Genomic DNA, 57,671 nt, shown 5'->3' with positions numbered 1-57,671 from the left:
CGCGCCTGGCTCGGGGCCCTCCCGCTGCTCGTCTTCGCCGGACTCTGCTTCGGACTGCCCGCCGGCGCCCTGCTGTACGGGGCCATCACCCGTACCGACCCGGTCGCCGGCACCACCGAGATCACCGGCGAGCACCTCCAGCGCTCGCTCCAAGGGCCCTACCTCGCCTCGCTCACCGGCAGTGTCCAGCTGTCCGCGCTGACCGCCGCCATCGCCACCGTCTTCGGTGTGCTGATCGCCCAGGCCGTCGTCACCTCCCGGCGCGGCGCGCTGCGCGGGGCCGTGCTCACCGCCTCCGGGGTGCTCGCCAACTTCGGCGGCATCCCGCTGGCCTTCGCCTTCGTCGCCACCCTCGGCATCTCCGGTGTGGTCACGCAGCTCGGGCACCTGGACGCGCTCGGCTGGAACCTCTACTCCTTCACCGGGCTCACCGTCATCTACCTCTACTTCCTCATCCCGCTCATGGTGATCGTCGTCGTCCCGGCGCTGGACGGACTGCGCCCCCAGTGGCGCGAGGCCGCCCGCAACACCGGCGCCACCACCTGGCAGTTCTGGCGGTACGTCGGGCTGCCGGTGCTCGCGCCCTCGCTGCTCGGCGGGTTCGTCCTCCTCTTCGGCAGCGCCTTCGCCGCGCACGCCACGGCCGCCGCCCTCGTCGGCGGCTCCGTACCGCTGGTCACCCTGAAGATCGCCGACGCGCTCTCCGGGAACGTCCTGGTCGGCCAGGAGAACGTGGCGCTGGCCCTGAGCCTCGACATGATCGTGATCGCCGGACTGGTGATGGCGGTCTATCTGCCCCTCCAGCGACGGAGCTCCCGATGGCTGCACTGACCACCGCCGCCCCCGCGACCGAGGCCCCGGTGCCGGTGCCGGTGAAGGCCGGCCGCTCCCACCCGCGCTACTGGCGCGGTGCCGTACTGGCGATGGCCGGGCTCTACTTCGTCACCCCGCTGCTCTCCTCGTTCGTCTTCACCGTCCATGTGCCGAACCAGGGCCTCACCTTCGAGGCCTACAGCGGCATCCTGTCGGCCGACGGCTTCACCGAAAGCCTGTTCCTCTCGCTCTCCCTCGCCGCCGCCACGATCGCGCTGGCCCTGCTGCTCGTCGTCCCCGCGCTCGTCGCGGTGCGGCTCGGACCGCCCCGGCTGCGGGCCGTCGTCGAGATCGTCTGCATGCTGCCGCTGGTGGTGCCGCCGATCGCCCTGGTCACCGGGATCGCCACCGTGCTGCGCTGGGGGCCCGACCACTTCTCGCGCACCCCGCTCTACCAGACCTTCCTCGCCGTGCAGAACGAGTCGTTCCCGGTGGTGCTGGTCCTCGCCTACACCGTGCTGGCGCTGCCGTTCGTGCACCGCTCGCTGGACGCGGGGCTGCGCGCCGTCGACGTACCCACGCTGGTGGAGGCGGCCCGCAACTGCGGGGCCGGCCGGTTGCAGGTGATCGTGAGCGTCATCCTGCCCAACCTGCGCTCCTCGCTCGCCGGGGCCTCCTTCCTCACCCTGGCGCTGGTGCTCGGTGAGTACACCGTCGCCTCGCTGCTGGGGTTCCGGCCCTTCGCGGTGTGGATCGTCACCGTCTCCGGCGCCGAGGCCCGGATGTCGGTGGCCGTCTCCCTGCTCTCCCTGCTCATCACCTGGGCCCTGCTGCTCGTCCTCTCGCGCGCCGGAACCGGGTCCTCCGCCTCGGCCACCGCGGTCCCGGCCGGTCCGGCCACGGTGACCCCGGCCGTCGGCGCCGCCGCATCCGCACCGGCTGACGCCACGGCCCCGGCCGCCGCCCCCACCTCCGTACCCGGCAAGGAGTAGCCACCCATGTCAGCCTTGCCCACCGCCGCCCCCCGTCCCGAGCCGGCCGAAGCCGCCGCGCGGGAAGGACGGGACGTCACCGGAGCCCGGGTGGAGTTCCGCTCCCTGCGCCGGGCGTTCGGCCCCACCGTGGCCCTCGACGGACTCGACCTCACCGCCGAACCGGGCGAGCTCCTCGCCCTCCTCGGCCCCTCCGGCTGCGGCAAGACCACCGCGCTGCGGGTCATCGCCGGGTTCGAGCAGCCCGACTCCGGTGAGGTCCTCGTCGACGGCGAGGACATCACCCCGGTCCCCGCCAACCGGCGTGACGCCGGGATGGTCTTCCAGTCCTACAGCCTCTTCCCGCACCTCAACGCCCGCGACAACGTGGCCTTCGGCCCCCGCATGCGGGGCGTCGCCACTGCCGAACGGCACGCCACCGCGAACGAGCTCCTCGAACTCGTCGGGCTCCCCGCCCACAGCGACCGCTTCCCGCACCAGATGTCCGGCGGCCAGCAGCAGCGCGTCGCCCTGGCCCGCGCGCTCGCCCTGCGCCCCCGGGTCCTGCTCCTGGACGAGCCGCTCTCGGCACTCGATGCCAAGGTCCGGCTCACCCTGCGCGAGGAGATCCGCCGCCTCCAGCTGGCGCTCGGGATCACCACCGTCTTCGTCACCCACGACCAGGAGGAGGCCCTCTCCATGGCCGACCGGGTCGCCGTCCTCAACGCGGGCCGCCTGGAGCAGTGCGCGCCCCCGGCCGAGCTGTACGAGCGCCCCGCCACGCCGTTCGTCGCCGAGTTCGTCGGCACCATGAACCGGGTGCCGGGGCAGTTGACCGGCGACGGTTCCGTGGTCGTCGCGGGCGCCCCGCTCCCGGTCGACGGTGACGTTCCGGCGGGCCGGGGCCCGGTCGACGTCCTCATCCGGCCCGAGAACATCGGCGTCAGCGCCGACGCGGACGGTACGGCCACGGTCGTCTCCGCCGCCTTCCTCGGCTCGGTCACCCGGGTCCTCCTCGACCTGCCGGACGGCGTCGCGGTCAAGGCCGACCTCGCGTCGCGGGACGCCGCGGAGCTCGCTCCCGGGGTACGGGCCCGGGTCGTCCCGGTCAGGCGCCCGGTGCTGGTCGTGCCCGTACGGGGGACGGCGGCACCCGATGCCGTGAACGCCGACGCCCCCCGGGTGGACGCGTGAAGACGACAGCCCCCGCCGCCCTCCCCGTCGCCGTCCTCTTCGACATGGACGGCACCCTCGTCGACACCGAGGTGCTCTGGTGGGAGACGGCCCGCGAGGTCGCGGCCGGGCTCGGCCACCGGCTGAGCGACGCGGACGCCCCGGAGGTCGTCGGCCGGGCCGTCGCCGACACCGCCGCTCATCTGATCGAGGTGACGGGCGGTGACTCCTCAGCCCTCCCCGACACCGCCGCCGAACTGACCGACTCCTTCTTCCGGAAGGTCGACGCGGGCGCCCCGCTGCGCCCCGGGGCCGCCACGCTGTTGGCCTCGCTCGAAGGCGCCGGGGTGCCGTTCGCCCTGGTCAGCGCCTCGCCCAGGAGCGTGGTGGACGCGGTGGTGGCCGGGGCGCTGGCCGGGGTGGACTTCGCCTTCACGCTGTCGGCCGACGACACCGTACGGACGAAGCCACACCCGGATCCGTACCGGGCGGCGGCCGAGCGGTTCGCCGCCGACCCCGCCGCCTGTGTGGCGGTCGAGGACTCCCCGGACGGCACCGCCTCCGCCGACGCCGCCGGGTGCGCGGTGCTGGTGGTTCCGTCGCTGCTCCCGGTCGCCCCAGGGCGGGGTCGGACATTCGCCCGTAGCCTGGAAGAGGTGGACCTCGGGGTGCTGAGCGACTGCCTGCGGCGTCCCTGAGGCGTCCGAATCCTGAAATCCAGGGTCCGAAACCAGCGTGATTCGCGCCACCCTTGATCGGGGTTGCGCTCAGATGAGCGTTCTGGCGGTGGCTGCACTTCTGGAAGGCCTGGCACTCAGTGCCACGTAGCAACCTTCGAGAAGTGTACTCAGGTGCGAGATGGTTCGCTCAGATGAGAGTCAAGGGTCAAGAAATGGCCATGCTGCCTTCAGGAGCTGAACGGAGGGCCGCGGCCCGCCCGTCGGAGAGCTTCTTTAGATCTGCTGGCGGACGGGTGGTTGCGGCCGCATGACGACCAAGTGGACGTACCCATACACCTTCGATCTGGGTATGTTCCTGGCCGTCAGGGCAGCCACCGCGTCCTCGAGGAGTCGAGACCCGTGTCGGAAAACAAAGATCCCCAGAAGTTCGTCTACGACTTCACCGAGGGCAACAAGGATCTGAAGGACCTTCTGGGTGGCAAGGGTGCCAACCTCGCCGAGATGACCAACCTCGGGTTGCCCGTCCCTCCGGGCTTCACCATCAGCACCGAGGCCTGCAAGGTCTACCTGGAGAGCGGGCAGGCGCCGAAGGCGCTGCGCGACGAGGTGAGTGCGCACCTCACCGCGCTGGAAGAGCGGATGGCCAAGAAGCTCGGCCAGGCCGACGACCCGCTGCTGGTCTCGGTCCGCTCGGGCGCCAAGTTCTCCATGCCCGGCATGATGGACACGGTCCTCAACATCGGCCTCTCCGACGCCTCGGTGGCCGGCCTCGCCACCCAGTCCGGTGACGAGCGCTTCGCCTGGGACTCCTACCGGCGCCTCATCCAGATGTTCGGCAAGACCGTGCTCGGTGTCGACGGCGACCTCTTCGAGGAGGCCCTGGAGGACGCCAAGGCGGCGAAGAAGGTCACGGTCGACACGGACCTGGCCGCGGCCGACCTGAAGAAGCTCGTCAAGCAGTTCAAGAAGATCGTCCAGGACCAGGCCGGACGCGAGTTCCCGCAGGACGCGCGGGAGCAGATGGACCTGGCCATAAACGCGGTCTTCGACTCGTGGAACACCGACCGCGCCAAGCTCTACCGTCGTCAGGAGCGCATCCCCGGCGACCTGGGCACAGCGGTCAACGTCTGCTCGATGGTCTTCGGCAACCTCGGCCCCGACTCCGGTACGGGCGTCGCCTTCACCCGCGACCCGGCCAGCGGACACCAGGGCGTCTACGGCGACTACCTCCAGAACGCGCAGGGCGAGGACGTCGTCGCCGGCATCCGCAACACGGTGCCGCTCGCCGATCTGGAGTCGATCGACAAGAAGTCGTACGACCAGCTCATGCAGATCATGGAGACGCTGGAGAACCACTACAAGGATCTCTGCGACATCGAGTTCACCATCGAGCGCGGCCAGCTCTGGATGCTCCAGACCCGGGTCGGCAAGCGCACCGCCGGTGCCGCCTTCCGGATCGCCACCCAGCTCGTCGACCAGGGCCTGATCGACGAGGCCGAGGCCCTCCAGCGCGTCAACGGCGCCCAGCTCGCCCAGCTGATGTTCCCGCGCTTCGACGACGAGGCGAAGACCGAGCTGCTCGGCCGGGGCATCGCCGCCTCGCCGGGCGCCGCCGTCGGCAAGGCCGTCTTCGACTCGTACACCGCGATCAAGTGGTCCCGCTCCGGCGAGAAGGTCATCCTGATCCGCCGCGAGACCAACCCCGACGACCTCGAAGGCATGATCGCCGCCGAGGGCATCCTCACCTCGCGCGGCGGCAAGACCTCGCACGCGGCGGTCGTGGCACGCGGCATGGGCAAGACCTGTGTCTGCGGCGCCGAGGACCTGGAGGTCGACACCAAGCGCCGCCGGATGACGGTGGGCGGCAAGGTGATCGAGGAGGGCGACCTCGTCTCGATCGACGGCTCCACCGGCAAGGTCTACCTGGGCGAGGTGCCCGTCGTACCCTCGCCGGTCGTCGAGTACTTCGAGGGCCGGATGCACGCGGGCGCCGACGACGCCGACGAGCTGGTCGCCGCCGTGCACCGGATCATGGCGTACGCGGACCGGGTCCGGCGGCTGCGGGTGCGGGCCAACGCGGACAACGCCGAGGACGCCCTGCGGGCCCGCCGCTTCGGCGCCCAGGGCATCGGCCTGTGCCGCACCGAGCACATGTTCCTCGGTGAGCGCCGTGAGATGGTCGAGAAGCTGATCCTGGCGGACACCGACGACGAGCGCGAGAGCGCGCTCGCCGCCCTCCTCCCGCTCCAGAAGGCCGACTTCATCGAGCTGTTCGAATCGATGGACGGGCTGCCCGTCACCGTACGGCTGCTCGACCCGCCGCTGCACGAGTTCCTCCCCGACATCACCGAGCTCTCCGTCCGCGTCGCGCTCGCGGAGTCCCGCAAGGACGCCAACGAGAACGACCTGCGCCTCCTCCAGGCGGTCCACAAGCTGCACGAGCAGAACCCGATGCTGGGTCTGCGCGGGGTGCGCCTCGGGCTCGTCATCCCCGGCCTGTTCGCCATGCAGGTACGGGCCATCGCCGAGGCGGCGGCCCAGCGCAAGAACGCCAAGGGCGACCCGCGCCCCGAGATCATGATCCCGCTCGTCGGCACGGTCCAGGAGCTGGAGATCGTCCGCGAGGAGGCCGACCGGGTCATCGCCGAGGTCCAGGCGGCCACCGGCACCGACCTGAAGCTGACCATCGGCACGATGATCGAACTGCCGCGTGCCGCGCTGACGGCGGGCCAGATCGCCGAGGCCGCCCAGTTCTTCTCGTTCGGTACCAACGACCTGACCCAGACGGTGTGGGGCTTCTCCCGCGACGACGTGGAGGCCTCGTTCTTCACCGCGTACCTGGAGAAGGGCATCTTCGGGGTCTCCCCGTTCGAGACCATCGACAAGGACGGCGTCGGCGCGCTGGTGCGCAGCGCGGTGGAGGCCGGCCGGGCCACCCGCCCGGACCTCAAGCTCGGCGTCTGCGGCGAGCACGGTGGTGACCCGGAGTCGGTGCACTTCTTCCATGAGGTGGGCCTGGACTACGTCTCCTGCTCGCCGTTCCGCATCCCGGTGGCCCGCCTGGAGGCGGGCCGGGCGGCTGCGCAGTCGCGCGGGAGTGACAGCCGCTGATGCGGTACCAGTGACCAACTCCGGTTATTTCCAAGGGAATTGGACCGAGCCCCTCACCGGCCCGCCACCCTGACGAGATCTCCGGAACACCGAGAAGCGGCGGCACCCTGTGCGGGGGTGCCGCCGCTTCGTCCTGCCTGCGGAATATGTGGTGGCCATCGCCCCGAGCGGCCGCGGAGCGGAATGCGCGCTACCGATGTGTCCTGGCACACATTGCTTCGTTTAATGCGCAAAGAAATTGGGGGGCGGCCGTCCGGTGGACCGGGGTGCGGTCCATGGATCCCCACCCATGGACCGCACCCGGCTTACCCCCGTCGGGTACGGAGCCGCACCGTCGCCCGCCGCCGCCGAACACATAAAGCCCCCCACGGCCTTCACGTGCTCATCCGGCGGGCACCGGATGCGTACCCGACGTCGTACAGCTTTTCGGGTGAAGCGGAACGGGGCGAGACGTTTCACTTCTGGCCGAAACCCTGTGGTGACCTCCTGTGACGGTCCGCATACCCTTCGGTGGGGGCAATTGCGGATGCAACAGGTGGGGGAGTAGTGCTGCGTATCCATGTGTCCAGGCTGGACCTTTCGCGGGTGCGGATGGCCACGAGGCCGGACGCGATGTGGGAAACGATTCTCAGTTTTCACCGGCTGAGGGACCGGCGGGCTTCGACGGTGTTCGGGAAATGGCGGACCGAAACGCGAGCTCGGTTGAATGGTGAAGCACAGCTGCTGTCGGCGGTCGTCCCGCCCCGCGGTTATTTCCCCGATTTCCTGACGCCCTCGCAGGAAGGCGCCGAGCCTTTCGGGCTCGACGTGGGAATGGAGGCCCTGCGGGACACCCCCGCCGACCGCATCCGCCGCGAGCTGGACCTCATGGTGGCCGGACGGCGGCGGCAGCGGGGCGGACGGGGGCCCGGCTGCCCGGACGCCGGTGCGGGGCGGGTCACGGCCGCGCTGCCCGCCGCGCTCTCCGAGGGCCGCGCCGAACCCCTGGCCCGGCTCATCGGGGCGCTGCGCAGCTACCACGACGCCGCCGTCGAGCCGTACTGGCCGCACATCCGGGCCAGCATCGAGGCCGACCGGGCCGTGCGGGGCCGCGCGCTCCTGAACGGCGGAGCCGACGGGCTGCTGGGCGCCCTGCCGCCGATGATCCGGTGGCGGGCGCCCGTGCTGGAGGCGGACTACCCCGTCGACCGCGACCTCCACCTCGACGGGCGCGGGCTGCTGCTCCAGCCCTCGTTCTTCTGCCGGGGCACCCCCGTCGTCTACCGCGACCCGTCGCTCCCGCCCGTGCTCGTCTACCCGGTCACCCACCCCGGCGCCCCGGAGTTCGCCGAGCCCGGACCCTGGCTCGGCAGGCTCGTGGGCCACACCCGCTCCGCCATCCTGCAGTCCATAGGCAACGGCTGCACGACGAGTGAACTGGCCCGCCGGGCCGGGGTGTCACTCGCCTCGGCGAGCCAGCATGCCTCCGTCCTGCGCGAGGCGGGCCTGGTCCTGACCCTGCGCCACGGCAGCTCGGTGCTCCACACCCTGACCCCGCTGGGCGGCTCCCTGCTCCGGGGCGGCGCCCCGCTCGCCCTGTCCTGAGGGGACGCCCGCCGCCGGGAGCCCCGGGGGAAATCCGTCGCGCGTACGGCGATGAGTTCCGGGCGGCCCCGCCGTCTACCCCTTCGAGAGCGCCGGACGAACCACCGCGGCGCGACGGAACCCAGGAAGAGGCAACGACCATGGCTCAGATGATCTTCGTGAACCTGCCGGTGAAGGACCTGGAGACCACGAAGGGCTTCTTCGGGAAGCTCGGCTACGGCATCAACCCGCAGTTCAGCGACGACAAGACCGCGTGTGTGGTCATCAGCGACACGATCTTCGTCATGCTGCTGACGGAGCCGCGCTTCAAGGAGTTCACCAAGAAGGACATCGCGGACGCCTCGACGACGACCGAGGCCATCTTCGCCCTGAGCGCCGACAGCCGCGAGAAGGTCGACGAGCTGGCCGACGCGGCGCTGGCGGCCGGCGGTTCCCCGGCGGGCGAGACGCAGGACCTGGGCTTCATGTACGGCCGCTCCTTCCAGGACCCCGACCACCACATCTGGGAGGTCATCTGGATGGACCCCTCCGCCGTCGAAGGTCAGGGCTGAGCCGGAGGGCGTGCGCCGGGGCCGGCGGGGGAGCCCCGGCGCACACCGGGCGTCAGCTGCGGAACGGCCCCGTCACCTCGTACGTGATGCCACCGGACGAGCTGCCGCTGGTGCCGCGCTGCGAGGAGAAGTAGAGCCGCTTGCCGTTCGGGGAGAACGCCGGGCCCGTGATCTCCGAGCCGGACTGGCCGGTGATCCGCAGGAACGGCGCCACCGTGTCATTCGGCGTGATCAGGCAGATCTCCATGTTTCCGCCGTCCTCCGCCACGTACAGATCGCCGGAGCCGGCCCGGGTGACGTTGTCGACACCGGTGAGCGGGGCCGCGCCGCCCGTCACCAGCGAGTCGTCGTACGTCAGCGAGATCGACGAGGTGTTCGCGTCGTACGCCCACACCCGGTTGTCGCCCTTGGTGGTGAACCAGCAGGTGCCCGCCGCGTAGAAGCAGCCCTCGCCGCCGTTGAAGACCTTGGCGCCGGAGACCTGGTGGCGGGTCTGGGTCGAGGAGGCCGCCGGGTCCGGAACGTTCGCCCAGGTCACAGCCCCGGAGGTGCCCGTGCCCGCCACCAGCACCTGGAGCGTGCCGCTGGACAGGTTGCCCCAGGTGGTGGGCCGGAAGCGGTAGAAGCGGCCGTCGCTCTCGTCCTCGGTGAGGTAGATGTAGCCGTGGTCGGGGTCCGCCGCGGCCGCCTCGTGCTTGAACCGGCCGAGCGCGGGCCGCCGCACGGCAGCGTTCACGCCCCACGGGTCGGTCTCGTAGACGTACCCCCGGGTGACCTCCTCGCAGGAGAGCCAGGTGTTCCACGGGGTGGAGCCGCCCGCGCAGTTGATGTTCGTCCCCGACAGGATCCGGTACGCGGACGTCACCGTCCCCGAGGAGTCGAACCGCACGGCGCTCGCGCCGCCGCCGCTGCCGGCGGAGACCTCGGCGTTGGAGACGTAGATCCACCCCGAGCCGTCGGCGTAGGTCGCCCCGCCGTCGGGGGCGCTGTGCCAGCGGTAGGAGGTGCCCGCCACGGTCTGCCCCGACCGGGCGATGATGCGGCTGGTGAAGCCGCTCGGCAGCTGGATGCCGTTGCCGTTGGCCGCCTGCAGCGCGCCGTAGGGCCCGGGGGCCGGCTGGGCGGGTGCGGCGGAGGCGGCGCCGCGCCACAGGGTGCCGCCGAAGGCCGCCGCCGAGGTGCCGACCACCGCCGTGCGCAAGAAGGTCCGACGTTCCACGATCACTCCACGGATGAGTGAGGGCCCGCCGCTCCGGACGGATCGGCGGGTCGCGCGTCAGGACTGTAGGAGTGCGCAGTTGACGGGGCGTCAACGCCCGGTGAATGCCAGAGGGCCGGGGCAGGGCCGGGGACTGCGCCACCCGCGCCGGGCCGGGCCGGAGGTCACTCCACCCGCACCGCGTACACCGGCACCGACACCTCCTCGTCGTCCAGGCACACCCCCGTGGCCAGGTCGAAGCGCTGTTTCAGCAACGGCGAGGCCACGAACGGCCGCCCGCCCGCCGAGCCGAGCAGCCCGCGGGAGAGGACGTACGCCCCGGTGAACGGGTCCCGGTTGCCGATCGCGTGCACCGCACCCGAGCGGTCCTTGAACAGGGCCGCCTGCCCGCCGTCCGGCAGCAGCACCGCGGCGCCGCGCCCGGGGCTCAGCCGGTCAAGGTCGCAGACGGTGAGCCAGCCGTCGGCGTGGGCGACCCGGACGACGGCCGGAGCGGTGATCGGAGGGGTGGTGGTCATCAGGACGGGGTCCCTTCGAGGGTGCGGACGGCGAGCACGGGGCCCGCGAGCAGTTCCAGGTCGGGCTTGATCTGGTCCCGCTCCGGGACGAACCTCACCGAGGGGTCCGGGGCGTCGGGGGCGTTGACGAAGGTCACGAACCGCCGCAGCCGTTCCGGGTCGTTGATGGTCTCGGCCCACTCGTCGCGGTAGCCGGCCACATGGTCGGCCATCAGCCTCTCCAGCTCGTCGCAGAGCCCCAGCGAGTCATGGACGACGACATCCCGTACGTGTTCCAGGCCGCCGTCGATCCGCTCCAGCCAGGCCGAGGTGCGCTCCAGGCGGTCCGCCGTGCGGATGTAGAACATCAGGAACCGGTCGATGAGCCGCACCAGCCCGGCATCCGAGAGGTCCTGCGCCAGCAGGTCGGCGTGGCGCGGGGTGGCCCCGCCGTTGCCGCCGACGTAGAGGTTCCAGCCGCCGGCCGTGGCGATGATCCCGAAGTCCTTGCCCCGGGCCTCCGCGCACTCGCGGGCGCAGCCGGAGACGGCCGACTTGAGCTTGTGCGGGGAGCGCAGACCCCGGTAGCGCAGCTCCAGGTCGATGGCCATCCGTACGGAGTCCTGCACGCCGTATCGGCACCAGGTCTGCCCCACACAGGACTTGACCGTACGCAGCGACTTCCCGTACGCGTGCCCGGACTCGAAGCCGGCGTCCACCAGCCGGGCCCAGATGGCCGGTAGTTGGTCGACCCGGGCGCCGAAGAGGTCGATGCGCTGGCCGCCGGTGATCTTCGTGTAGAGGCCGAAGTCGCGGGCGACCTCGCCGATCACGATGAGCTTCTCCGGGGTGATCTCGCCGCCCGGGATGCGCGGGACGACCGAATAGGAGCCGTTGCGCTGGAGGTTGGCGAGGAAGTGGTCGTTGGTGTCCTGGAGGGCCGCCTGCTCCCCGTCCAGGACGTAACCGCTGGCGCCGACGGTCGGGGCGAGCGAGGCGATGACCGAGCCGACCGTCGGCTTGCAGACCTCGCAGCCCTCCCCGCCGCGCGCCTCCTCGCGGCCGTGCGAGTCGAGCAGGGCGGTGAAGGAGGTGACGCCCAGCGTGCGGACGATCTCGTACAACTCGCTGCGGCCGTAGGCGAAGCAGCCGCACAGCCCGGTGTCCTGGTTCTGCGGCAGCAGCTGCCCGATCACCTTGACGCAACTTCCGCAGCCCGTCCCGGCCCTGGTGCACTTCTTCACCTCGGGCAGCGTGGTGTGCTCGCAGATCGCGCCCTTGGTCACGTTGTGGCAGGAGCAGATGACGGCGTCGTCAGGCAGCGCGGAGGGCCCCAGCGTCACCGGCCCGCCCGCCCCGGCGGGCAGTACCAGCTGCTCGGGGGAGACCGGCAGGACGCTCCCCGTCATCGGCCGCAGGGTGCCGTAGTCATCGGCGTCCCCGACCAGCACCCCGCCCAGCAGGGTGCCGTCCGCCCCGATGACCAGCTTCTTGTAGACGCCGGAGCGGGAGTCGGCGTACACCACGTCCAGCGCGCCCTCCGCGCTCCCGTGCGCGTCGCCGAACGAGGCCACGTCCACGCCGAGCAGCTTCAGCTTTGTCGACATGTCTGCTCCGGTGAACCCGGCCCGCCCGCCGCCGAGCACCTCGGCCACGGTCTCCGCCATCTCGTAGCCCGGCGCCACCAGACCGTAGACCCGCCCGTCGGAGGCGAGCGCGCACTCACCGATCGCGAACACGGCGGGGTCGGATGTCCGGCACGCGTCATCGACCACGATCCCGCCGCGATCCCCGACCGCGAGCCCGCACTCCCGGGCAAGCTGGTCGCGCGGCCGCACACCCGCCGAGAAGACGACGAGATCGGTGGCGAGCGAGGACCCGTCGGAGAGCGCCATCCCGTTGACCGCCCCGTCCTCGCCCGCGGTGACCTCCTGCGTACCGACCCCGGTGTGGACGGTCAGCCCCATCCCCTCGATCGTCCGCAGGAGGGCCGCACCCCCGCCCTCGTCCACCTGGACCGGCATCAGCCGGGGCGCGAACTCCACCACGTGGGTGCGCAGCCCGAGCCCCTTGAGCGCCCCCGCCGCTTCCAGGCCGAGCAGCCCGCCCCCGACCACTGCGCCGGTCTCCGCCCCCTTCGCGTACTCCTCGATCGCGAGCAGGTCCTCGATCGTCCGGTACACGAAACAGCCCCGGGCGTCCTTCCCCGGCACCGGCGGCACGAACGGGTACGAGCCCGTCGCCAGCACCAGCGTGTCGTACGGAAACACCGCCCCGGACCGCGCGGTCACCGTGCGACCGGCCCGGTCGATGCGCTCGGCCGGGTCGCCGACGTACAGCTCGATGCCGTGCTTCTCCATGAACTCCGGCTCCACCAGCGAGAGTTGCTCGGGGGTCCGCCCGGCGAAGTACGAGGTGAGCTGCACCCGGTCGTAGGCGGGCCGGGGTTCCTCGCAGAGCACGACGACCCGGGCCCGCCCGGCGGCCGGGGTCAGCCCGCGCGCGGCCAGGGACTCCAGGAACCGCTGGCCGACCATGCCGTGCCCGACGAGGACGAAGGTGGGGGTGTTCGGGATGGTGGTTTCCGGCATCTCAGTGGCCTCCGTCGTCGGTGAGCAGGTGGAGCAGGGACATGGCGGGGGGCAGCGGTTCGTCGTCCTGCCAGGTGCGGGCGAGGCTGGAGACCGCGCCGAGGTCGCCCAGGAGCACCCCGCCGGCCAGTCGGCCCTCGCGTACGACGACCGTGCGGTACGCGCCCCGGGTGGCGTCGGCCAGCCGGATCACGTCGTCGCCCGGCAGCGGACGGGCCTCGCCGAAGGCGGCCAGGTCGAGAGCTTCCGGGGGCCCCGGTGAGTCGAAGGATCCGGCCGACGGGGAGCGCAGGGTCAGCCGGGTCAGCGCCCGGGTGCCCTCGTAGCGGGCGGGCCGCCCGGCCAGCACCTCGGCCAGCACGTCGGCCTGTTCCAGCGCGGGGCCGGCCAGTCCGTAGAGCGTGGAGCGGTGCTCGGCGCAGTCGCCGAGGGCGTGGATGTACGGGTCCGAGGTGCGCAGCTCGTCGTCGACCACGATCCCCTTGCGGACGTCGAGTCCGGCGGCCTGGGCGAGCCCGGTCCTGGGCCGCACGCCGCAGGCCAGCACGGTGAGGTCGGCGGCGAGCTCGTAACCGTCGGCGAGCTGGACGGCCCGTACGGACTCCGTGGTGGTCGTGGTCGTGGTCGTGCAGCGCAGCCCCCGCACCCGGCACTCGGTGTGCACCTCCACCCCGAGCGCTTCCAGGTGGACGCGCAGCAGGGCGGCCGCCTCCGGGTCGAGCTGGCGCTCCATGAGGTGCTCGCCCTGCTGGACCAGCACCACCTGTGCACCGCACTCCGCGAGCGCCCGGGCCGCCGAGACCCCGAGGAGCCCGCCGCCGATGACGACCGCCCGCACTCCGGGGCGTACGGCGGCGCGCAGGGCCAGGGCGTCGTCGAGCGTGCGGAAGGGGTGGACCCCGTCCGGCAGGGTGGCGCCGAGCCCGCGCAGTGGCGGCAGCACCGGGTTGGAGCCGGTGGCCAGAACCAGACGGCCGTAACGCAGCACGCTGCCGTCGTCGCAATGGACCAGCCGGTCGGCCCGGTCGATGCGGACCGCCCGCACCCCGCGCCGTACCTCGGTGGCCGGCAGGGCGATGACGTCCGGGGTGTACCGCCCGGCCAGCACTTCGGCCAGCAGCACCCGGTTGTAGGGGGCGTGCCGTTCCTCACCGACGACGGTGACCCCGGGGACCCGCGCGGCGAGCCGGGCACCGGCCATACCGGCGCCGATCACCACGACGGGCAAGGCGCTCTCCGTCTTCTTCCTCATGGGGAAGACAGTGGGCGACGGGTGTTACCCGGCCGCATCCCGCCGGTTTCCCGGGCGGAACCGTGCGCTCAGCGCCGTCCGGGGGCCCCTGTGAGGACCGCGGCCCAGGCGGAACGACCGGCCCCTGTGCGGACTGCGGCCCGGGCGGATCGGCCCCTGTGAGAACCGCCGACAGGCCGCCCCTTAGTGTCAAGGACATGCCCGACATCACCCTCACCACCCTGATCCTCCTCTGCCTGGCCGCGGCCGCCGCGGGCTGGATCGACGCGGTGGTGGGCGGCGGCGGGCTGCTGCTCCTGCCCGCCCTGCTGCTCGGCCTGCCGAACGTACCGGCCGCCCACATCCTCGGCACCAACAAGGCCGTCGCGATCGTCGGGACCTCGGGCGCCGCGATCACCTATGTGCGCAGGGCCCCGGTCCGTGTGGGGCTGGCGGTGCGGGTGGGGCTGATGGCGCTCGCCGGGTCGATGGCCGGGGCGTTCTTCGCCGCCGGGATCAGCAGCGAGGTGCTGCGCCCGGTGATCATGGTGGCGCTGCTCGGGGTAGCGGCCTTCGTCCTGCTGCGCCCCGCCTTCGGCACGGCGGCGGCGGGCGACACCGACGCCCGCCCGGTCACCCGGGCCCGGATCGTCACCGCGGTCGTGCTGGTCGGCGGCGGGATCGGCTTCTACGACGGCCTGTTCGGCCCGGGCACCGGCACCTTCCTGGTGCTGGCCCTCACCGCCGTGCTCCACCTGGACCTGGTGACCGCGTCGGCCACCGCCAAGATCGTCAACGTGTGCACGAACGCGGGGGCGCTGGCGATGTTCGCGTACCAGGGCACGGTCCTGTGGCAGCTGGCCGCCGTGATGGCCCTCTTCAACCTGGCGGGCGGGATGGCCGGGGCCCGCATGGCGCTGAGCCGGGGGAGCGGGTTCGTCCGGGCGGTGCTGCTGACGGTGGTGTTCTCGCTGGTGGCGAAGCTGGGCTACGACCAGTGGACCGCGTAGCAACGTGTCTCGGATTCACCGCACATCGGTGAGATGGGCGTAGGCCACCACGTTGCCCTGGTAGCCGGTCTCCTTGGAGAATCCGCCGCCGCAGGTGATCAGCCGCAGCGAGGCGTGCGGGGAGTCGCCGTAGACGCGCTGGTCGGGGAAGTCCTTGTTGTCGTACACCTCGACGGCGTCGATCGAGAAGACCGCGGTGCGTCCGTCCTCGCGGACGACCTCGACGCGGGTGCCCTTGGTGAGGGCGCCGAGGGCGTAGAAGACGGAGGGCCCCTCGGCGTTGTCGACATGCCCGGCGACGATGGCGGTGCCCTTGGCGCCGGGCGGGACCCCGTCGGCGTACCAGCCCGCGAGGTTGCGGTCCTTGTCCGGCGGGACGTCCAAGCTGCCGTCGGCGCCGAGGCCGAGCCGCATCATCGGCGCGTCCACCTCGATGCTCGGGATCCGGATGCGGACCGGGTCGGACGGGCGCAGCGGTTCGGCGACCGGGGAGCCGGGCTGGAGCTGGGGCCCGGCGGCGAAGGCCTGGGCGCCGGAGGGCTGCGGCGGGATCAGCTGGTCGCCGGAGCCGTTCTGGACGAGCCAGATACCGCACAGCACGGCGATGCCCACCAGCCAGCCCCTGGCTTTCTGCGCGCTCTGGGACACGTCGTCGTCCTCGTAAGCCTGGTGAGTCTCGGATCGAAGGCGGGCCGGGCGCGCTCGGGGACGCGCCCGGCCCGGTCGGTGCGAGGGAACGGCGGGCTCCCTCGGGCCCCTGGGCCGGTGGGCTCAGCTGCCCTCGGTGGACTCGGTCCGCCGGCGCAGCAGCCACAGGCCACCCACGGCCGCCATGCCGATCACGCCGACGCCGAGGGCCACCTCCGTGGAGTTCGGCTCGACGCTGCCGCCGACCCCGGTCCTCACATGGCCGGACGGGCGCTGGTGGTCGGGCTTGTCATGCTTGCCGCCGCCGATCACCTTCAGGTCCCCGACGGCGTCCTTGCCGTTGTCGCAGGAGACGACGATCTCGTAGACGCCGGCCCGGGTGTCGTGCGGCACGGTGAACTGGCCGACGAGCACTTCCTTGTGCGTTCCGCGGCGCACTTCGAAGTCCCCGGCGTCCAGGGAGTTCGCGTCACCGATGCCCGAGCCCTTGGGGCCGCAGGCGGTGGTGTTCACGGTGACCGTGGAGCCGGGGGGCGCGGTCGCGGGGGTGATCTCCAGCCGGCCGAAGTCGTCGTCCGCGTACGCGGACGGGGCGGCGGTGAGACCGAGCGCTATGACGGTGGCCGCGGCAGTGGCGGTACCGGTCATGAGGCGGGCGGGACTGCGCATGGGGATCCTCCGGGCAGACGGCGCGAGCGGTTGTGTCCTGTTCCCGACCTAAAGGGTGGCCGCCGCCGCACGCCTTCTGACGCCAGGTCAGTTTTCCCCCGTACGGACCGGCGCGGCACCCTTGCGGCCGGAGAATGCCGCAGGTCGCGGCGGTGCGACTGGGCCGTTCGGTTCGTGCCGCCGGGTCGTGTGCCGATCGGGTGAGACTCGCCAGAGTATGTGACCCACATCACACGCATGAGCCTGCCGGGCGCGGGCACACGCAAGGCACCCCCCCCACGGGACGGATCTCCGCCCCCCATGGCACCCGCCCCCACCGGCCTACCCCCCCCTCGGCCGGTGGGGGCGGTGTCGGATCCGCCGGGAGTGGCATCAATCGGTGCGCGCCTCACCCGCACCCGCATTCCAGGAGACCGCCGGCGGCCGCACCCGCGCGCACAACGGCTGTCCTTTCGCATCGGTCAACCCCAGCCGCCCGGTGAGCTGCCCGGAACGCGCGGCGGCTTCGAGGACCTCGGGCCCGATGTCGCTGAACATCAGCTTGGCGCGCCGGAACATGCTGAAGAGCCCGGCCCCGTCCACCGTCCCCCACGACAGATAGATGAACCGCCCGCCCAGCCGGTTCTGGATGTACGGCCCCGATACCTCGACCCCGTCCGCCGTGGCTTTCGCCGTGCACTCCAGGGTCCAGGAGGCGGTCGGCGCGTCCCCGGGATGCGGGCCGAGCAGCTCGTCGGGCCGGTCCTTGCGCTGGATGCCGACGTGGATGTTCTCGAACCCGGGGAAATCGGAGTCCGGCCCGCACCTGCGACCGGGGAGCGCTGAGGCCTCGATATGGATCTGCATGCTCCCCATGGTCCGTCACTGCGGTGGAGCGGCGGCGCCACGGTCGGTTTTCGGCCAAGGTCGACGGCCGGGCAGGGGCTGGAGTCGACGGCCGGGCAAGGCCTGGAGCCGACCGCCGGGCAAGGGCTGGAGCCGACGGCCGGGCAAGGGCTGGAGCCGGCCGCCGGGCGAGGTCAGAGAAGGTCGGCCGGCGCACTCTCGTGCGCAGCCTCCAGCCGCCCCATCACCCCCTCCATCTCCTTCGCCACCGCCTCATCACCGCTCGCGAACTCCACGGCGTCGATCCTCCGCACCGGCGCGATCCCCTGCGAGTTGCACATGAAGGCGCCCCGGTACGCGTTCAGCCCGTCCAGCGTCACCGCCCGCCGGACCGGCGGCTCCCCGGCCGCCGCGAGGCCGCGCTCCAGCAGCGTCATGGTGGTGCCGATGAGTGCGGGGGCGTCCGGCCACACCACCGAACTCCCGTCCCAGAAACCGACGTTGGTGGCGGCGCCCTCGGTCACCACCCCGCCCGGCGCGGTCAGCAGGGCCTCGTCGAATCCGGCCCGTGCGGCGAGCATCCCGTAGTACGTCTGCCCGAACTCGCCCGGCCGCTTGATGTGCGGCACGGCCCTGGAGTACGGCACCGACATCAGGCTCCGGCCCCCGGGCGCCATCGAGGCGGGCTCGCGGACGGCGACCATCACCCGCGTGCGGCTCTCCCCGGGCGGCAGGAACCCGTGCACCCGTACGGAGGCGTCCCGCAGCCCGGCACGGTCCAGGGCGCACCGGATCAGCTCCCGCACCTGACCGCCGTCCAGAGGCAGTTGGAACAGCTCCCGGTTCGCGGCGCCCAGCCGTTCGAGGTGCAGCCCGAGCCCCCGCACCCTCCGGTCCCGGACCTGCAGGGCGGTGAAGTGGCCGAACCCGAAGAGGGCGGGGACGCGGAGGTCGGTCTCGGTGGCGGGGTGGCCGTCCATCTCGACGTAGGGGCGGGGCGGGGACGGTGCGCTCGTCATGGGGCCACCGTAGATCGCGACTCCCTCTGACGGCGACTTGACCTCAACCAAGCTTGAGGGTCAAAGCTCAACGCCATGGACACCACACTCGCACCCACGACCTCCTCCGCCCCCCTCAAGGTCGCCGTCATCCTCGGCAGCAACCGGGAAGGCCGCTTCGGGCCGGTCATCGCCGACTGGTTCCTCGGCCGGGCCGCCCGGTACGACGGCATCGAGACCGAGCTCATCGATGTCGTCACCGCCCGGCTCCCCACCGCGCTCTCCTTCACCCCCACCCCCGACGAGGCCGCCCGTGTCGCGGCGGTCTCGTCGCGGCTGGCGGCGGCCGACGCGTTCGTCGTGCTCACCCCGGAGTACAACCACTCCTTCCCCGCCCCACTGAAGAACCTCATCGACTGGCACCGCGCCGAATGGCAGGCCAAACCCGTCGCCTTCGTCTCGTACGGCGGCAGGTCCGGCGGGCTGCGGGCCGTCGAGCAGCTCCGCCAGGTCTTCGCCGAGACGCACACGGTCTCCGTCCGCGACACCGTCTCCTTCCACAACGCGGGCGCCCTCTTCGACGACGAGGGGAACCACCGGGACCCGGCGGACGTCGACGCGGCGGCCAAGGCGCTCCTGGACCAGCTGGTCTGGTGGGGCAACGCCCTGCGCGACGCGCGAAACCGGCATCCGTACAGCGCCTGACCCCCGCCGGGCCGACAATCGGTGCACTGGCGGGAGCAGCCCGCCGTCCGGGCAGGAGCCCGCCGTACTCCGAGGAGACCGACGATGACAGCGCCGCCGGCATGGCTGACCGTACTGACCACGACCGACAGCGAGGAGAAGGCCCATGAGCTGGCGCAGGGGGCGGTGGAGGCCCGGCTGGCGGCCTGCGCGCAGATCTCCGCGCCCGTCACCTCCGTCTACCGGTGGCAGAACGCCATCGAGTCCTCCCAGGAGTGGCAGGTGCTCTTCAAGACGGCGGCCGAGCGCTACGAGGAGCTGGAGGCATACCTCCAGGAGGCGCACGACTACGACACCCCCGAGATCATCGCGATCCCGGTGATCCGGGGCAGCGCCCGATACCTCGGCTGGATCACGGCGGAGACGGCCCCCGCAGCCGCCCTGTGACGGCGGCCATGAGCACCCTGGACCCCAGCTCCCCGCCCACCGGCGAGCTGCCGTTCTTCGTGTACGGGACGCTGCTCCCGGGCGAACCCAACCACGACCTGTTCCTCCGCGGCCGTACGTCGGGGGAGCGGGCGGCCGTCCTGCCCCGGGCCCTGCTGTACGAGGGGCCCGGCTACCCGTACGCCATCGACGGCCACGGCCGCGTCCACGGCACCCTGCTGACCGCCGCGCCCGGGATGTACGGGGAACTGCTCGGGCTCCTGGACCATCTGGAGGAGTACCTCGGGCCCGGACACCCGCGCAATCTCTACGAGCGGGTCGTCCGCGAGGTCGAGCTGCCGGGGGAGGGGGAGGAGGAAGGCAAGGAGGGGGCCCGGGAAACCCGCGCCTGGGTCTACCTCGCCGCGGCCGCCGTCACCCGGTCCCTGCGGACGGGCGGCAGTGTCATCGCCGAAGGGCGGTGGGTCACCGGGCGGCCTCCAGGCGGACCGCGCACACCTTGAACTCCGGCATCCGCGACACCGGGTCGAGCGCCGGGTTGGTCAGCGTGTTGGCCCGGCCCTCACCCGGCCAGTGAAACGGCATGAACACCGTGTCCGCCCGGATCGCCCCGGTGATCCGGGCGGGTGCAACGGCCCGCCCGCGCCGGGACGTCACCACGACGGGCTCACCCTCGGCCACCCCGATCCGCTCAGCCAGGCGCGGGTGCAACTCCACGAAGGGGCCGGGCGCCGCCGCGTTCAGCTCGTCCACCCGGCGGGTCTGGGCCCCCGACTGGTACTGCGCCACCACCCGTCCCGTCGTCAGCACCACCGGATACTCCCGGTCCGTCTCCTCGGCCGCCGCGCGGTGCACCACCGGGACGAAGGAGGCCCGCCCGTCCTCCGTCGCGAACCGGTCCAGGAAGAGCCGGGGGGTCCCCGGGTGGTCCGCGTCGGGGCAGGGCCAGAAGACGCCGTCCTCGGCCGCGATCCGCTCGTAGGTGATGCCCGCGTAGTCCGCCGCACCGCCCGCCGAGGCCCGCCGCAGCTCCTCGAAGACCTCGGCCGGGTCGGCCGGGAACCCCTTGCCGTGGCCCAGCAGTCCGGCCAGGGCGTGCAGCACCTCCAGGTCGCTGCGCACCCCCTCCGGCGGGTCGAGCGCCCGCTGCCGCAGCAGCACCCGGCCCTCCAGGTTGGTGGTGGTCCCGCTCTCCTCCGCCCACTGCGTCACCGGCAGCACCACGTCCGCCAGCGCCGCCGTCTCGGAGAGGACGACGTCCGCCACCGCCAGGAAGTCCAGGGAGGCCAGGCGCCGTTCCACATGCGAGGCGTGCGGGGCGGAGACCACCGGGTTGGAGCCCATCACCAGCAGCGCCCGCACGTCCTGGCCCAGCGCGTCCAGCAGCTCGTACGCGCTCCGGCCCGGCCCCGGCAGGCTGTCCGGATCCACCCCCCACACCCCCGCGACATGGCGGCGGGCGGCAGGGTCGGTCAGCTTGCGGTAGCCGGGCAGCTGGTCGGCCTTCTGGCCGTGCTCCCGGCCGCCCTGCCCGTTGCCCTGCCCGGTCAGACACCCGTAACCGGACAGCGGCCTCCCCGCCCGCCCGGTGGCCAGACAGAAGTTGATCCACGCGCCCACCGTGTCCGTGCCCTTGGCCTGCTGCTCCGGGCCCCGCGCGGTCAGCACCATCCCGCTCTCCGCCCCGCAGAACAGCTCCACCGCCTCGCGCAGCCGCGCCACCGGCACCCCGCAGATCCGCTCCACCAGCTCCGGCCAGTGCGCCATCGCCCCGGCCCGCGCCGCCTCCCAACCCTGGGTGCGGGTGCGCACGAACTCCTCGTCGACCCGGCCCTCGGCCACCACCAGGTGCATCATCCCGAGCGCCAGGGCCAGATCGGTGCCGGGGCGGGGCGCCAGGTGCAGGTCGGCCTGTTCGGCGGTGCGGGTGCGGCGCGGGTCGATGACGATCAGCCGGCCCCCGTTCGCCTTCAGTTCGGTGAGATACCGCAGCGCGGGCGGCATCGTCTCGGCGAGGTTCGACCCGACCAGGATCACGCACCCCGAACGCGCAATGTCCTCCAGCGGGAACGGCAGCCCCCGGTCGAGACCGAACGCCCGCTGGTGCGCCGCCGCCGCCGACGACATGCAGAACCGGCCGTTGTAGTCGATCTGCGAGGTGGCGAGGACGACCCGGGCGAACTTCCCGAGCGCGTACGCCTTCTCGTTGGTCAGCCCGCCCCCGCCGAACACCCCCACCGCGTCCGCCCCGTGCGCCGCCCGCACTCCGCCGAGCCCTTCGGCGATCCGTCCCAGCGCCTCGTCCCAGCCCGCCTCCTCCAGCTCACCGCCGGGCCGCCTCCGTACCAGCGGGGAGGTCAGCCGGACCCCCCGGCGCAGCACGGCGGGCGCACTCCGCCCCTTGCCGCACAACGCGCCCCGGTTGACGGGGAACCCGGTGCGCTCCACCACCTCGGCCACCTCCGGGCCCGCCACCGGGCGCAGGGTCATCCCGCACTGGAGGGCGCAGTACGGGCAGTGGGTGGGCGTCTCGGTACCGGTCATGGGCCCCAGCCTGCGAGAGCGGTATTACGGGGACGGGGGCACCCGGTTACGCCGCCGGAACGCCCACCTCAGCCCGCCGCCCGGCGCGCTGTGAGGTCCCGTGCCGGAGCGCGGATGCCCACCGGCGGCGGGTCACGGCTCCACCGGCCGCAGGTGACGGCTCCACCGGCCGCGGGTCACGGCTCCACCGGCCGCGGGTGACGGCGTTGCCGCCCCTCCGTCACGGCGTTGCCGACGCCAGCGCCTCCGTCACGCCTGCCTCCCGAGGTCCCAGGAAGCGCGGGTCGGGGCGGAACAGGGCGTCCAGGGCCGCCTTGCCCGACGCGGCCAGCTCCCGGGTGCCGCCGTAGTACCAGGTCGCGTCCCGGGGCTCGTCGACCGCGACCCCGTACGCGTCGATCCCGGCGGAGCGGCACAGCGTGGTCGCCCGGTGGATGTGGAAGCCCTGGCTCACCAGCACCGCCCGGTCGACCCCGAATATCTTCCTGGCCCGCACACAGGAGTCCCAGCTGTCGAACCCGGCGTAGTCGCTGACGATCCGGTCGTCCGGCACCCCGCGCTCGGTGAGGTACGTGCGCATCGCGTCCGGCTCGTCGTACTCCGCCCGGCTGTTGTCCCCGGTGACCAGGACGACCTTCACCTTCCCGGTGCGGTACAGCTCGGCCGCCGCGTCCAGGCGGTGGGCCAGATACGGGGTCGGCCGGCCGTTCCGAAGTCCGGCGCCGAACACCATGGCGACCTCCCGGGCCGGGGCGTCCGCCGTCGTCCCCACCCGCGCGTCGGAGCCCATCCGCATCCAGGTCGCGGGCAGCAGCGCCAGCACACAGAGGGCCATCAGGCCCTGCACGGCGAGCCGCCGGCCCCGGCGGGAGCGCGGCAGCCCGAGTGCGGAGAGCCGGGGCAGCCGCAGCCCCGGTCTGTGCTTCGCGCCGCCCTGAGACGCAGCCCGCGTCTCCGGCGTGTCCCGCGCCCTTCGCATCCCTCGCACGGGAGCCCCCCTCATCGTCCGTACCGTCGTTCGGTCCCACCTCACCTGACGAGCGAAACGTCCGAAAGGTTCGCCGACCGGCGGAAACGGGTGCGGGCCCCCGCCCCGCACACCGGCCACCACCCCGTCGTGAGGGGGCGGAAAACCTCCGTGACCCCCACGCAACGGCCCGGCAACCTCCGCCCGGCACCATCGGTCCATGACGGAGCCGTCCACGCAGCAGCCTCGCCGGTCACCGCCCCCGCCCTCCGGCAGCAACAGCAACAGCAACAGCAGCAACAGTCCGGCGGCAGGCTCCGGCAGCCACAGCACCGCGCCCCTCGACAGCACCGCGCAGCTCCTCACCCGCATCACGGCCCAGCTCTCCCGCCAGCTCAGCCTCGTCTCCCGGAACGGAACCCGCAGGCCCATGCACCGCTCCCGGCTTCCCGCCGCGCCCCGGCCCCCCACCGCCGAGGCCGCCCCGCCCGCCCTCGTCGTCGTCGCCCACGGCAGCCGCGACCCGCAGGCCCTGCGGACCGTCCTCGGGCTCCTGGACCGGGTCCGCGACCTGCGCCCCGGCCTCGACGTCCGCCTCGGCCACATCGAGCTGAACCAGCCGCTCCTCCCGGACACCCTGGACGGCCTGCGCGGCGCCGACGCCGTGCTCGTGCCGCTGCTCCTGGGGCGCGGCCACCACGTCAAGCACGACCTGCCCGCCGCCGCGGCCGCCGCCCCCTCCGTGCGCACCCGGATCGCCGCCCCCCTCGGGCCGCACCCCCTCCTGGTGGAGGCGCTGTACGGGCGGCTCGTGGAGGCGGGCTGGGACCCCGCCGATCGGGGGAGCCACCGTGCCGCCGTGGTCCTCGCCGCCGCAGGGTCCCGCGACCCCGACTCCGCCCAGGACACCCGGCGTACGGCCCGGATGCTCGCCGAGCGGCTCGGCGGGGTGCCCGTCGTCCCGGCGTACGCCTCCGCCGCGACCCCCACCGTCCCCGCCGCGCTGCGCGCGCTGGCCGCCCGGGGCCGGCACCGTACCTTCGTCGCCTCGTACTTCACCGCGCCCGGCCGCTTCGCGAGCGCCGCCGCCGAGGCCGCGCCGCGCACCGCCGCCCTTCCGCTCGGCACCCACCCCGCGATGGCCCGCCTCCTCCTCCACCGCTACGACCAGGCACTGTCCGCCACCGCGCCGTCCGCGATGGTGACCTTGCTCGCTTCCGCCTGACTCCCCGGCCCGCTCACGTCACGTTGTCCGTCCCGGTCGCTACTGTCGGAACCATGGACGGCACACAGGGCGTACACGGGGCAGACCAGACACAGGGCACACGAGGCACACACAGTGAGCGGGGCACCAGGAGCAGCTACGGACCCGCCGACACCGAGCGCTTCGACACCGAGCAGGACAAGCGCCCCGGCCGCACCGCCTTCCAGCGCGACCGGGCCCGGGTGCTGCACTCCGCCGCGCTGCGCCGGCTCGCCGGGAAGACCCAGGTGGTCACGCCCGGCACGCGTTCGCTCGTCTGGGACGCCAGCCCCCGCACCCGTCTCACCCACTCCCTGGAGTGCGCGCAGGTCGGCCGTGAGCTGGGCGCGGTCCTCGGCTGCGACCCGGACCTGGTGGAGACGGCCTGCCTCTCCCACGACATGGGCCACCCCCCGTTCGGCCACAACGGCGAGCAGGCGCTCAACGACTTCGCCTCCGACTGCGGCGGCTTCGAGGGCAACGCCCAGTCGCTGCGGCTGCTGACCCGCCTGGAGCCCAAGCGGTTCGTCCACGACCCCCGCACCGGCGAACAGGTCAGCGTCGGCCTCAACCTGACCCGGGCCGCCCTGGACGCCGCCACCAAGTACCCCTGGCCGCGCGGCCAGCACCCCACCGACCCGCACTCGGTGAAGTTCGGGGTGTACGCCGACGACCTCCCGGTCTTCGAGTGGGCGCGGAAGGGGGCACCCGAGGACCGCACCTGCTTCGAGGCCCAGGTGATGGACTGGTCCGACGACGTGGCGTACTCGGTGCACGACTTCGAGGACGGGCTGCACGCCGGGCACATCGACCCCAACTGCCTGTACGCCGAGCCGGAGCGTGAGGAGATCTGGGCCGTCGCCATCGGCCGGTACGTCCCCGCCGACACCGACCCGCAGGAGCTGGGGGAGGCTCTGGACCGGCTGATCGACCAGGAGTGGTGGCCGCACGGTTACGACGGCTCCGCCGTGGCCCAGGCCCGCCTGAAGGACGCCACCAGCCAGCTCATCGGCCGGTTCTGCACCGAGGCCGAGACCGCCACCCGCGAGCTCTACGGCCCCGGCCGCCTCACCCGGTACGGAGCGGAGCTCGTCGTTCCGCGCACGGTCCGCAACGAGTGCGCGGTGCTCAAGGCGGTCGCCGACCGCTACGTGATGCAGCGCGCCGAGCAGGAGACCCTCCGAGCCGACCAGCGCGTCGTCATCGCCGAACTGGCCGCCGCCCTCACCGCCCGCGCCCCCGAAGGCCTGGAGCCGCACTTCCGAGCCCTGTTCGACCAGGCGCCCGACGACCACACCCGTAAGCGCGTCCTCGTCGACCAGATCGCGGCGCTCACCGACGCCTCCGCACGATCCCTGCACGCCGCGCTCACCGCCCGCCGCGGCTGAGAGGCAGACTGGACCTGACCACTGGGTGTGACCTGTCCGGGGCACACCCTCTTTCGCCATCACGCTGCGTGCGGGACGCTCGCAGCCGGGGGCGCCGCGCAGCACAGCACTGAGGAGGCATCAAGTGGTCGACGCACATCGGACATTCGTCATCGTCGGAGCGGGACTCGCAGGGGCGAAGGCGGCCGAAACGCTCCGCGCGGAAGGGTTCACCGGCCGGGTGATCCTCATCGGGGACGAGCGCGACCACCCCTATGAGCGGCCGCCGCTCTCCAAGGGCTACCTCGGTGGCAAGGAGGAACGCGACAGCGTCTTCGTGCACGAGCGCCCCTGGTACGCGGGCGCCGACGTCGAGCTGCACCTCGGCCAGCCCGTCACGGTCCTCGACCGGTACGCGAAGAGCGTGCAGCTCGGCGACAACACCGTCATCCACTACGACAAACTGCTGCTCGCCACCGGCTCCGAGCCGCGCCGCCTCGACGTGCCCGGCACCGACCTGGCGGGCGTCCACCACCTGCGCCGCCTCGCCCACGCCGACCGGCTGCGCAACGTGCTGGCCGCCCTCGGGCGCGACAACGGCCACCTGGTGATCGCCGGAGGCGGCTGGATCGGTCTGGAGGTCGCCGCCGCCGCCCGGGGGTACGGGGCCGAGGTCACTGTCGTCGAGCCGGAGCCCACCCCGCTGCACCAGGTCGTCGGCCCAGAGCTGGGACAGATCTTCACCGAACTGCACAGCTCGCACGGCGTCCGCTTCCACTTCGGCGCCCGCCTCACCGAGATCGTCGGCCAGGACGGCATGGTGCTCGCCGCCCGCACCGACGACGGCGAGGAGCACCCCGCCCACGACGTGCTCGCCGCGATCGGCGCCGCCCCCCGCTCCGCCCTCGCCGAGGCCGCGGGCCTGGAGATGGCCGAGCGTGCGCGCGGCGGCGGCATCGCCGTGGACGCCTCGCTGCGCACCTCCGACCCGCACATCTACGCCGCCGGGGACGTCGCCGCCGTCGCCCACCCGCTGCTCGGCACCCGGCTGCGCGTCGAGCACTGGGCCAACGCCCTCAACAGCGGACCGGCCGCCGCCCGCGCCATGCTCGGCCAGGACGTGACGTACGACCGGGTGCCGTACTTCTTCTCCGACCAGTACGACCTGGGCCTGGAGTACTCCGGCTGGGCGCCGCCCGGCACCTACGACGAGGTGATCATCCGGGGCGACGCCGGGAAGCGGGAGTTCATCGCGTTCTGGCTCAAGGACCGCCGTGTCCTGGCCGGGATGAACGTCAACGTGTGGGACGTGACGGAGACGATCCAGGAGCTGATCCGGGCCGGTCAGCAGCATGACCCGGAGGCTCTGGCCGACCCTTCGGTGGAGCTGGCGTCCCTGCTCTGACGGCCTGCCGGGGGACTGCCTCCCGGGGCGCGGGACCGGCCGCCCGCGCCCCGGGGCGATCCCCTGCTCCCCGGGCATACGGTGTTGCGCATGGAGCAAAGCACCGACGAGCTCGACGGCCTCGTACGCAAACGCATCCGCGCCCTGCGGGTGGCGCAGGGCTGGTCCCTGGAGGAGCTGGCCGGCCGGGCGAACCTCAGCCAGTCCTCGCTCAGCCGCATCGAGAACGGGCAGCGCCGCCTGGCCCTGGACCAGCTCGTCACGCTCGCCCGGGCCCTGGACACCACCCTTGACCAGCTGGTGGAGACCGCATCCGACGACGTCATCATCAGCCCGACGACCGACGGTGCCCACGGGCTGATGCGCTGGCCCGTGAAGAGCGACCCCGGCATGACCGTCGTGCGGCAGCGGATGACCGAGCCGCCCCCGGACAACCCGGCGCGGATGCGCGCGCACCCCGGCCGCGAGTGGCTGGTCGTCCTCTCCGGCACCGCGGTCCTCATGCTGGGCCACCGCCGCTTCCGCGTGGAGACGAACCAGGCCGCCGAGTTCCCCACGATGCTGCCGCACGCGATCGGCGCCGAGGGCGGCCCGTGCGAGATCCTCGGGATCTTCGACCGCGACGCCCGCCGCGGCCACCAGCGCGACAGCCGGCGCACCGGGATGGACTGCGCACCGGACCTGCCGCACACGACGTGACGGCTCACGTCGTTGCGCGCCCGGCATGACGGGCTGCCACCTTCTTGCCAATACCGGGAGAGACCGTGCCGCTGAGACATACCCGCCCTACCGTGGCCCCATGACCCAAGCACACGCCCGCACCTCCCACACCCCCCACCACTCGGCCCACGACAGCCACGGCGAGGCGGAGATCCTGGACCTGGACGCCCAGGTCCTCGCCGCACACCTCACCGCCCTCACCGGATGGCTCCCCGTCCAGGCGCCGCCCCGCCGGATCGTCGACCTGGGCTGCGGTACGGGGGCCGGCACCTTCGCCCTCCTCGACCGTTTCCCCGAGGCGCACGTCACCGCCGTCGACACCTCGGCCCCCCACCTCCAGCGCCTCCGCGAGAAGGCCTGCGCCCGGGGTGCGGAGGGGCGCGTACGGACCGTCCAGGCCGACCTCGACGCCACCGACTGGCCCGACCTCGGCTCCCCGGACCTGGTGTGGGCGTCGGCCTCGATGCACCACATGGCCGATCCGGACCGGGCCCTGAGGGCCGTCCACGACCTGCTCGCCCCCGGCGGACTGTTCGCCGTGGTGGAGCTCTCCGGCTTCCCCCGCTTCCTGCCCGGGGGCGCACCCGAGGACCGGCCCGGCCTGGAGGAGCGCTGCCACGAGGCGAGCGACCGGTTCCACGCCGAACACGTGCCCCACCGCGGCGCCGACTGGGGGCCGAAGCTGACCCGGGCCGGATTCACGGTCGAGGACGAGCGGGTCATCACGGTGAACATCGAGAGCACCGACGGCTCCCGCGGCGAGGCGGTCGGCGCCTACGCCCTCGGCAGCCTCCGCCGCCTGCGCCACAGCGTGGCCGAGGCGCTGGCACCTGAGGACCTGGCCGCGCTCGACCGGCTGCTCGACACCGAAGGCCCCGGCTCACTCCTGCGCCGCGACGACCTCGCCGTACGTACCGAACGCACCGCCTGGGCCGCCCGCCGGACCGGCTGACCTCGCACGCCGGCCGGGGCGGAGCCCTGCGGGCGTCGGGTTGTCGTCGCCCACCCGTAGACTTCATCCGTGGCTGGCAGGATCAATGACGACGACGTGAAGGCGGTACGGGACGCGGTCCCGATCGACTCCGTCGTGTCCGAATACCTCCAGCTGCGCAACGCGGGCGGCGGAAACCTCAAGGGACTCTGCCCCTTCCACGACGAGAAGTCCCCCTCCTTCCAGGTCAGTCCCGGCAAGGGCCTGTTCCACTGCTTCGGCTGCCAGGAGGGCGGCGACACCATCGCCTTCGTGATGAAGATCGACCACCTCTCCTTCTCGGAGACGGTCGAGCGTCTCGCCGCCAAGGCGGGCATCACCCTGCGGTACGAGGAGGGCGGCTACAACCCCTCCCACCAGCGCGGCGAACGCATCCGGCTGATCGAGGCCCACCAGGCGGCCGCCGACTTCTACGTCCGCGCGCTGGAGGGCCCCGAGGCCGAGATCGGCCGGAAGTTCCTCGCCGAGCGCGGCTTCGACCAGGACGCCGCGACCCACTTCCGCGTCGGCTACAGCCCGGCCGGCTGGGACCACCTCACCCGCTATCTGCGCGGCAGGGGCTTCAGCGACAAGGAGCTGATCACCTCCGGCCTCTCCCAGGACGGCCGCCGCGGACCCATCGACCGCTTCCGCGGCCGGCTGATGTGGCCGATCAGCGACACCGCAGGGGAGATCGTCGGCTTCGGCGCCCGCAAGCTCCGCGACGACGACAACGGCCCGAAGTACCTGAACACCCCCGAGACCCCCGTCTACAAGAAGTCGCAGGTGCTGTACGGCATCGACCTGGCCAAGAAGGACATCGCCAAGGCCAGCCGGGCCGTCGTCGTCGAGGGATACACCGACGTCATGGCCTGCCACCTCGCCGGGGTCACCACCGCCATCGCCACCTGCGGCACCGCCTTCGGCAACGACCACATCAAGATCCTGCGCCGCCTCCTCATGGACAACGGCAGCGCCCGCGTGATCTTCACCTTCGACGGCGACTCGGCCGGTCAGAAGGCCGCGCTGCGCGCCTTCGAGGACGACCAGAAGTTCGCCGCCGAGACGTACATCGCCATCGCCCCGGACAACATGGACCCGTGCGACCTGCGGCTCGCCAAGGGCGACGACGCCGTACGCGACCTGGTCGAGCCGCGCACCCCGCTCTTCGAGTTCGCGCTGCGCCAGATCGTCGGCCGGTACGACCTGGAGACCCCGGCGGGCCGCGCGGCCGCACTCGACGAGGCCGCCGCCGTCGTCGCCAAGATCAAGACCAGCAGCGTCCAGCGCGAGGTCGCGGTCCAGCTCGCCGGGCTCGTCGGCATCCTCGACCAGGAGTTCGTCGTCCGCCGCGTCGCCCAGCTCGCCCGCTGGGCCCGCGACAAGGGCGGCGACGGACGAGGCGGCCGGGGACCTGGCCCCCAGGCCCGGCACGGCGGCGCACCCCAGCAGGCCGTCCAGGCCCCTGCCGCCCCCTCCGGCCCCGCGCTCAACCTCCGCAGCCCCGCCCACCGCACCGAGCGCGAGCTGCTCAAGCTCGCCCTCCAGAAGCCGGCCCTGGTCTCCCCGGCCTTCGACGCGTACGGCGCGGACGAGTTCACCGCCCCGCCCTACGCGGCGGTGCGCCAGTGCATCGCGGAGGCGGGCGGTGCCGAGCGGGGCCTCGGCGACAACCGCGAGTATCTGGTCGCCGTCATGGACGCGGCCCCCAACAACACCGTGCGCTCCCTCGTCACCGAGCTGGCCGTCGAGGTCTTCATGGGCAGGACGATCGACGAGACGTACGCCGGCATGCAGCTCGTCCACGTCCGGCTGCGTGCCGTCGACCGCCGGATCAACGAGGTGCAGGGCAGTCTCGCCCGCCTCGGCAGCAACGTGGCCCCCGACGATCTGGCGGCCGCGCAGAACGAGGTCTGGGTGCTCCAGCAGTACGCGCAGTCCCTGCGGGCGAAGGGCGCCGACGCGCTCTGAGCGCGTACCAGGACCGCCAAGAGGAGTAACCGGCCGGTGACCGACCGGAATCAAAAAGTCCCCGCACGCCCCTCGTGGCAACCCTGTGCCGTGCCCCACACTGGGGCTGCCAGAGTCATCCGGCAGCGATCACCTGGAGGTCGCCCCCGTGCAGACCCGGACCGTGACGACCACGACCGAGCACATGTCGGCGATTCCCGTGCAGAACCGGGCCGTCCACCATCCGGAGAACCCACCGGAGACCGCGGCCCGCCCGCCCGCGAGCGCCCCCGAGGTGATCCCGAGCGCACCTGAGGCCGTCATGGAGGAAGCGGAGCACGTCCCCGAACCCCGCGAGGCGCTGAAGCGGGCGGACAACGGCGGCCCCACCTCCGACCTCTTCCGGCAGTACCTGCGGGAAATCGGCCGCATCCCGCTGCTCACCGCCGCCGACGAGGTCGAGCTGGCCCGCCGCGTGGAGGCCGGACTCTTCGCCGAGGAGCGCCTCACGAACCACCCGGACCTGGACTCCCGCCTCGCCGGCGACCTGGACCGGCTCGTGGTCCTGGGCCGCACGGCCAAGCGCCGGCTCATCGAGGCCAACCTCCGCCTGGTCGTCTCCGTCGCCAAGCGGTACGTGGGCCGGGGCCTGACCATGCTCGACCTGGTCCAGGAGGGGAACCTCGGCCTGATCCGGGCGGTGGAGAAGTTCGACTACGCCCGGGGCTACAAGTTCTCCACGTACGCGACCTGGTGGATCCGCCAGGCCATGTCCCGCGCCCTGGCCGACCAGGCCCGCACCATCCGCGTCCCCGTACACGTCGTGGAGCTGATCAACCGCGTGGTCCGCGTCCAGCGCCGGATGCTCCAGGAGCGCGGATACGAGCCGACCGCCGAAGAGGTGGCCGCCCAGCTCGACCTGACCCCGGAACGGGTCAGCGAAGTCCTGCGCCTGGCCCAGGAGCCGGTCTCCCTCCACGCTCCCGTCGGCGAGGAGGACGACGTCTCCTTCGGTGACCTCATCGAGGACGGCGACGCCGCCTCACCCGTCGAGTCCGCCGCCTTCCTGCTGCTGCGCCAGCACCTGGAGGCGGTGCTCTCCACCCTCGGCGAGCGCGAACGCAAGGTCGTCCAGCTCCGCTACGGACTGGACGACGGGCGGCCCCGCACCCTGGAGGAGATCGGCCGGATCTTCGGCGTGACGCGCGAACGCATCCGCCAGATCGAGTCCAAGACCCTCAGCAGGCTGCGGGACCACGCCTTCGCCGACCAGCTCCGCGGCTACCTCGACTGATCCACGCGGCGGCCCGACGGCTCAGTCCACCTCCGCCAGCGCCTCCGCGAACTGGGCCGCGTACAGCCGGGCATAGGCCCCGCCGGCCGCCAACAGCTCCTCGTGCGTGCCCTGTTCGACGATCGACCCGCTCTCCATCACCAGGATCACGTCCGCGTCCCGGATGGTGGAGAGCCGGTGCGCGATCACGAACGACGTACGCCCGTGGGCCAGGCGCGCCATCGCCTTCTGGATCAGCACCTCGGTCCGGGTGTCCACCGAGCTGGTCGCCTCGTCCAGGACCAGGATCACCGGGTCGGAGAGAAACGCCCGCGCGATGGTGATCAGCTGCTTCTCGCCGGCGCTGACCCCGGAACCCTCGTCGTCGATCACCGAGTCGTACCCGTCGGGCAGCGTCCGGACGAACCGGTCCGCGTGCGCCGCCCGGGCCGCCTCCTCGATCTCTTCCCGGCTGACCTCGCGCGCAGCGCCGTACGCGATGTTCTCCGCTATGGAACCGCCGAACAGCCAGGTGTCCTGGAGCACCATGCCGATCCGCGACCGCAGATCGTCCCGGCTCATGCGCGCCACATCGACCCCGTCGAGCGCTATCCGCCCGCCGGTCACCTCGTAGAACCGCATCAGCAGATTGACCAGCGTGGTCTTGCCCGCCCCGGTCGGACCGACGATCGCGACCGTCTGCCCCGGCTCCACGCTCAGCGACAGGTCCTCGATGAGCGGCTTCTCCGGGTCGTAGCGGAAGGACACCTTCTCCAGCGACACCCGGCCCAGCAGCTCCTTCGGACGCTCGCCGTCCACCGGGTCCGCGCCCTGTTCCTCCGCGTCCAGCAGCTCGAAGACCCGCTCGGCCGACGCGATCCCGGACTGCACCAGGTTGGCCATCGAGGCGACCTGTGTGAGCGGCATCGAGAACTGCCGCGAATACTGGATGAACGCCTGCACGTCACCGATCGACAGCGTGCCCGACGCGACCCGCAGGCCACCGACGACGGCCACCAGCACATAGTTGATGTTCGAGATGAACATCATCAGCGGCTGCATGATCCCGCTGGCGAACTGCGCCTTGAAGCCGGCCTCGTACAGCGCGTCGTTCTGCTCGGCGAAGTCCTTCGCGGACTCCTCCTGCCGCCCGAAGACCTTCACCAGGTTGTGCCCGGTGTACATCTCCTCGATATGGGCGTTGAGCTTCCCCGTCACCCGCCACTGCTGCACGAACTGCGGCTGCGACCGCTTGCCGACCTGCGTCGCCACGACCACCGACAGCGGGATGGTCACCAGCGCCACCAGGGCCAGCAGCGGCGAGATCCAGACCATCATGATCAGTACGCCGACGATGGTCAGAACTGAGTTGATCAGCTGCCCCATCGTCTGCTGGAGCGTCTGTGAGATGTTGTCGATGTCGTTGGTCGCCCGGCTCAGCACCTCACCGCGCTTGGCCCGGTCGAAGTACGACAGCGGCAGCCGCGCCAGCTTCGTCTGGAGGTCCTCCCGCAGCTGGAAGACGATCCGGTTGATCACCCGGATCGACAGCCGCGTGGAGACCAGCATCAGCAGCCCCGCGCCGACATAGATCACCAGCACCGCCAGCAGGACGCTGCCCACCGCGCCGAAGTCGATGCCCTCGCCCGGGGTGAAGTCCACCCCCGAGAGCATGTCGGCCATCGAACCGCTGCCCTCCCGGCGCAGCCCCTCGATCGCCTCCGCCTTGGTGGTGCCCTCCCGCATCTGCCGGCCGACGACCCCCGCGAAGATCAGGTCGGTCGCCTTCCCGAGGATCTTCGGCCCGGCCACCGACAGCGCCACGCTGGCCGTCACCGCGCCCAGCATCAGATACAGCGAGGCCTTCTCCCGGCCGAACCGTCTCAGCAGCCGCTTGCTCGACCCCTTGAAATCCATGGACCGCTCGGTGGGCGCGCCCCCGGCCATCATCCGTCCGCCCGGACCGGCCATTACGCGGCCTCCGCTTCCGTCAGCTGGGAGAGCACGATCTCCCGGTACGTCTCATTGCCGTCCATCAGCTCGTGATGACTGCCGCTGCCCACGACCCGCCCTTCGTCCAGCACCAGGATCCGGTCGGCGTCGCGGATGGTGGAGACCCGCTGCGCCACGATCACCACGGTCGCCCCAGCCGTCTCGTGGGCCAGCGCCGCCCGCAGAGCGGCGTCGGTCGCGTAGTCCAGCGCCGAGAACGAGTCGTCGAAGAGATAGATCTCCGGCCGCTGCACCAGCGTCCGGGCGATGGCGAGCCGCTGCCGCTGACCGCCCGACACATTGGTGCCGCCCTGCGCGATCGGCGCGTCCAGCCCGTGCTCAAGCCCTTCCACGAACGCCCTGGCCTGCGCCACCTCCAGGGCGTGCCACAGCTCCTCGTCGGTGGCGTCGGGATTCCCGTACCGCAGGTTCGTCGCGACAGTCCCCGAGAAGAGGTACGGCTTCTGCGGCACCAGGCTCACGGTCTTCGCCAGCAGCACCGGATCGAGCGTCCGCACGTCCTCGCCGTCGACCAGCACCTCGCCGTCCGTCACATCGAACAGCCGGGGCACGAGACCGAGCAGCGTGGACTTCCCGCTGCCGGTCGACCCGATGATCGCCGTGGTCTCCCCGGGGCTCGCCACCAGATCGACCGCGCGCAGCACCGGCTCCTCCGCACCCGGGTAACGGAACTCGGCGCCCCGCACCTCCAGATGCCCGTGCCGACGCAGCTCGGTGACGGGGGAGAGGGGCGGCACCACACTGGAGTCCGTACCGAGCACATCCTCGATGCGCTCGGCGCACACCTCGGCGCGCGGCACCATCATGAACATGAAGGTGGCCATCATCACGGCCATCACGATCTGCATCAGATAGGCGAGGAACGCGGTCAGCGCACCGATCTGCATCCCGCCGCTGTCGATGCGGTGCGCGCCGAACCACACCACGGCGACGGACGACAGGTTGACCACCGTCATCACGGTCGGGAACATCAGCGCCATCAGCCGCCCGGTCGCCACCGACACATCGGTCAGCTCGGTGTTGGCCCCCCGGAACCGCTTCTCCTCGTATCCGTCGCGGACGAACGCCCGGATCACCCGGTTGCCGGTGATCTGCTCGCGCAGCACCCGGTTCACCGTGTCCAGCCGCTCCTGCATCGTCCGGAACAGTGGCCGCATCTTCCTCACGATGAGGGTCACCGAGACCCCGAGCACCGGCACCACCGCCAGCAGCACCGCGGACAGCGGCACGTCCTGCCCGAGCGCCATGATGATGCCGCCGACACACATGATCGGCGCCGACACCATCAGCGTGAACGCCATCAGCACCAGCATCTGGACCTGCTGGACGTCATTGGTGGTCCGGGTGATCAGCGAGGGCGCCCCGAAGCGTCCGAGCTCCCGGGCGGAGAACGACTGCACCCGGTCGAAGACGGCTCCCCGCACATCCCGGCCCAGCGCCGACGCGGTCCGGGCCCCGTAGAAGACGGCCCCCACATTGCAGAGCACCTGAAGGACGCTGACGGCGATCATGACACCGCCGAACTCCAGGATGTAGCCGGTATCGCCCTTCACCACACCGTTGTCGATGATGTCCGCGTTCAGGCTGGGCAGATACAGGGTGGCGCAGGTCTGGAGCAGCTGGAGGAAGACCAGCAGCGCGATGGGTTTCTTGTACGGGCCCAGATGGGCCCGCAGGAGTTTTATGAGCACGCGTGTCTCTCGGAGTCGGCGAACGGCAGAGGCCGACTCAGTTTCGCGTACGCCGTACTCGGAGGGCGAGCCGTTTTCCCCAAACTCCGGTCAAGGCCGACTCGGGTCCAGTCCTCCTACTGGGCTCCGCCGAAGGCCCCGGGGTGGAGCTGGTCCCGCGTCGCCCCGTACTGCTGGCGCACCGCCCGCCCCACAGCCAGCTCATCGCCCGGCTCCAGGACCTGCGCGGCCGCGCCCTGCCAGGCCGGGGGAGTGCGCGGGTCGAGGGTGCCCTGCGAGACCCCGAGCGCCCACGCCGCCTGCCGGGCCGCGCCGAGTGCCGCGTACTGGGCGGGCTGCGGTACGACGACCTGCGTGCCGAACACCGCCGGGGCCAGCGCCTGTACGCCGGGCAGCTCGGCGGCCGCGCCCAGCAGGAACACCCGGCGCACCTCCACCCCCCGCCCGCGCAGCACGTCCAGGGCGTCGGCCAGCGAGCAGAGCATCCCCTCGAACGCGGCCCGCGCCAGGTGCTCCGGCTTCATCGACTCGCGCCGCAGCCCGCTGAGGGTGCCGGCGGTGTGCGGGAGCTGCGGGGTGCGCTCGCCTTCCAGGTACGGCAGCAGCACCAGCCCGGAGGCGCCGGGTGTGGACTTCAGCGCCAGGGCCGACAACTCCTCCAGCCCGTCCAGGCCGAGCATCTCGGTGGTCCCGCGCAACGCACGTACGGCATTGGAGACATGCACCACCGGCAGGTGCATCCCGGTGGCGTCGGCGAAGGAGGTGATCATCCCGTGCGGGTCGGCGAGCGCCTCGTGGTGCACCGCCATCACGGACCCGGAGGCCCCCAACGACACGACCGCGTCGCCCACCGCGACCCCGAGCCCGAAGGCCGCGGCCATGGTCTCGCCGGTCCCGGCGGAGATCAGGAGCCCCTCGGGCGTCGTCCCGGCGGAGTCGGCGGGCCCTAGCACCTCGGGCAGGGCGGCGGGATGCCCGAGCGCGAGCTCCACCAGATCGGGCCGATAGGCGGCGGACCCGGCCGACCAGTATCCGGTCCCCGAGGCGGCGCCCCGGTCCGTGGTCCGCCGGGCGGGCCGGCCCAGCAGCTGCCACACGAGCCAGTCGTGCGGCTGCATGACGGCGGCGACCCGCTGCGCGTTCTCCGGCTCGGTCCGCGCCAGCCACCGCAGCTTCGCCACGGGCTGCGAGGCCTGCGGTACGGCCCCGACCGCCTCGGCCCAGGCCTGCCGGCCCCCCAGCGCGTCCACGAGATCGGCCGCGGCCACCTGCGCCCGCCGGTCGTTGCCGAGCAGCGCGGGCCGCACGAGGTTGCCCTGCCGGTCCAGCGGTACGAGCCCGTGCTGCTGGGCGGAGACACCGATGGCCTGCACACCTTCGAGCAGCCCGCCGGAGGCCGCCTCACCGAGGGAGAGCAGCCAGGCCTGCGGATCGACCTCGGTGGCCTTGGCCTCGACCGGGTGGGCGGCATACCCCTCCCGGAGCACGGCGCCCGAGTCCGCGTCGCAGACGACGATGTGAGTGAAGGCGGAAGAACTGTCCAGCCCCGCGACTATGCCCATACGGCGATTCTGCCGCACCGCGGGACTTTCCCGGTAACCGCCGACTTGGGCGACGGGCTTCCTAGGTGTTGGTGGTCCCCCAGTCGTCCTCGCCGTTCTGGCTGCTGCGCTCCCGCAGCGACCGGACGCGCTCGGCGACGGAGGCGGGCACCTTGTCCCCGACCTTGTCGCTGACCGAGTGGTACGCCTTGCCGGCGATGTCCCGGCCACTGTGCGCGGCGCTCTCGGCGGCGTTGCGCACGGCGGGGTTCTCCGTGAACTGCCGGGCCGACTTCTTCAGCTGCTCGTAGCGCTCGCGCCCGGCTCGCGTGCCGAGCACGTAACCGAGGGCCACTCCGGCGATGAACATGAGCCGGTACCGCATGGCTGCCACCTTTCCTACGCTTGGTGCGACGTGTGCAGCCCGCCTACCCGCGAGCACCCGAGATCACCCCAGGCGATACCGATTGGCGGAGCACCCCCCTGCTTGCGCTAATGTATGTGTCGCAGCGAACGCGCGCCGCCCGGCAGCCGCCAGGCAGGTACGATTTCGAAGCAACGCAGCAATCCCCTGTAGCTCAATTGGCAGAGCAGCCGGCTGTTAACCGGCAGGTTACTGGTTCGAGTCCAGTCGGGGGAGCGCGATCCCCTGTAGCTCAATTGGCAGAGCATTCGGCTGTTAACCGGAGGGTTACTGGTTCGAGTCCAGTCGGGGGAGCGGAACGGAAGAGGACCCTTCGGGGTCCTTTTTCGCGTGCCCGGCCGAGCCTTCCCGGGGGGCCCGAGGGGCCCCGGAGCGACTCTTTCGGGTCTTCTTGATCTCCCCTGCAACCGGGCAGCACACAGCGCCGTCCTCAAGATCAGGCGAAGTCGACCATCCGAAGCGAGAGATCGTATGACCGGCTATGCTGCGGCAGACGGTGCGCACACTTGTACGCGCCACGCCGAGACGGGGCGGTAGCTCAGCCGGTTAGAGCAGCGGACTCATAATCCGTCGGCCGTGGGTTCGAGTCCCACCCGCCCCACCTATTTCCCCAGGCAGAATCGTTCTGACCTGGGGAAACGCGTGTTTCGGGGCTTTTTCCGTGCGGTACTAGCCGCGTGCCGCGCGGTACCGCACTCGCTGTCGCAACGTGTCAGCGCATTCAGATGCGTCTGACCTGGCCTTTTGTAGCGGACGCCTGGGGGAGCGTCGTGGCGCGGTCCCACGGCCGTCGAGGGGCTGCCACGCTCCGCCACACGCTCGTCGATCTTGAGCTCGCGTCCCAGCATTGCCGTGATCACCAAGTTCTTCATGTCGGCCTGCGAGCGTAAGCCTGCCGCCCGAGAGGTCGCTTCAACCGGACCACTGCCGTCTTCCGGCCGTCTCCCGGGGCGGCGCGGGCCGTTCCTTCGCGTTCGGGCCGCACCGCCCTGGGAGTCATCGGGGCAGGGTCAGGCGATGGACCTGATGGTGTGCCAGCCGCCAGGTCCGACGAGGAGCGGCGGCTGTGCCGCGCCGGTTGCCCGGCCGGGGTGGAACATCAGGTTGCCGCTGCCCGTGACCAGGTGGGTGGACCACAGGTCGGTGACGCCGTCCCCGCTGGCGTCTCCGGTCGCGGTCATCAGTGGGTGGGTGGTGGCGGGCAGGCCGGTCGCGTAGGCGGTGCGGGTGGCCGGGTCGGCGAGGGAGAACGGGTCTGTCCCGCCGTCCGGGCCGGGCTTGCCCCGGTGGAGCCAGACCTGACCGCTGACGGTGTCGCGGGCGATCAGGTCGGTGTGGCCGTCGCCGTCGAGGTCGCCGGGGGAGACCAGGGTCATGTTCTTCCAGCCGGTGTCGGCGATGGGGTAGCCGTAATCGAGGTGGCCCCCGGTGTAGCCGGGCAGGTACCACAGGGTGTCGCCGATCACGGCGGCGAAGTCGACCTTGGCGGCGTCGGGATCGGCGCTCATGTCACCGAGGGAGACGAGCTGGTCGACGGAGGCGGGATCGATGTACTCGGGCTCGCCCGGCGTGGCGAACTGGCCGATCTCCTGGCGGGTCTCCTCATCCACCCGGCCGAGGCCGTCTGTGGGGTACAGCCACAGCTTGCCGTCGCTCTGGCGGGTGATCAGGTCTTCGTACCCGTCCGCGGTCCAGTCGCCGCGGTGGGTGATCAGGGAGCCTGCCCACTGGCCGGTTGTGGAGACGTCCATCCGGGCGCCGAAGCGGCCTTCACCGTTGCCGGGATAGAAGCGCAGGTTGCTGGTCGAGTCCACGGCGTAGAGGTCGGGGTGGCCGTCGCCGTTGAGGTCACCCGGCTTCTCGGGGGTCCCGGGGCTGGAAGCGTAGAAGAGGTAGGCCTGGGTGTCAGACTTGTTGCCGGCTCCGTCGTGGCTGACGACGTACAGGATGTGGGGGCCGGTGTGGGTGGGGGTGAGCCTGACCGTTACGGAGCCGCCTGCCGATGACGGAGTGGCCTCGGTGGTGGGCGGGTTGCTGTTCAGCCCGTAGGTGTACTTCACGACGTCGGAAACGCCCCCGGAGGCCAGGGTGAATGATCCTTCGGTCCGGGCCGGTGCGCCCCAGGTGCCGCTGTCACCGTTCGGGAACTCGGTGGAGGTCACGCCGGGAGGGGATGAGGGGCGGCTGGAGTCGAAGCCGAACGCGCAGCCGCCACCGGTGGGGGTGTATCCGGAGGACGTGTGGGCGTCGAGGGCCGACACCTTCCAGGAGAACCGCCCCCCGGATCCGAAGCCCTCGTAGCGCTTGAGGTCGTTCTTGGAGACCACGGTGGAGGCCATACTGCCGGAGGTGACCTGGACGTCGCGGTTGATGATCAGGACCCCGTCCGCCGCGTCGTTGGGGTGCTTGCCGGTGGGCCACAGGTGGAAGCGCGCCTTGACGGTGCCTCCATCCGGGTCGGAGATCTTCGCCCTGAGGGTCACGTCCGTGTTGCCCAGGGTGACGTAGGGAGCGACGTTGCAGGCCGTACTCGTGCTGGTGGAGGGCGAAGTCTGCATGCTGGAGGGCGTGTTGGGCTTGCGGTTGTAGCTGATGATGATCTTGGGGTTGTTGTTGAACCGCTTCCAGGTGTAGGTGTCCGTCTCCGAAGTGGAGCGCAGTCCGACCGTGATGTTGGCCCAGTTTCCCGCGGCGGCGCGCTCGGCGGCGACCTTCGCGTCGAAGTCGACCGCGCGGGCGTTGCAGCTTGAGTTGTAGCCGTAGGCGAAGGACTTGGTCTGCAGTTTGGTGGACCAGGAAGGCTGCTTGCTCCAGGTGGTCTGGTTCGATATACCGCCGGTCAGCCACAGTTCGGTGCTGCGCCCGGAGCAGGACCAGGAGTACGTGTTGGTGATCTGGAACTGGGCGGAGAGGACCTGGACCCCGCCCAGCCCCTTGGAGTTGAGGCGGAAGAAGGCGCGGGACTTGCCGCCGGTGTCCTTCTCGTAGCCGACGCGCGGCTGGTCCTTGTAACTGCCGTTCCAGTTAGCGCCGTTCCAGTAGGAGGTGGAGGGGTAGCGGGAGTAGGCGATGGTCCACGCCTGCTTCGCGCCGTTGAAGTTCGGGTCGAGGTAGACGGGGTAGGTGGTGGCCTCGCCGTTGAGCAGATCCTGGTCGGGCGTCAGCGTCAGGGCGTCGGGCGAGAGAGTCAGCGGCAGGTCGGCGGTCTGGACGCCGGGGTCGGACTCCTGGGCGAGGGCGGCGCGGCGGGCCGTGCCGGTGCTCGAGGAGTCCCACATGCGCGGCGTCGAGGTGGAGAAGATCTCCTGGCCCTGCGGGGTGACGGCGCGAAGGGTGTCGGACGCCTCGTCCTTCTCGACCCGCAGCCCGTCCGCTTCGAGGCCGTAGGTGATGGTCTTCAGACGGGGCTGCGCCGCGGCCTGTGCGTCCTTCACAATGAGTACGTGCCCGAAGCCGTCCAGCTTCGCCGAGACCGCCAGGTCCACACCGGGAAGGACCTCAAGGTAGGTCGCGGTGGGGCCTTCCAACTGCGGCTGCGGCAACGGGTCGGGCCACTTCAGGGTGACGCTGCGACCCTTGTCGGTGAAGGTGGCCAGCTCCCTGTCGCCACCGGAGGAGAACGTGACCTCGCCGGGGGCCGCCTTGGGGGCCAGCCGGGCACCGCTGCGGTGCAGGTCGGTGTTGATCGCATGCCACTGGCCGGCCCGCTTGACGCGCACCGGAGCGGTGTGCTCGGTGCGGCGCATGGTGCCGTCGGGCATGGCGTGGACCTCGCCGGTCTCCGTACGGGCGGAGGCGACTTCGACCGGCTCGCCCTCGGCCGTCGCGCGTGCGGACGCCTTGGCCTCGGCAGCCATGAGGGCCGTCGCCTCGTCAGGGGCCGCTGTGGGTTGCCCCGGTGCGGCAATGGCGGGGGTGGTGCCCGAAAGGCAGGCGGCGGCGAGGAGGCCGGCGAGGAGCGCACTGGTGCGCCGCCGTCTCGCCCTGACCGGTATGTGCGACATGTGGTCACTTTCTTCTGCTGAGAAGTCGACAGCCGCAAGCCGCAGAGCGGGCGTTCGGGCCCGTAAGCGCGTCTTGCGTGAGGCGCTTTGCGTGGTCCTTCCGGTCACGGATCACTCCGTCCGGGGAGTCGACCGCACAGGGGCCAGTTATCTGCATCCAAAAGGAAAGGTCAAGGATTGACTTTACCTTCACAGCAACTTTACATTGAGCGCCTCTCGGCGATCTTGTGAGGATTCCCTCGTGTACGTGGACACCACGCTGCCCAAAATTCGTTACCTGGCCCAGGTGCTGATCACCATCGCCATAGTGACCATGGTGGCGCTTCTGGCCTCCCTGATCCCGGGCATGAACGTCGCCCAGGCAGCCGAGCAGAGGACCGAACCGCCGGGCATACGGCACGAGAAGTCCATACCCGGCAAGGACTTCGTACCGGGGAAGCAGGATCGTTCCAGCGGCACGGACCGCAACTGGAAGGCTTCCGAACCGAGTTGGCCGACCGGTAAGCAGACCGAGCGGATTGCCGCGGCCTCGGCCAAGAGCAGGTCGGCCGCCATCGACGCGGGGCCGGTATCGGTGCAGCAGGCGGATGGCGCCCGGACCGAGAACGTCGCCGACACCGGCCTCGTGGAAGTCGAGGTCCTGGACCGGAAGGCCGCCGAACAAGCGGGCGTCAACGGGGTCCTGTTCACGGTGACTCCCACCGTTCCGCTTATGGCGAGCAGAGCGCGGTCCACGGTTGACGCACCCCCCTCGGGTAAAGCCCAGGTCAAGTTCAATTATCGTGATTTCGAAGGCAGTTTCGGCGCCAACTGGGGTTCCCGCCTCGAACTGGTCGACACCGCCACCGGCGAGTCGCTCACTCAGCACAACGACACCTCCGCCCGTCAGCTGACCGGCGAGATCGACCTTCCCCAGGCCCGCGCGGGCAGGGCCGCCCAGCCGCTCGCCCTGGCCGCGGTGGCGCGGGCGGCGGGATCGGGCGGCGACTACTCCGCCACGTCGCTCTCCCCTTCCGGTTCCTGGATGGGAGGCTCCTCATCGGGCGGCTTCTCCTGGACCTACCCCGTGGACGCGCCGGAGGTCCCGGGCGGGCCTGAGCCGGAGGTCGCGCTGGGGTACTCCTCGCAGGCCATCGACGGGCGTACCGCCTCGACGAACGCGCAGTCCTCGTGGATCGCCGAGGGCTGGGACTACGAGCCCGGCTTCATCGAGCGCCGGTACCGCTCCTGCTCGGACGACCAGGGCACCGGTGCCAACAACCCGGGCCAGGCGGGCAAGACCGGGGACCTGTGCTTCGGTTCGGACCAGATGGTGATGTCCCTGGGCGGGTCCTCCACCGAGCTGGTCAAGGACGACGCGAGCGGCACCTGGCGGCCGGCGGACGACGACGGTTCCAAGCTGGAGCGCAAGACCGGCGCGGAGAACGGCGCCCGGGGCGGCGAGTACTGGATGCTCACCACCACGGACGGCACGCAGTACCACTTCGGCCTCAACAAGCTGCCCGGCGCCGCTGCCCAGCGCACCAACTCCACCCTGACCGTGCCGGTCGCGGGCAACCACGCCGGGGAGCCCTGCCACGCCTCCGCGTTCGCCGACTCGTTCTGCGACCAGGGCTGGCGCTGGATGCTGGACTACGTCGTCGACCCGCGCGGCGACGCCATGTCCCTGTGGTGGACCAAGGAGTCCAACCACTACGGCAAGAACAACAAGCCCGCCGGCGTGAAGTACGACCGCGGCGCCTACCTGAAGAACATCGACTACGGTCAGCGCTCCGACAAGCTGTTCACCCAGAACGCTGCCGCGCGCATCACCTTCACCGTGGCCGAGCGCTGCATACCCGGCTCCGGTTTCACCTGCGCGGAGGCCGACCGGACCCCGGCCAACGCCAGGCACTGGCCCGACACCCCGATCGACCAGCAGTGCAACGCCGGCGATCAGTGCAAGGACAAGAACTCCCCGACGTTCTGGTCCACCAAGCGCCTCACGAAGATCACCACCCAGGTCAACAACGGCGGCTTCAGAGACGTCGACTCCTTCACCCTGGACCAGAGCTTCCCCGCCACCGGGGACGGCACCTCGCCGGCCCTGTGGCTGAAGTCCATCGAGCGCACCGGTCACGGCCAGGACGGCACCACCGCCACCATGCCGAAGGTCACCTTCCGCGGTGAGCAGATGGACAACCGGGTCGACGGCTTCGAGGGCCTGGAGCCGTTCTCCCGCTACCGCATCCACGCCGTGGACACCGAGAACGGCGGCACGATCGGCGTCACCTACTCCCCGCAGCAGTGCAAGCGCGGCGGCACCATGCCCGCCAACGCGCACACCAACACGCTGCGCTGCTACCCGCAGAACTGGACGCCGAAGGGCGCCCTGGAGCCGATCACCGACTACTTCCACAAGTACGTCGTCACCCAGGTCCGCGAGGAGGACAACGTCACCGACGCCGTTGCCAAGGTGACGAGCTACGAGTACCTGGGCGGCGCGGCCTGGGCGTACGACGACTCCGAGAACACCGAGGCCAAGCGGCGCACCTGGTCGCAGTACCGCGGTTACGAGAGGGTCCGCACCCGGCTGGGGTCCGGCACCGACGTCAAGCAGCTGACCGAGAACCGCTACTTCCGCGGTATGCACGGCGACAAGCTGCCGTCGGGCACCCGCTCGGTGGAGATCGAGGACTCCGAGGGCGGCAAGATCGCCGACCGCCTGGAGTTCCAGGGGCAGTTGCGCGAGGAGATCACCTACGCCTCCGATGGCGGAGCGATCGCCGCGGCCACCAAGCTGACCCCCTCCGCGGTGAAGACCGCCGAGCGCGAGCGCACCGGCACCACCCCGCTCCAGGCGTACATGGTGTCCCCGGTCAAGTCCGAGACCCGTGAACACGTCAAGGACGCCACCTGGCGGCGCAGCTCGGAGACCACCACGTACGACAGCGCCGGACTGCCCACCGAGGTCGAGGAGACCACCCCTTCGGGCAAGAAGGCGTGCACCCGGATCGAGTACGCCCGCAACACCGCCAAGCACATCCTCGACACCGAGTCCCGCGAGATCACCACCACCGGGGCGTGCGGTGCCCCCGGCGGCAAGGTCATCGACGACACGCGGTCCCTCTACGACGGCGGCGCGTACAAGGCCGCTCCGACCCGGGGCCTGGTCACCGAGGTCCAGGAGCTCAACGCGGCGGGCGACGGCCACATCGCGGTCGACCGGACCGAGTACGACATCCACGGCCGGGAGACCAAGACCTTCGACGTCGAGGGCGACGAGACCCGGACCGTCTTCACCCCGGCCACCGGCGCCGTCCCCACCAAGCAGGTCGACACCGACCCGCTCGGCCACACCGAGACCACCGAGTTCGACCACCGGGGCCTGCCCACCGCAGAGATCGACGCCAACGGCAAGCGCGTCGACATGCGCTACGACCCGCTCGGCCGCCTGCTGAAGGTCTGGGACATCGACCGGAACCCGGCCACCCAGTCCCCGTCCGCCGAGTACGACTACACCATCCGGCGCGACGGCCCCACGATCGTCACCAACAGGACCCTGAAGGACGACGGCTCGTACGCCACGAGCTACGAGATCCTCGACGGTCTGCTGCGCACCCGCCAGACGCAGGACGCCGCGGTCGGCGGCGAGGGCCGCATCGTGAGCGACACCTTCTACGACAGCGTGGGCCGTGCGTACAAGAGCAACGACGGCTACTTCAACGACCAGAACGTCGCCCCCAGCCTGCTGACCGTCGGCGACAACGTGGTCCCCTCGCAGACCCGGGCCGTCTTCGACGGCCTCGGTGAGGAGACCTCCGAGGTCACCTATCACTACGGGGACGAGAAGCTCCGCAGCACCACCGTCAAGGACGGCGACGCCGTCACCGTCACCCCGCCCAAGGGGGAGACGGTGACCACCACCTACCAGGACACCGACGGCCGCGACACCAAGCTGCGCGAGTACACCAAGGCAGACCTGTCCGCCTGGCAGGACACCACCTACAGCTACGACGACCAGGACCAGCTGACCAAGGTCACCGAGCCCGGCGGCGGTGAGCACACCTTCACCTACGACGCCCGGGGCCGACAGACCTCGGCAACCGATCCCGACGGCGGCACCACGCGCTTCGAGTACGACCGGGGTGACAACCTCACCACCGTCGTCGACGCCCGCGGCAACAAGCTGGTGACCACCTTCGACAAGGGCGGCCGCCCCACCAGCCTGCGCGAGGGCTCCGCGAGCGGCCCCAAGCGGGTCGAGTGGACCTACGACACCCTCGGCAAGGGCCTGCCCGTCGCCTCCATCCGCTACGACAAGGACGGCAACGCCTACCGCGACGAGGTGGCGGAGTACGACGCCAACTACCGCCCCCGCACCACCAAGACCACCATCCCCGGCACGGCCGGGAAGGCCGCGGGCGAGTACACCTACACCTACGCCTACACGTCCACGGGCAACCTGTCCTGGGTGGAGCTGCCCAAGGTCGGGCCGATGGCCAAGGAACGCCTCGTCTTCCGGTACAACGGTGACGACCTGCCCATCTCCATCTCCGGTGCCAGCAACTACGTCACCGATGTCACGTACTCCAAGTACGGGGAGATCCTCCGCTCCGAGGCCGGTCCCGCGGGCAAGAAGCTGTTCTCCACCTACTTCCACAACGACTTCACCCGCCGGACCGACCGCGTCGTCCACGACCGTTCCGTCCAGCCCGGCCGTATCGACGACACCACCTACTCGTACGACGAGGCAGGCAACGTCACCGGTATCTCCCGCACCCCCGGTCCGGGGATGCCCGATGCGCAGACCGGCACCGACACCCAGTGCTTCGCCTACGACCAGCTGCGCCGCATGACCTCCGCCTGGACGGCGCGGGAGAAGTGCGCGGCGGACGGCCCGAGCAAGGCGACGGTCGGGGGCTCCGAGGCGTACTGGCACTCCTACGAGTTCGACGCGTCCGGCAACCGCACCAAGCTGGTCGAGCACGACCCCGCCGGGAACGCGGCCAAGGACATCACCCGTACCTACAGCTACGGCGGTGATGCGGGTGGCCCGAACCGGCTGAGGGAGATCACCTCCACCGGCGCCGACGGGACTACCAGGTCCACCTTCGGCTACGACACGGCCGGCAACACCACCACCCGACAGAACGGCGGCACCACCCAGTCCCTGTTCTGGGACGTCGAGGGCAACCTGGAATCCGTCACCGAACCCAGGGAAGGCGGGGGCGAGAAGAAGACCTCCTACTTCTACGACGCCTCCGGCGAGCGCCTTCTGCGTACCGGCGCGGACGGAGCCACCACCCTCTACCTCGGCGAGACCGAACTGACCGTCAAGGCGGACGGAACCGAATCGGTGCAGCGCTCCTACGCGCACCCCGACGGCGCCACCACCGTCCGCTCCTCCGACGGCGGACGCGAGATCCTCCTCGCCGACCACCACGGCTCCACCCAGACCTCCGTCGACATGATCGAGTCGGGCATGCCGGTCACCCGGCGCCTGCTCACCCCGTTCGGCGAGGACCGGGGCGCGGCCCCGTCGACCTGGCCCGGATACCGCGGATTCGTCGGCGGCACCCGCGACCAGGACACCGGTCTCACCCAGCTCGGCGCCCGCCCCTACGACCCCGCCACCGGCCGCTTCCTGTCCGTCGACCCCATGGTCGACTACGAGCAGCCCGCCACCATCAACCCCTACGCCTACTCCAACAACGCCCCCGCCACCTTCTCCGACCCCGAGGGCCTCTTCTTCCCCATCCTGATCGGTATCGCGGCCCGTATCGCGATCCAGGCGGCCATCCGCGCCGCCGCCCGCCGGGCCGCCCAGATCGCCGCCCGCAAGGCGGCCGAGGCCCTCCGCAAGAGGCTCCTGGCCGAAGCCCGCAAGCGCGCCATCGCCGCGGCCCGCAAGAAGGCCGCCGCCAAGGCCAAGCGCGAAGCCGCCCGCAAGGCCGCCGCGGCGAAGCGGGCCGCCGCCAAGCGGGCCGCCCAGCGCGCCGCGGCAAAGCGGGCGGCAGCCCGCCAGGCCGCCGCCCGCGCCAAGCAGCGCGCACAGCGCGCCGCGGCGAAGAGGGCCCAGGCAGCCCGCGCCGCCGCCCGCAAGGCCAAGCCCAAGCCCCGGCCGCAGCCGAAGTCGCAGCCGAAGCCCAGGCCGAAGCCGTCGCAGAAGGCAAAGCCCGCTCAGCAGAAGAAGGCCAGCCCGAAGCAGTCGGCCGGCAGCAAGGCCCGTGAGGAGATCAAGAGCGAGGCCAGGGGACAGGCCGAGGACGCTGTCGCCGAGCAGATCGGCTGCCGTGCGCCCAACAGCTTCGTGCCCGGCACCCTCGTGGTAATGGCGGACGGGACTCGCAAGCCGATCGAGGACGTCAAGCTCGGCGACAAGGTCCTGGCCACCGACCCGAAGACCGGTGAGACGACCGCGCAGCCGGTGGTCGCCACCATCCTCGGCGACGGAACGAAGACCCTGGTCAAGGTCACGATCCGGACCGGGGCGGTCTCACCGGGGAACATCGGTGATGCTGCCCGGGCAAGTGGCCGTGGTGACGGCGGGGTTCCCATTGACACCGGTCTGCTCCTGGCTCAGCCGGACGAAGACGGGAACGGTGCCGGCACCGGCGCGGTCGTCGCCACGGACGGACACCCCTTCTGGGTCCCAGCCCTCGGTGAATGGGTCGACGCCAGTGAGTTGGAACCCGGCCAGCGGCTCCAGAGCTCAACGGGAAGCTGGCTACAGATCACCGCAGTCCAAACATGGACACAGAACGCCGCTGTTCACAACCTGACCATTGCGGACACCCACACGTACTATGTGCTGGCGGGGGCTACGCCAGTATTGGTGCACAATATTGGCGGCGAGCCTGTCACCGATGATTTCAACCGGGCACGGAATCAGGCTCTGACTTGGCTGAGTTCTCGCGGATTCAAAGCTGAAAAAGTGACACTGGGCAAGTTCGGGACGATCAAAGGTAAGCCCATCGGCAGGCAGACGGCTAACGGCAAGGTGGGATTCCGGATCGAATTCGATGATCGACATGGGGCTCACATCAACGTGTGGGCCGGCAAGGAGAAGGGGCCGCACTTCCAGTTCAATGCTACTGAGTCGACAGTGACGAAGCTTCAGGGTCTGCACGGATGCGGTTGATGGAGGAATATTTTGTCCGGTGATTACTGGGAGGAAGAGGTATTTTCCATGCCGCCTCTAGCCGCCCTGACGAAAACAAGTGCGTCAGATGTATTCGATTGGATGGAGCTCCATTTCCCTTTCACGGGAGGGAAGATCGATTGGCGTCGCACGAGCGGGATGCATAAGCATTGGATAATCGACGATGAGCAGTTGCTCGCAGCGAGTGCATCCAGGGAAATCTGTGCACGAATTGGGCCAGGCTGTGCAGTCGAGCATGTAGGGGACGGGCTTTCGCCCTACGGCGTGCGTTTTACTGGGAGTGAGGCCGCTTCGGTCACGGCTGCACTTCTTGAGGTGCCGGAGCATCACTACTTCCTCGCAGAGGATCGAGCGTGGATTGTGGTGGTCTCCCTCGAAGGCGACTTGGATGTTTTGGATCGAGTCGGCACTTAAGCGATCAGTTAGTCCACCTCGGTCTTTCCTGACGGGCCGCCGGATTCTCCAGTGGTCCGTTTCGACTTGTCGGGTCGGTGACGGGTAGGCCGATGGCCCGGCCGTCACGTCGGGTGTGCACCGAGCCCCACGGTTCCGGTGGGCGGTTCGTGTTCCTCCGAGCGCTAGCTAGGTGGACAGCCGTAAGGGCACGGAGCATCCCGCCGACGTCCCGGCAGTATGCTCCGTCGGCATCATGGGAACCAAGCGATCCGGACAGGTTTCGGGTGCCTGCCCAGTAAGGAGCAGCGCCCGTCGCCATGTCCTCGGGCCGGTATGTGCGTATACCCGACGTTGCCGCCGAAGTCTGCTGCCTCCGAAGTCACAGGCAGTTTCGATCCGTCTTTTCTCCTTTCTGGAAGGAAGCGTGTGATGAGTGATCGGTGGAAGGACCCCGGGGTTTTGCGGGGTCCGCTGAGCGGGGCTGAGACCTTCAGCCTGCCGGCCGTGGACGCTGTGGCTGGGTCCTTCGAGGTGGAGTATGTGGTCACCGGAGTGGGCGTGAGCGAGATTGCCTACAGCACAGGACTTGGCGACGCGGGCGAGGTGGTGGTCGAGGGGCCGCGTCTTCCCTGGCGCACCACGGTACGCATGGCGGGTGCGGAGGCTGTGCCGGTGCTGAGCGTCATGCTGAGCGAGGACGGGGGCCGGATCGAGAGTGTGATCCGTGTCGACGGTTTGGAGTCGATGCGATCGACGGCGGCCGGGGCTTCTGGGACGTCGGTGTGTGTCGCCGAGCCGTGCGGAGCGTGGTGACGCGAGGTCGGTCTCCAGCACATCCCGCTCATGAATCGGCTTGCGGATGCCGTTGTGTACCGCTCGGACACGGTCGGCATCGCGCCGCCCACTCGTCCGGAGCACGTGCCGCTGGTCGTGGGGGCTGCCTCACGGATGGCCACCGATCAGGTGACGGAGCTGGTGTGCAGGCGGGGCCCGCCACGGACGGAGCTCCCGTGCCGTTGAGAGAGGTGTTCTACGTCTCAACCCCACGGCACAGGGGTCCTGTTGGTTCCCTATCCTGCCGCACTCGCCCTCCCTCACGCTCTGGTCGAGTGGGTCATGATGCTCATCGTCATCCGTGAGGGTGACCGATGGTGCAAACTTCCGCCGCACCAGAGGGCGCTCGTCGCGTTCGTGTAGCTGCGCCACCACGAAACCCTCGCCCGGACCGCCGCGGGCTTCGGGACATCCGTCGGCACCTCCCACGCCTAAGTCACCGCCGTCACCGGCTGCTCGCCGACCGCGTCCCGGTCCTACTGAAGTCCCTGCGCGAGCATGACCCCGACTTCGTCCTCCTCGGCGGGACGCTTGCATAGTGCGACCGCGTCGGCGACGGTCGTGCCGACTACTCGGCCAAGCACTGCCGACACGGGGCGAACATCCAGGTCGTCGCGGACCCGGCTGGCGAGGTGCTGTGGATCTCTCCCGCCCTGCCGGGCCGCACCCACGATCTGACCGCAGCCCGCACCCATAAGATCGTCCGGATCTGCGAACGCCGGGGAGTCCCCGTCCTGGCCGACCGCGCCTTCACCGGCGCGGGCTCCCTGGGTCACCACCGGACGGAAACGGCCACCGAGCGGCGCCCCCCGCCCGGCGCACCGTCAACCGCGCACTCGCCCAGGCCCGAGTACCCCTGGAACGTGCCATGGCACGGCTGAAATCCTGGCAGATCTTCCAAAGGTCCCGCATCAGCCCCAACCGCATGACCGTCGTCGCCAAAGCCGTTCTCACCCTGTAGCGGCAACGCTGAAAGGGCTCACTGGCGGAACGTCGATCGCTTCACCGGAGACAAAATCGCCCGGGTCGTCAACGTCACCGGGCCCCCGCCAATACTCCACCCACCCCCCGGCCCCACTACGAAGGTTGGGGCCGAAGGCTAACCGATGCGCCTGCGGCTCCCCGGGCCCGGTCGATACGGAGTGTGACTGCGCCGGGCAAGGGAGAGGCGGCAACGGAGTCGGCGGCATGCGCTACGGCTGAGCCGCGCGGTCGGCTGCCGTGCGGCGGATGCGCCGGGAGGGCCGCCTCCCACTGCGGTCACCGGGAGCGCCCCGTAGCCGTGCGGTACGTACCGCACCGCACCCCGGGCGCCGGGGATCGAGGAGGACGGAGCGGGACGCAGCAGGATGTGAATGTCCGCCTCTGTGGCGTTTCCGCAGGTGAGACGCGTCACCGTTTTGAGTTCGAGTCCCACCCGCCCCACCAGTTTCACCCTGCGGAAACGTTCTGAACTGCGGAAACGTGGTCTTCGCGGCCGCTTTCCGTGCGGTACTGGCCGCGCGCCGTGCGGTACAGGGCCGCAATCGCAGCGTGTCAGTGCACTTCAGAGGCGTCTGACCTGGCCTTTTACGGCGCTTCCCGGAGGGAGTGTCGTGCGTGGTCCCACGGCCGATGAGGGGAACGCCGCACTCCGCCGACCTCACAGCACCGGCGGTTCTGGAGTTGACTGCGCGTCCGGTCAGGGCGGTGGACGCGCTGCGGGTGTGGTCAAGGTAGCCGTAGGTGTCGAGATGACTTCGGGACGTGCTCACGCGTGGTCATAGCTCGGGTATCTGAGTCGGGTCGGGGCTGACGCGTTCGCCTCGTTCATCGAAGATGAGCAGGTTGCGTACGTCGATGAGGAGGGGGATGTGCTGGCCCCTTCGATGGCGGGAGGCCGGTTCATCGCGTATGACGAGTTCTCCGATGCCCTTGCGGGCAGGGACTGCGGCGGAGGCTGTATGGCGCCGGGGAGTGCGGGGCGGCGGTCGAAGAGCCCGGTGCGGCGGCGGAGGAGCTGGTGGCTCCGTGGGAGGCGAAGAGCAGACCGGTCACGATGCGGCACGGCGGTACGGTCGCTGAACGCGGCCACCACCCGCTCCGCATCCGCACCCGTGGCTGTGCCCTGCGACCCGTGGCCGAGTAGAACCCCGGTCTCGACCCGGTAGTACAGCTCCTTCTCAACGGGGAAGGTGAGCAGCCCGCCGAGCTAGTCCAGTTCGTCCGGCTCGACAAGGTCGGGCTGGCGGGCGGCCTGCTCGACGGCGGCCGCGGCCGTGGCACGGTCACCGAGGAGAGCTGCGGCCCGGGCCTCCAGCCCGGGAAGCCACACGCTCACCGTCCCATGCGCCTGGGGGTGCTGCGCGGCACCTTTCCGGGCGTAGAAGAGTGCGCCCGCGCCACGGCCGGACCAGTACGAGATGAGGCTCTTCGGCCCCTCGATGAGCACGCTCAGCGCGGGGTGCTCGGCCTGCTCAGCGCTGACACCGGCGGCCCAGGGCGTGCATCATCGCGGAGACCGGATCGCCGAGGCCGTGGCAGGCCTTGGCCATGTGCCAGGACAGCAGCGCCTCCAGAACGTGAAGCTGCCGCAGCTGGGAGGGCGTGCCCGCCCGCCCTCGATCAGCCGGAAGGCGTCGCTCTGGGCGGCTGCCAGGTCGTCGAAGATTGTCGGGAGCGGCTGCTTCGGGTACTCCTTCGCGATCCTGCGGACTTCGTCCTGGAGGTATCCGAGGGTCTCATCGCCCAGTTGTCCCTGTTCAGCGCCCATTGCGAAATCCCGTGCTCGGCGTGCGGCCACTTTGGCACCTCTTCTCATCTCGTGCAGCTCCGTGTCTCCGCAGGCTGGGACACCAGCGTGGGACGTGACAGCGGCGTTGACCGCAGGGGCCCATAACCGTTCGATGCTGTGCCCGAACCAGGCCACCAGCACGCGCCGGGCATCCCGGTTCGGCAGCCGCTGCCCGTAGTACCAGGCCTCGGACGTCGACATCGCCGGCTCGAGCGTCGCCAGCCGCACGTTCCCGTCCCGCTCCGCCAGCAACCGCGCCTGTTCGGTAAAGCGGGGCAGGAACGCCCGGGGGTCCTTGAGCTCCTGCTCATCGATGAGCCGACGGAACAACGTCGTCGTCATGGGTGAGCCTCTCGTCCTGTCGTCACGTCTCCACGCCGACGGTAGATCCGCAACACCCCCTAACCTTCCCGGAATCCGGGCATCGTAGTGAGGCCGAGGGGAAACCGGTGCGACGGCGACGAGACCTCGATGCTCAGACCATGTGGCTGAGGAGAAGCCGATGCCCCGGCGAGGGTGGAGATGCCACGGCGCCCTGCGCGATCCTGTCCACCTGGGGGAGAAGGCCAGTAGCGAGGACCACCATGCAGCCCAGAACCCACACCGTCCTCCACGACCCCCAAGGGCTCCTGGATGCGGAGATCCCTCTGGACCGTGCTCCATACGAGTGCCTTGTCCAGGCCGTCTCAGGCTGGAGCGACACCGACATCCTTGCGGAACGCGACTACGAGCAGATCGCCCTCCAGCTCACCAGCCACGCCCGCGCCGTCGCCGAAGCCGTCCGTCACCGCCGCAACCAGATGCCTAGGGACAGCGCACCGAGGGCACCCACGGACGTGGTGCTGCATGAGGCCGAACGGCTCCTGGCGGTGAAACTGCACGGCACCGCGCTCTACGTGCGCGAGCGGGCACTGATGGTCCGTGCCCTCTACGAACGCCTGGACCGACTGACACCCGCACCCGCCCCTCCCGGATCTCGCGCACAGCTCCGAAGCCGCCCGCCACTTACCGCCCTCGTAGTCTGGGTGTATGCCCAGCCGTTCCTGGGCGCCGCCCGCGCGCTACGACCTGCCCCGCACCCTGTGGGCACTGCGGCGAGGACGGGGCGACCCCGCCTGCCAGCTGGAGGCGGGCGGCATCTGGTGGCGGACCTCCCGCACCCCGGACGGCTCGGTGACCCTGAGGATCACCGACCACCCGGACATCATGACCGGACGGCTCATCACCGGCACAGCGTGGGGCCCCGGCGCCCAATGGGCCCTGGAGCAGCTCCCCGCCCTGCTCGGCGCCGACGACGACCCGGAGGCCTTCCGGCCACGGCACGGGGTGGTGGCCGCCGCGCACCGCAAGCACGCCGGCCTCCGGCTGCCACGCACCAGCCTGGTGCTGGAAGCCCTCGTCCGCAGCGTGCTGGAGTAGAGGATCACCACCGGCAGCGCCCAATACGTCTGGCGACGCCTCCTCGACCGGTACGGCGAAGAACTGCCAGGCCCCGCCCCGGAATGGATGCGGGTACCGCCGTCCGCAGCCCGGTGGCGGATGGTGCCCAGATGGGAATGTCACCAGGCCGGGGTCGACCGATTCAGAGCCGCCGCGATTCTCTGCGCCTGCGCCTACGCCCGCGCCCCGAAGAAGCCGCGCTGATGGCCCTGCCCGAGGCAACCGCCCGCCTCCAGCTCATCCCGGGCATCGGCCCGCTCGCAGCCGCAGGGCGTCCTGCGTCGACGGCGAAAGATGCCGCGCGTTCCCCACCAGATCGCTCACATCCAGCTCAATGACCCAGAATCATAAGCGTTTCGGATCAATAACCGTTGTAAGCTCGTCACAACACGGACTACTCGCACCTTGCGATGATCGTCAGATGCTGCTCTGCATGGGCAGAGAGGAGTAAGGGGAATGACAGTAGTGGAAAGCTGGTCTCGCGTGATGAATCTCCTTCAGGAGTGCGCGCCGGCTGATCATGCTGATTTGCCTGGGCCGGCTACAGAGAAAATGCTTGCGGCTGCCGAAGAACGGATGCGGATTTCACTCCATCCGGATCTGCGGGACTGGCTGCTTCGGAACAATCTTGATCTTCCTGAGGAAGACGTAGACAACGATGTGCAATGTTGCGGTTTCGCGGGCTTCCCTGACGAGGGAAGCTTTTTTTTGGGGATTCGGGCGATAGAGAGACTCTATGCAAATCGCTATACACCTGGGGGTGTAAATCCTCCAGACCAACCCGACAGTCCGTTCTGGCGCAACGAGTGGATTCCATTCCTGTCAGACCATGATGGCTGGATGGGGAAGTTTGTAGACCTGAGGGATGGACGCGTCGGTGAATGGTCCATAGGGTATAGCACGACTGTTGGTGAATTTGATTCCCTGGCCCACTACTTCGACTCTGTGGCGGAGATGCTTGCACAGATATCATATAAAGCCCATCCTGCTTGCTCAGTAGTCGAAGGTAGGCTTTTTTGGTCATAAAGTAAGAATGCCCCCACGGTCGACCGTGGGGGCATTCTTACTTTATGGTTATGGTGTGGGTGCGGTGAATCCGTCGAGGTCGAGCCAGTAGTCGTCGTCCTCCATCAAGCGCTCTTCACCGACGAATTCGCCGAAGGGCTGCATTGATTGGCCGTTGACCCAGTTCGACATCGAAGAACGGCCACAGGGCTCGTTCCACGTGGGGGCCTTTGCGTCCGGGCGCAAATGGAGCGTCATGGTGTCGTCAGGGTTGCGCCTGAGATAGGTCTGCACGCATTCTGCTCCGCTCTCCTTGACAGGGTTGGGTCCACTGGCGTTTCCGCCGCTCTGGAAGGAATGAGCGAAGGTGAACTCGTCGCAGCTCTTTAGGTCAGTTCTTGGTGCCCCTGCGTCCTGGGTCCACATGTCGCTGAATAGGCCGGTGTCCTTATACGCCTTCCACTGCCTTTTGCAGATGATCTGACGGCTCAGGTCATTCTGCGTCTTAGTAGGCTGGGCGACAGACATCTTTTTGGCCAGATAGGTGAGCGGCTTGCCCCCGTTGCGGTTACCCCAGTCGAGTTTGGTCTTTCGCCACATCATGTCGATGTGGGCGGCAGCGCCGGGGAACTTCTTGGAGTTCATTACATACGTCGGCGTGTAGCCGGGGAACACGCAGCCTGTTGCAGCGTTTGGAATTGAATTGTCGCAGCGGATATCCAGCTTCGACTTTTCAACTACAGTCGGGGAAGCCATCGGAACGCCGTTACCTGATCCGCCGAAGGACCAGTACGGGGTAATCACATCTTTGGCAGTACTAGCACTCGGCGTCCACTTGAACCGGGTGGTGATGGTTCTACTGAAGACGTCTCCCTTGCTAAAAACCTTCGAACCTGACCAGTTGACACTTGTGATCGTGCAGTATCCACGACACTTGGCTTGGTAATCCATGGTGACCGTGTTCAGGGCGCCTGTCATCGACTTCAACGACATCGTTGTGACCTGAGTGAATTCATCACTTCGAGGGTCGAGATAGATCGTGTTGTAGTAGTCGAAATATGACCTACCTGTCGGCGAGCCGTTCGTGAAGAATGTCGTGTTTACCTCGTCGTGTACGCAGGCATTGGTGCGCTTTCGGGTGATCGAAAGTGACACGGTAGAGCACGACGCGGTACTTCGGGCCGCCATGGGGGCAGCCATGGTGCCATTGGCCGAAGCCACGCCTATACCGGGGTAGAAGATTTCGTTGATTACGTCGCCGGGCTCGACCGGTGCCGGTTCCGGTGCGGTCAGGTCGGCCGTCATGCTGCCGGTCATCTTCTGGCCGTTGAACGTGCCGGGGACGAACGCTATCGCATCGAATGCGATATCGGCTGAACCGTCGCCGCCGTTGAAGTTGTCGAGCCGCACTTCGGGGATTTGTTCACCAAAATCATAGGCGCCCAGGTCGACCCACTTGTTGGACTCGTTGGCGGTCTGCGAAATGCTCACCATCTCCTCTCCGTCAACGGTCTGGATTCGGTAGATCGCATTGGAGGTCTGAGCGCCGTGGTCAGGAATGTGTGCGAAAACCTTTGCCTGACGGGTGGTGTTGGTCAGCGGCGTATTCAACCTCCACGCGCCGGTTACCTTCATCCTGTTCGCATTGGCCGGGTAGGATTCGGGGGATCGGGTGTGGGTGAACCAGAAGTGATTGCCGAAGCCCGCACCGATCTGGTGTGTGTCGATTTTCCCCGGGTATGTCGTGACGGTGGTCGGGTTGTCCGTCCCGTCGTTCGTGAGGTCCATCTGGGTGTCCCATGGGACAAACGTGAAGTTGAACGTTCCGCTGGATTTTACCGCGCCGCATCCGCGACCGGTGTCAACTCCCGCCGGCGTGACGCCATGGGGTAGATCGTCGACCACCAAGGCGTTGGCGGGCAGATCCGCAGTGGAACAGTTCGGCGGGTAGGAGCCAGCGTCGGCCTGCTCACCGTACGACGTACTGAAGCGGTGCACCCCGTTGCCGCACTCGGCCAGTCGCTCGCAGTCCTTCCACTGCTCCTTGCTGATCTCCTCGTGCCACCAGCAGTGCAGCCAGTGCGGGTTGGTGTCGCTGTCGCCCGCGTCGAGCGTGCAGGCACCCAGGCCCGGGTCGTTGGAGTCGTTGTCGCCGATCTTGGAAGGAACGCAGTTGTTCGACGCGTTGCAGAACAGATCGACAGGAGGCTTGGCGTTGGCGCGGTCCTCGTTGGTGGTCCACCACGAGGCCCGGTAGCCCGCCTG

At 70.3% G+C, this 57,671-nt stretch carries 39 protein-coding genes, 3 tRNA genes and 2 pseudogenes (1 of these 44 running past the window's edge); 26 read left to right on the top strand and 18 right to left on the bottom strand.

Going from position 1 to position 57,671, the window contains the following annotated elements:
• The 7 genes from ABZ154_RS16125 to ABZ154_RS16095 all read left to right on the top strand — a co-directional run.
• On the top strand, positions 1–831 hold the 3' portion of the coding sequence (locus tag ABZ154_RS16125) for an ABC transporter permease subunit (protein ID WP_356833001.1). The gene continues 87 nt to the left of window position 1, outside the view; the window shows 831 of its 918 coding nt (coding positions 88–918); its start codon lies beyond the left edge, outside the window; it ends in the stop codon at positions 829–831.
• Positions 819–1,805: an ABC transporter permease subunit gene (locus ABZ154_RS16120; protein ID WP_356832999.1), complete on the top strand. Its 987-nt coding sequence runs from the start codon at positions 819–821 to the stop codon at positions 1,803–1,805. Before ABZ154_RS16125 ends, ABZ154_RS16120 begins: the two co-directional genes overlap by 13 nt.
• Before the next feature lie 6 nt (positions 1,806–1,811).
• Positions 1,812–2,978, top strand: coding sequence for an ABC transporter ATP-binding protein (locus tag ABZ154_RS16115; RefSeq protein ID WP_356832997.1), 1,167 nt, complete (start codon positions 1,812–1,814; stop codon positions 2,976–2,978).
• The gene (locus ABZ154_RS16110) at positions 2,975–3,655 is read left to right on the top strand and encodes an HAD family phosphatase (RefSeq protein ID WP_356832995.1); all 681 of its coding nucleotides are present in this window, start codon (positions 2,975–2,977) and stop codon (positions 3,653–3,655) included. The genes ABZ154_RS16115 and ABZ154_RS16110 overlap by 4 nt, the downstream gene beginning before the upstream one ends.
• 381 nt (positions 3,656–4,036) lie before the next feature.
• A complete protein-coding gene (gene ppdK / locus ABZ154_RS16105; RefSeq protein WP_356832993.1) occupies positions 4,037–6,748 on the top strand; it encodes a pyruvate, phosphate dikinase in 2,712 nt (903 codons plus the stop codon).
• Positions 6,749–7,294: 546 nt separating this feature from the next.
• Positions 7,295–8,332: a winged helix-turn-helix domain-containing protein gene (locus ABZ154_RS16100; protein ID WP_356832991.1), complete on the top strand. Its 1,038-nt coding sequence runs from the start codon at positions 7,295–7,297 to the stop codon at positions 8,330–8,332.
• Positions 8,333–8,472: 140 nt separating this feature from the next.
• Positions 8,473–8,883, top strand: coding sequence for a VOC family protein (locus ABZ154_RS16095; protein ID WP_356832989.1), 411 nt, complete (start codon positions 8,473–8,475; stop codon positions 8,881–8,883).
• A 52-nt stretch (positions 8,884–8,935) separates the two neighbouring features.
• Here ABZ154_RS16095 and ABZ154_RS16090 read toward each other — a convergent pair whose 3' ends face one another.
• From ABZ154_RS16090 to ABZ154_RS16075, 4 genes are all read right to left on the bottom strand, one after another.
• A complete protein-coding gene (locus ABZ154_RS16090; RefSeq protein ID WP_356832987.1) occupies positions 8,936–10,102 on the bottom strand; it encodes an alkaline phosphatase PhoX in 1,167 nt (388 codons plus the stop codon).
• 164 nt (positions 10,103–10,266) lie between these two features.
• Positions 10,267–10,620, bottom strand: coding sequence for a nitrite reductase small subunit NirD (nirD, locus tag ABZ154_RS16085; RefSeq protein ID WP_356832985.1), 354 nt, complete (start codon positions 10,618–10,620; stop codon positions 10,267–10,269).
• Positions 10,620–13,190, bottom strand: a complete 2,571-nt coding sequence (gene nirB, locus ABZ154_RS16080) for a nitrite reductase large subunit NirB (RefSeq protein ID WP_356832983.1) — start codon at positions 13,188–13,190, stop codon at positions 10,620–10,622. The genes nirD and nirB overlap by 1 nt, the downstream gene beginning before the upstream one ends.
• A 1-nt stretch (position 13,191) precedes the next feature.
• Positions 13,192–14,442, bottom strand: coding sequence for an FAD-dependent oxidoreductase (locus ABZ154_RS16075; protein ID WP_356832981.1), 1,251 nt, complete (start codon positions 14,440–14,442; stop codon positions 13,192–13,194).
• Positions 14,443–14,639: 197 nt separating this feature from the next.
• On the opposite strand from ABZ154_RS16075, the gene ABZ154_RS16070 reads away from it, so the two are divergent.
• Positions 14,640–15,431: a TSUP family transporter gene (locus tag ABZ154_RS16070; RefSeq protein ID WP_356832979.1), complete on the top strand. Its 792-nt coding sequence runs from the start codon at positions 14,640–14,642 to the stop codon at positions 15,429–15,431.
• A 15-nt stretch (positions 15,432–15,446) separates the two neighbouring features.
• Here the strand turns inward: ABZ154_RS16070 and ABZ154_RS16065 are convergent, their stop codons facing one another.
• From ABZ154_RS16065 to ABZ154_RS16050, 4 genes are all read right to left on the bottom strand, one after another.
• On the bottom strand, positions 15,447–16,079 hold the full coding sequence (locus ABZ154_RS16065) for a class F sortase (RefSeq protein ID WP_356832977.1): 633 nt from the start codon (positions 16,077–16,079) through the stop codon (positions 15,447–15,449).
• 123 nt (positions 16,080–16,202) lie between these two features.
• Positions 16,203–16,748: a hypothetical protein gene (locus ABZ154_RS16060; RefSeq protein WP_356832975.1), complete on the bottom strand. Its 546-nt coding sequence runs from the start codon at positions 16,746–16,748 to the stop codon at positions 16,203–16,205.
• Between the two features lie 372 nt (positions 16,749–17,120).
• Positions 17,121–17,594 carry a DUF5990 family protein gene (locus ABZ154_RS16055; protein ID WP_356832973.1) on the bottom strand — a complete coding sequence of 158 codons (474 nt, stop codon included), beginning with the start codon at positions 17,592–17,594 and terminating at the stop codon, positions 17,121–17,123.
• Between the two features lie 173 nt (positions 17,595–17,767).
• Positions 17,768–18,592: an aminotransferase class IV gene (locus ABZ154_RS16050; RefSeq protein WP_356832971.1), complete on the bottom strand. Its 825-nt coding sequence runs from the start codon at positions 18,590–18,592 to the stop codon at positions 17,768–17,770.
• 75 nt (positions 18,593–18,667) lie between these two features.
• On the opposite strand from ABZ154_RS16050, the gene ABZ154_RS16045 reads away from it, so the two are divergent.
• The 3 genes from ABZ154_RS16045 to ABZ154_RS16035 all read left to right on the top strand — a co-directional run bounded on the left by ABZ154_RS16045 (position 18,668) and on the right by ABZ154_RS16035 (position 20,205).
• A complete protein-coding gene (locus tag ABZ154_RS16045) occupies positions 18,668–19,276 on the top strand; it encodes an NAD(P)H-dependent oxidoreductase (protein ID WP_356832969.1) in 609 nt (202 codons plus the stop codon).
• 84 nt (positions 19,277–19,360) lie between these two features.
• Complete coding sequence (gene cutA / locus ABZ154_RS16040; RefSeq protein ID WP_356832967.1) at positions 19,361–19,702, top strand: divalent-cation tolerance protein CutA; 342 nt, start codon at positions 19,361–19,363, stop codon at positions 19,700–19,702.
• 8 nt (positions 19,703–19,710) lie between these two features.
• Positions 19,711–20,205: a gamma-glutamylcyclotransferase family protein gene (locus ABZ154_RS16035; RefSeq protein WP_356832965.1), complete on the top strand. Its 495-nt coding sequence runs from the start codon at positions 19,711–19,713 to the stop codon at positions 20,203–20,205.
• On the opposite strand, the gene ABZ154_RS16030 is transcribed toward ABZ154_RS16035, so the two are convergent.
• Both ABZ154_RS16030 and ABZ154_RS16025 read right to left on the bottom strand, forming a co-directional pair.
• The gene (locus tag ABZ154_RS16030; protein ID WP_356832963.1) at positions 20,168–22,246 is read right to left on the bottom strand and encodes a molybdopterin oxidoreductase family protein; all 2,079 of its coding nucleotides are present in this window, start codon (positions 22,244–22,246) and stop codon (positions 20,168–20,170) included. The two genes, ABZ154_RS16035 and ABZ154_RS16030, sit on opposite strands and share 38 nt — an antisense overlap.
• 220 nt (positions 22,247–22,466) lie before the next feature.
• The gene (locus tag ABZ154_RS16025; RefSeq protein WP_356832961.1) at positions 22,467–23,225 is read right to left on the bottom strand and encodes an ElyC/SanA/YdcF family protein; all 759 of its coding nucleotides are present in this window, start codon (positions 23,223–23,225) and stop codon (positions 22,467–22,469) included.
• Between the two features lie 208 nt (positions 23,226–23,433).
• Between ABZ154_RS16025 and ABZ154_RS16020 the strand changes: the two genes are divergently transcribed.
• The 7 genes from ABZ154_RS16020 (at position 23,434) to ABZ154_RS15990 (ending at position 32,162) form a co-directional block, all read left to right on the top strand.
• A complete protein-coding gene (locus ABZ154_RS16020) occupies positions 23,434–24,438 on the top strand; it encodes a sirohydrochlorin chelatase (protein ID WP_356832959.1) in 1,005 nt (334 codons plus the stop codon).
• 53 nt (positions 24,439–24,491) lie between these two features.
• A complete protein-coding gene (locus ABZ154_RS16015) occupies positions 24,492–25,844 on the top strand; it encodes a deoxyguanosinetriphosphate triphosphohydrolase (RefSeq protein WP_356832957.1) in 1,353 nt (450 codons plus the stop codon).
• A 124-nt stretch (positions 25,845–25,968) separates the two neighbouring features.
• Positions 25,969–27,228: an FAD-dependent oxidoreductase gene (locus ABZ154_RS16010; protein WP_356832955.1), complete on the top strand. Its 1,260-nt coding sequence runs from the start codon at positions 25,969–25,971 to the stop codon at positions 27,226–27,228.
• Positions 27,229–27,318: 90 nt separating this feature from the next.
• A complete protein-coding gene (locus ABZ154_RS16005) occupies positions 27,319–27,927 on the top strand; it encodes an XRE family transcriptional regulator (RefSeq protein ID WP_356832953.1) in 609 nt (202 codons plus the stop codon).
• 100 nt (positions 27,928–28,027) lie between these two features.
• Positions 28,028–28,900, top strand: coding sequence for a methyltransferase (locus ABZ154_RS16000; RefSeq protein ID WP_356832951.1), 873 nt, complete (start codon positions 28,028–28,030; stop codon positions 28,898–28,900).
• Positions 28,901–28,969: 69 nt separating this feature from the next.
• A complete protein-coding gene (gene dnaG, locus ABZ154_RS15995; protein ID WP_356832949.1) occupies positions 28,970–30,889 on the top strand; it encodes a DNA primase in 1,920 nt (639 codons plus the stop codon).
• A gap of 148 nt (positions 30,890–31,037) precedes the next feature.
• The gene (locus ABZ154_RS15990) at positions 31,038–32,162 is read left to right on the top strand and encodes an RNA polymerase sigma factor (RefSeq protein ID WP_356832947.1); all 1,125 of its coding nucleotides are present in this window, start codon (positions 31,038–31,040) and stop codon (positions 32,160–32,162) included.
• Between the two features lie 21 nt (positions 32,163–32,183).
• Here ABZ154_RS15990 and ABZ154_RS15985 read toward each other — a convergent pair whose 3' ends face one another.
• The 4 genes from ABZ154_RS15985 to ABZ154_RS15970 all read right to left on the bottom strand — a co-directional run bounded on the left by ABZ154_RS15985 (position 32,184) and on the right by ABZ154_RS15970 (position 37,771).
• Entirely contained in the window at positions 32,184–34,112 is a 1,929-nt protein-coding gene (locus ABZ154_RS15985) for an ABC transporter ATP-binding protein (protein WP_356832945.1), read from the bottom strand.
• On the bottom strand, positions 34,112–35,845 hold the full coding sequence (locus ABZ154_RS15980) for an ABC transporter ATP-binding protein (RefSeq protein WP_356832943.1): 1,734 nt from the start codon (positions 35,843–35,845) through the stop codon (positions 34,112–34,114). The genes ABZ154_RS15985 and ABZ154_RS15980 overlap by 1 nt, the downstream gene beginning before the upstream one ends.
• 116 nt (positions 35,846–35,961) lie before the next feature.
• Complete coding sequence (locus ABZ154_RS15975; RefSeq protein ID WP_356832941.1) at positions 35,962–37,407, bottom strand: FGGY family carbohydrate kinase; 1,446 nt, start codon at positions 37,405–37,407, stop codon at positions 35,962–35,964.
• A 61-nt stretch (positions 37,408–37,468) separates the two neighbouring features.
• A complete protein-coding gene (locus ABZ154_RS15970) occupies positions 37,469–37,771 on the bottom strand; it encodes a YtxH domain-containing protein (RefSeq protein WP_356832939.1) in 303 nt (100 codons plus the stop codon).
• Between the two features lie 182 nt (positions 37,772–37,953).
• On the opposite strand from ABZ154_RS15970, the gene ABZ154_RS15965 reads away from it, so the two are divergent.
• The 3 genes from ABZ154_RS15965 (at position 37,954) to ABZ154_RS15955 (ending at position 38,411) form a co-directional block, all read left to right on the top strand.
• A tRNA-Asn gene (locus tag ABZ154_RS15965) sits at positions 37,954–38,026 on the top strand.
• Between the two features lie 5 nt (positions 38,027–38,031).
• Positions 38,032–38,104 (top strand) — tRNA-Asn (locus ABZ154_RS15960).
• A 233-nt stretch (positions 38,105–38,337) separates the two neighbouring features.
• Positions 38,338–38,411, top strand: a tRNA-Ile gene (locus ABZ154_RS15955).
• A 409-nt stretch (positions 38,412–38,820) separates the two neighbouring features.
• On the opposite strand, the gene ABZ154_RS15950 is transcribed toward ABZ154_RS15955, so the two are convergent.
• A complete protein-coding gene (locus ABZ154_RS15950; RefSeq protein WP_356832937.1) occupies positions 38,821–41,814 on the bottom strand; it encodes a VCBS repeat-containing protein in 2,994 nt (997 codons plus the stop codon).
• Positions 41,815–42,055: 241 nt separating this feature from the next.
• On the opposite strand from ABZ154_RS15950, the gene ABZ154_RS15945 reads away from it, so the two are divergent.
• The 3 genes and pseudogenes from ABZ154_RS15945 (at position 42,056) to ABZ154_RS15935 (ending at position 51,149) form a co-directional block, all read left to right on the top strand.
• The gene (locus tag ABZ154_RS15945) at positions 42,056–48,937 is read left to right on the top strand and encodes a polymorphic toxin-type HINT domain-containing protein (RefSeq protein WP_356832935.1); all 6,882 of its coding nucleotides are present in this window, start codon (positions 42,056–42,058) and stop codon (positions 48,935–48,937) included.
• Between the two features lie 921 nt (positions 48,938–49,858).
• A complete protein-coding gene (locus ABZ154_RS15940) occupies positions 49,859–50,167 on the top strand; it encodes a hypothetical protein (RefSeq protein WP_356832933.1) in 309 nt (102 codons plus the stop codon).
• Positions 50,168–50,416: 249 nt separating this feature from the next.
• A pseudogene (locus ABZ154_RS15935) lies at positions 50,417–51,149 on the top strand (transposase family protein).
• A gap of 1,230 nt (positions 51,150–52,379) precedes the next feature.
• On the opposite strand, the gene ABZ154_RS15930 reads toward ABZ154_RS15935, so the two are convergent.
• Both ABZ154_RS15930 and ABZ154_RS15925 read right to left on the bottom strand, forming a co-directional pair.
• Positions 52,380–52,619, bottom strand: a complete 240-nt coding sequence (locus tag ABZ154_RS15930) for a hypothetical protein (protein WP_356832931.1) — start codon at positions 52,617–52,619, stop codon at positions 52,380–52,382.
• A 57-nt stretch (positions 52,620–52,676) separates the two neighbouring features.
• Positions 52,677–53,303, bottom strand: coding sequence for a hypothetical protein (locus ABZ154_RS15925; RefSeq protein ID WP_356832929.1), 627 nt, complete (start codon positions 53,301–53,303; stop codon positions 52,677–52,679).
• Positions 53,304–53,990: 687 nt separating this feature from the next.
• On the opposite strand from ABZ154_RS15925, the gene ABZ154_RS15920 reads away from it, so the two are divergent.
• Both ABZ154_RS15920 and ABZ154_RS15915 read left to right on the top strand, forming a co-directional pair.
• The gene (locus tag ABZ154_RS15920; RefSeq protein ID WP_356832927.1) at positions 53,991–54,380 is read left to right on the top strand and encodes a hypothetical protein; all 390 of its coding nucleotides are present in this window, start codon (positions 53,991–53,993) and stop codon (positions 54,378–54,380) included.
• A 477-nt stretch (positions 54,381–54,857) separates the two neighbouring features.
• The gene (locus tag ABZ154_RS15915) at positions 54,858–55,427 is read left to right on the top strand and encodes an SMI1/KNR4 family protein (RefSeq protein WP_356832925.1); all 570 of its coding nucleotides are present in this window, start codon (positions 54,858–54,860) and stop codon (positions 55,425–55,427) included.
• A 48-nt stretch (positions 55,428–55,475) separates the two neighbouring features.
• Here the strand turns inward: ABZ154_RS15915 and ABZ154_RS15910 are convergent.
• A pseudogene (locus ABZ154_RS15910) lies at positions 55,476–57,671 on the bottom strand (hypothetical protein); the annotation flags it as partial.

The organism is Streptomyces sp. NPDC006261 (assembly GCF_040613515.1).
Classification (GTDB): domain Bacteria; phylum Actinomycetota; class Actinomycetes; order Streptomycetales; family Streptomycetaceae; genus Streptomyces.
This window is presented reverse-complemented; position numbering and strand designations above follow the sequence as displayed.

Excerpts from the sequence above, each read along its gene's own strand:
- ABZ154_RS16120 (WP_356832999.1), top strand. The coding sequence starts at position 819 with ATGGCTGCACTGACCACCGCCGCCCCCGCGACCGAGGCCCCGGTGCCG.
- ABZ154_RS16115 (WP_356832997.1), top strand. The coding sequence starts at position 1,812 with ATGTCAGCCTTGCCCACCGCCGCCCCCCGTCCCGAGCCGGCCGAAGCC.
- ABZ154_RS16095 (WP_356832989.1), top strand. The coding sequence starts at position 8,473 with ATGGCTCAGATGATCTTCGTGAACCTGCCGGTGAAGGACCTGGAGACC.
- nirD (WP_356832985.1), bottom strand. The coding sequence starts at position 10,620 with ATGACCACCACCCCTCCGATCACCGCTCCGGCCGTCGTCCGGGTCGCC.
- nirB (WP_356832983.1), bottom strand. The coding sequence starts at position 13,190 with ATGCCGGAAACCACCATCCCGAACACCCCCACCTTCGTCCTCGTCGGG.
- ABZ154_RS16075 (WP_356832981.1), bottom strand. The coding sequence starts at position 14,442 with ATGAGGAAGAAGACGGAGAGCGCCTTGCCCGTCGTGGTGATCGGCGCC.
- ABZ154_RS16070 (WP_356832979.1), top strand. The coding sequence starts at position 14,640 with ATGCCCGACATCACCCTCACCACCCTGATCCTCCTCTGCCTGGCCGCG.
- ABZ154_RS16060 (WP_356832975.1), bottom strand. The coding sequence starts at position 16,748 with ATGCGCAGTCCCGCCCGCCTCATGACCGGTACCGCCACTGCCGCGGCC.
- ABZ154_RS16055 (WP_356832973.1), bottom strand. The coding sequence starts at position 17,594 with ATGCAGATCCATATCGAGGCCTCAGCGCTCCCCGGTCGCAGGTGCGGG.
- ABZ154_RS16050 (WP_356832971.1), bottom strand. The coding sequence starts at position 18,592 with ATGACGAGCGCACCGTCCCCGCCCCGCCCCTACGTCGAGATGGACGGC.
- ABZ154_RS16045 (WP_356832969.1), top strand. The coding sequence starts at position 18,668 with ATGGACACCACACTCGCACCCACGACCTCCTCCGCCCCCCTCAAGGTC.
- cutA (WP_356832967.1), top strand. The coding sequence starts at position 19,361 with ATGACAGCGCCGCCGGCATGGCTGACCGTACTGACCACGACCGACAGC.
- ABZ154_RS16035 (WP_356832965.1), top strand. The coding sequence starts at position 19,711 with ATGAGCACCCTGGACCCCAGCTCCCCGCCCACCGGCGAGCTGCCGTTC.
- ABZ154_RS16030 (WP_356832963.1), bottom strand. The coding sequence starts at position 22,246 with ATGACCGGTACCGAGACGCCCACCCACTGCCCGTACTGCGCCCTCCAG.
- ABZ154_RS16025 (WP_356832961.1), bottom strand. The coding sequence starts at position 23,225 with ATGCGAAGGGCGCGGGACACGCCGGAGACGCGGGCTGCGTCTCAGGGC.
- ABZ154_RS16020 (WP_356832959.1), top strand. The coding sequence starts at position 23,434 with ATGACGGAGCCGTCCACGCAGCAGCCTCGCCGGTCACCGCCCCCGCCC.
- ABZ154_RS16015 (WP_356832957.1), top strand. The coding sequence starts at position 24,492 with ATGGACGGCACACAGGGCGTACACGGGGCAGACCAGACACAGGGCACA.
- ABZ154_RS16005 (WP_356832953.1), top strand. The coding sequence starts at position 27,319 with ATGGAGCAAAGCACCGACGAGCTCGACGGCCTCGTACGCAAACGCATC.
- ABZ154_RS16000 (WP_356832951.1), top strand. The coding sequence starts at position 28,028 with ATGACCCAAGCACACGCCCGCACCTCCCACACCCCCCACCACTCGGCC.
- ABZ154_RS15985 (WP_356832945.1), bottom strand. The coding sequence starts at position 34,112 with ATGGCCGGTCCGGGCGGACGGATGATGGCCGGGGGCGCGCCCACCGAG.
- ABZ154_RS15975 (WP_356832941.1), bottom strand. The coding sequence starts at position 37,407 with ATGGGCATAGTCGCGGGGCTGGACAGTTCTTCCGCCTTCACTCACATC.
- ABZ154_RS15970 (WP_356832939.1), bottom strand. The coding sequence starts at position 37,771 with ATGCGGTACCGGCTCATGTTCATCGCCGGAGTGGCCCTCGGTTACGTG.
- ABZ154_RS15950 (WP_356832937.1), bottom strand. The coding sequence starts at position 41,814 with ATGTCGCACATACCGGTCAGGGCGAGACGGCGGCGCACCAGTGCGCTC.
- ABZ154_RS15925 (WP_356832929.1), bottom strand. The coding sequence starts at position 53,303 with ATGACGACGACGTTGTTCCGTCGGCTCATCGATGAGCAGGAGCTCAAG.
- ABZ154_RS15920 (WP_356832927.1), top strand. The coding sequence starts at position 53,991 with ATGCCCAGCCGTTCCTGGGCGCCGCCCGCGCGCTACGACCTGCCCCGC.
- ABZ154_RS15915 (WP_356832925.1), top strand. The coding sequence starts at position 54,858 with ATGACAGTAGTGGAAAGCTGGTCTCGCGTGATGAATCTCCTTCAGGAG.